At 60.1% G+C, this 57,671-nt stretch carries 47 protein-coding genes and 6 pseudogenes (1 of these 53 only partly in view); 20 read left to right on the forward strand and 33 right to left on the reverse strand.

The genetic code is table 11. The annotated features are described in order from the left end of the window. Positions 1–225: 225 nt before the first annotated feature. Complete coding sequence (locus JN403_RS11225; RefSeq protein ID WP_172609336.1) at positions 226–3,141, reverse strand: ribonucleoside-diphosphate reductase subunit alpha; 2,916 nt, start codon at positions 3,139–3,141, stop codon at positions 226–228. A 628-nt stretch (positions 3,142–3,769) separates the two neighbouring features. Here JN403_RS11225 and JN403_RS11230 point away from each other — a divergent pair. From JN403_RS11230 to fhuF, 3 genes are read left to right on the forward strand one after another with little or no spacing between them, the layout of a single operon-like run. Continuing rightward, positions 3,770–4,507 carry a response regulator gene (locus JN403_RS11230; protein ID WP_205487005.1) on the forward strand — a complete coding sequence of 246 codons (738 nt, stop codon included), beginning with the start codon at positions 3,770–3,772 and terminating at the stop codon, positions 4,505–4,507. Positions 4,508–4,510: 3 nt separating this feature from the next. Beyond that, on the forward strand, positions 4,511–6,151 hold the full coding sequence (locus JN403_RS11235; protein WP_205487006.1) for an ATP-binding protein: 1,641 nt from the start codon (positions 4,511–4,513) through the stop codon (positions 6,149–6,151). Next, the gene (gene fhuF, locus JN403_RS11240; protein ID WP_205487007.1) at positions 6,109–6,867 is read left to right on the forward strand and encodes a siderophore-iron reductase FhuF; all 759 of its coding nucleotides are present in this window, start codon (positions 6,109–6,111) and stop codon (positions 6,865–6,867) included. Before JN403_RS11235 ends, fhuF begins: the two co-directional genes overlap by 43 nt. A gap of 45 nt (positions 6,868–6,912) precedes the next feature. Here fhuF and JN403_RS11245 read toward each other — a convergent pair whose 3' ends face one another. Continuing rightward, positions 6,913–7,638 (reverse strand): 4'-phosphopantetheinyl transferase, encoded by a 726-nt coding sequence (locus JN403_RS11245; protein ID WP_205487008.1) that lies wholly within the window; start codon positions 7,636–7,638, stop codon positions 6,913–6,915. A gap of 375 nt (positions 7,639–8,013) precedes the next feature. On the opposite strand from JN403_RS11245, the gene JN403_RS11250 reads away from it, so the two are divergent. The 5 genes from JN403_RS11250 to JN403_RS11270 all read left to right on the forward strand — a co-directional run bounded on the left by JN403_RS11250 (position 8,014) and on the right by JN403_RS11270 (position 13,526). Further along, the gene (locus JN403_RS11250; RefSeq protein ID WP_205487009.1) at positions 8,014–8,442 is read left to right on the forward strand and encodes a hypothetical protein; all 429 of its coding nucleotides are present in this window, start codon (positions 8,014–8,016) and stop codon (positions 8,440–8,442) included. Positions 8,443–8,571: 129 nt separating this feature from the next. Next, positions 8,572–9,249, forward strand: coding sequence for a response regulator transcription factor (locus JN403_RS11255; RefSeq protein WP_122535748.1), 678 nt, complete (start codon positions 8,572–8,574; stop codon positions 9,247–9,249). Then, complete coding sequence (locus tag JN403_RS11260; protein WP_205487010.1) at positions 9,246–10,589, forward strand: ATP-binding protein; 1,344 nt, start codon at positions 9,246–9,248, stop codon at positions 10,587–10,589. Before JN403_RS11255 ends, JN403_RS11260 begins: the two co-directional genes overlap by 4 nt. A gap of 297 nt (positions 10,590–10,886) precedes the next feature. Beyond that, positions 10,887–12,224, forward strand: a complete 1,338-nt coding sequence (locus tag JN403_RS11265; protein WP_192133922.1) for a dicarboxylate/amino acid:cation symporter — start codon at positions 10,887–10,889, stop codon at positions 12,222–12,224. 120 nt (positions 12,225–12,344) lie between these two features. Then, positions 12,345–13,526, forward strand: coding sequence for a CaiB/BaiF CoA-transferase family protein (locus JN403_RS11270; protein WP_205487011.1), 1,182 nt, complete (start codon positions 12,345–12,347; stop codon positions 13,524–13,526). A 281-nt stretch (positions 13,527–13,807) separates the two neighbouring features. Here JN403_RS11270 and JN403_RS11275 read toward each other — a convergent pair whose 3' ends face one another. Together JN403_RS11275 and JN403_RS11280 are read right to left on the reverse strand one after the other, a co-directional pair. Continuing rightward, positions 13,808–14,302 carry a SprT family zinc-dependent metalloprotease gene (locus JN403_RS11275; protein ID WP_122535745.1) on the reverse strand — a complete coding sequence of 165 codons (495 nt, stop codon included), beginning with the start codon at positions 14,300–14,302 and terminating at the stop codon, positions 13,808–13,810. Positions 14,303–14,590: 288 nt separating this feature from the next. Next, on the reverse strand, positions 14,591–15,193 hold the full coding sequence (locus JN403_RS11280; protein WP_205487012.1) for a Yip1 family protein: 603 nt from the start codon (positions 15,191–15,193) through the stop codon (positions 14,591–14,593). A gap of 320 nt (positions 15,194–15,513) precedes the next feature. Between JN403_RS11280 and ttcA the strand changes: the two genes are divergently transcribed. Further along, positions 15,514–16,338, forward strand: coding sequence for a tRNA 2-thiocytidine(32) synthetase TtcA (ttcA, locus tag JN403_RS11285; RefSeq protein WP_122622255.1), 825 nt, complete (start codon positions 15,514–15,516; stop codon positions 16,336–16,338). Positions 16,339–16,551: 213 nt separating this feature from the next. Here ttcA and JN403_RS11290 read toward each other — a convergent pair whose 3' ends face one another. From JN403_RS11290 to arsC, 16 genes and pseudogenes are all read right to left on the reverse strand, one after another. Next, complete coding sequence (locus tag JN403_RS11290; protein WP_122622254.1) at positions 16,552–17,469, reverse strand: dihydrodipicolinate synthase family protein; 918 nt, start codon at positions 17,467–17,469, stop codon at positions 16,552–16,554. A 252-nt stretch (positions 17,470–17,721) separates the two neighbouring features. Next, positions 17,722–18,759 carry a proline racemase family protein gene (locus JN403_RS11295; protein WP_205487013.1) on the reverse strand — a complete coding sequence of 346 codons (1,038 nt, stop codon included), beginning with the start codon at positions 18,757–18,759 and terminating at the stop codon, positions 17,722–17,724. A gap of 25 nt (positions 18,760–18,784) precedes the next feature. After that, the gene (locus JN403_RS11300; protein WP_065992809.1) at positions 18,785–19,507 is read right to left on the reverse strand and encodes an amino acid ABC transporter ATP-binding protein; all 723 of its coding nucleotides are present in this window, start codon (positions 19,505–19,507) and stop codon (positions 18,785–18,787) included. Beyond that, positions 19,500–20,150, reverse strand: a complete 651-nt coding sequence (locus JN403_RS11305; RefSeq protein WP_205487014.1) for an amino acid ABC transporter permease — start codon at positions 20,148–20,150, stop codon at positions 19,500–19,502. Before JN403_RS11305 ends, JN403_RS11300 begins: the two co-directional genes overlap by 8 nt. Positions 20,151–20,160: 10 nt before the next feature. Beyond that, positions 20,161–20,825: pseudogene (locus JN403_RS11310) on the reverse strand (amino acid ABC transporter permease). Then, a pseudogene (locus JN403_RS11315) lies at positions 20,818–22,589 on the reverse strand (aconitase X). Before JN403_RS11315 ends, JN403_RS11310 begins: the two co-directional pseudogenes overlap by 8 nt. A gap of 258 nt (positions 22,590–22,847) precedes the next feature. Continuing rightward, positions 22,848–23,660 (reverse strand): transporter substrate-binding domain-containing protein, encoded by an 813-nt coding sequence (locus JN403_RS11320; RefSeq protein ID WP_122535737.1) that lies wholly within the window; start codon positions 23,658–23,660, stop codon positions 22,848–22,850. 397 nt (positions 23,661–24,057) lie between these two features. Next, a complete protein-coding gene (locus JN403_RS11325) occupies positions 24,058–24,810 on the reverse strand; it encodes an AraC family transcriptional regulator (RefSeq protein ID WP_205487015.1) in 753 nt (250 codons plus the stop codon). A gap of 144 nt (positions 24,811–24,954) precedes the next feature. Beyond that, positions 24,955–26,238 (reverse strand): FAD/NAD(P)-binding oxidoreductase, encoded by a 1,284-nt coding sequence (locus JN403_RS11330; protein ID WP_205487016.1) that lies wholly within the window; start codon positions 26,236–26,238, stop codon positions 24,955–24,957. Next, positions 26,235–26,471 carry a (2Fe-2S)-binding protein gene (locus JN403_RS11335; RefSeq protein ID WP_122622247.1) on the reverse strand — a complete coding sequence of 79 codons (237 nt, stop codon included), beginning with the start codon at positions 26,469–26,471 and terminating at the stop codon, positions 26,235–26,237. Before JN403_RS11335 ends, JN403_RS11330 begins: the two co-directional genes overlap by 4 nt. Continuing rightward, positions 26,464–27,600, reverse strand: a complete 1,137-nt coding sequence (locus JN403_RS11340) for an FAD-binding oxidoreductase (protein WP_240356897.1) — start codon at positions 27,598–27,600, stop codon at positions 26,464–26,466. The genes JN403_RS11335 and JN403_RS11340 overlap by 8 nt, the downstream gene beginning before the upstream one ends. Continuing rightward, positions 27,597–28,545 (reverse strand): annotated as a pseudogene (locus tag JN403_RS11345) (4-hydroxyproline epimerase). The gene JN403_RS11340 and the pseudogene JN403_RS11345 overlap by 4 nt, the downstream one beginning before the upstream one ends. Positions 28,546–28,863: 318 nt before the next feature. After that, a complete protein-coding gene (locus JN403_RS11350) occupies positions 28,864–29,547 on the reverse strand; it encodes a GntR family transcriptional regulator (protein ID WP_205487017.1) in 684 nt (227 codons plus the stop codon). Positions 29,548–29,637: 90 nt separating this feature from the next. Beyond that, complete coding sequence (locus tag JN403_RS11355; RefSeq protein ID WP_205487018.1) at positions 29,638–30,309, reverse strand: DNA-3-methyladenine glycosylase I; 672 nt, start codon at positions 30,307–30,309, stop codon at positions 29,638–29,640. A 146-nt stretch (positions 30,310–30,455) separates the two neighbouring features. Next, entirely contained in the window at positions 30,456–31,061 is a 606-nt protein-coding gene (wrbA, locus tag JN403_RS11360) for an NAD(P)H:quinone oxidoreductase (RefSeq protein ID WP_205487019.1), read from the reverse strand. Further along, on the reverse strand, positions 31,058–31,411 hold the full coding sequence (gene arsC, locus JN403_RS11365; RefSeq protein WP_122622241.1) for an arsenate reductase (glutaredoxin): 354 nt from the start codon (positions 31,409–31,411) through the stop codon (positions 31,058–31,060). Before arsC ends, wrbA begins: the two co-directional genes overlap by 4 nt. Before the next feature lie 132 nt (positions 31,412–31,543). On the opposite strand from arsC, the gene JN403_RS11370 reads away from it, so the two are divergent. After that, entirely contained in the window at positions 31,544–32,011 is a 468-nt protein-coding gene (locus JN403_RS11370) for a TlpA disulfide reductase family protein (RefSeq protein ID WP_205487020.1), read from the forward strand. Positions 32,012–32,059: 48 nt separating this feature from the next. Here JN403_RS11370 and JN403_RS11375 read toward each other — a convergent pair whose 3' ends face one another. The 7 genes and pseudogenes from JN403_RS11375 to JN403_RS11400 all read right to left on the reverse strand — a co-directional run bounded on the left by JN403_RS11375 (position 32,060) and on the right by JN403_RS11400 (position 40,134). After that, complete coding sequence (locus JN403_RS11375; RefSeq protein WP_240356899.1) at positions 32,060–32,575, reverse strand: GNAT family protein; 516 nt, start codon at positions 32,573–32,575, stop codon at positions 32,060–32,062. Between the two features lie 312 nt (positions 32,576–32,887). Next, a pseudogene (locus JN403_RS25440) lies at positions 32,888–33,076 on the reverse strand (hypothetical protein); the annotation flags it as partial. Positions 33,077–33,520: 444 nt separating this feature from the next. After that, positions 33,521–35,626, reverse strand: a complete 2,106-nt coding sequence (locus tag JN403_RS11380) for a hypothetical protein (RefSeq protein WP_205487021.1) — start codon at positions 35,624–35,626, stop codon at positions 33,521–33,523. Beyond that, complete coding sequence (locus JN403_RS11385) at positions 35,626–36,150, reverse strand: hypothetical protein (protein WP_240356901.1); 525 nt, start codon at positions 36,148–36,150, stop codon at positions 35,626–35,628. The genes JN403_RS11380 and JN403_RS11385 overlap by 1 nt, the downstream gene beginning before the upstream one ends. Positions 36,151–36,462: 312 nt before the next feature. Beyond that, complete coding sequence (locus JN403_RS11390; protein ID WP_205487023.1) at positions 36,463–37,434, reverse strand: hypothetical protein; 972 nt, start codon at positions 37,432–37,434, stop codon at positions 36,463–36,465. Beyond that, positions 37,431–38,729 carry a GTPase-associated system all-helical protein GASH gene (locus JN403_RS11395; RefSeq protein WP_205487024.1) on the reverse strand — a complete coding sequence of 433 codons (1,299 nt, stop codon included), beginning with the start codon at positions 38,727–38,729 and terminating at the stop codon, positions 37,431–37,433. The genes JN403_RS11390 and JN403_RS11395 overlap by 4 nt, the downstream gene beginning before the upstream one ends. Positions 38,730–38,769: 40 nt before the next feature. Further along, positions 38,770–40,134, reverse strand: a complete 1,365-nt coding sequence (locus JN403_RS11400; RefSeq protein ID WP_205487025.1) for an effector-associated domain EAD1-containing protein — start codon at positions 40,132–40,134, stop codon at positions 38,770–38,772. Positions 40,135–41,509: 1,375 nt separating this feature from the next. On the opposite strand from JN403_RS11400, the gene JN403_RS11405 reads away from it, so the two are divergent. Further along, positions 41,510–42,022: a hypothetical protein gene (locus JN403_RS11405; protein ID WP_205487026.1), complete on the forward strand. Its 513-nt coding sequence runs from the start codon at positions 41,510–41,512 to the stop codon at positions 42,020–42,022. A 206-nt stretch (positions 42,023–42,228) separates the two neighbouring features. Here JN403_RS11405 and JN403_RS11410 read toward each other — a convergent pair. Continuing rightward, positions 42,229–43,126: pseudogene (locus tag JN403_RS11410) on the reverse strand (LysR family transcriptional regulator). Between the two features lie 110 nt (positions 43,127–43,236). Here JN403_RS11410 and JN403_RS25445 point away from each other — a divergent pair. The 5 genes from JN403_RS25445 to JN403_RS11430 all read left to right on the forward strand — a co-directional run bounded on the left by JN403_RS25445 (position 43,237) and on the right by JN403_RS11430 (position 46,667). Continuing rightward, positions 43,237–43,599 (forward strand): saccharopine dehydrogenase NADP-binding domain-containing protein, encoded by a 363-nt coding sequence (locus JN403_RS25445; RefSeq protein WP_240356903.1) that lies wholly within the window; start codon positions 43,237–43,239, stop codon positions 43,597–43,599. Next, positions 43,596–44,411 (forward strand): hypothetical protein, encoded by an 816-nt coding sequence (locus JN403_RS11415; RefSeq protein WP_240356905.1) that lies wholly within the window; start codon positions 43,596–43,598, stop codon positions 44,409–44,411. The genes JN403_RS25445 and JN403_RS11415 overlap by 4 nt, the downstream gene beginning before the upstream one ends. Before the next feature lie 96 nt (positions 44,412–44,507). Then, entirely contained in the window at positions 44,508–45,506 is a 999-nt protein-coding gene (locus JN403_RS11420; RefSeq protein ID WP_205487027.1) for an NAD(P)H-quinone oxidoreductase, read from the forward strand. Positions 45,507–45,706: 200 nt separating this feature from the next. Then, positions 45,707–46,219, forward strand: coding sequence for a hypothetical protein (locus JN403_RS11425; protein ID WP_205487028.1), 513 nt, complete (start codon positions 45,707–45,709; stop codon positions 46,217–46,219). 7 nt (positions 46,220–46,226) lie between these two features. Further along, a complete protein-coding gene (locus tag JN403_RS11430) occupies positions 46,227–46,667 on the forward strand; it encodes a YetF domain-containing protein (RefSeq protein ID WP_122622233.1) in 441 nt (146 codons plus the stop codon). A gap of 28 nt (positions 46,668–46,695) precedes the next feature. On the opposite strand, the gene JN403_RS11435 is transcribed toward JN403_RS11430, so the two are convergent. After that, complete coding sequence (locus JN403_RS11435) at positions 46,696–47,073, reverse strand: response regulator (RefSeq protein ID WP_074892304.1); 378 nt, start codon at positions 47,071–47,073, stop codon at positions 46,696–46,698. Positions 47,074–47,317: 244 nt separating this feature from the next. Here JN403_RS11435 and JN403_RS11440 point away from each other — a divergent pair, with 244 nt between their 5' ends. From JN403_RS11440 to JN403_RS11455, 4 genes are all read left to right on the forward strand, one after another. Continuing rightward, positions 47,318–49,129 (forward strand): ABC transporter ATP-binding protein, encoded by a 1,812-nt coding sequence (locus tag JN403_RS11440; protein ID WP_205487029.1) that lies wholly within the window; start codon positions 47,318–47,320, stop codon positions 49,127–49,129. A gap of 268 nt (positions 49,130–49,397) precedes the next feature. Continuing rightward, positions 49,398–50,873: a catalase KatB gene (gene katB / locus JN403_RS11445; RefSeq protein WP_240356956.1), complete on the forward strand. Its 1,476-nt coding sequence runs from the start codon at positions 49,398–49,400 to the stop codon at positions 50,871–50,873. Positions 50,874–50,942: 69 nt separating this feature from the next. Further along, on the forward strand, positions 50,943–51,497 hold the full coding sequence (locus JN403_RS11450; RefSeq protein WP_205487030.1) for an ankyrin repeat domain-containing protein: 555 nt from the start codon (positions 50,943–50,945) through the stop codon (positions 51,495–51,497). A 295-nt stretch (positions 51,498–51,792) separates the two neighbouring features. Then, a complete protein-coding gene (locus JN403_RS11455) occupies positions 51,793–53,094 on the forward strand; it encodes an Nramp family divalent metal transporter (RefSeq protein WP_205487031.1) in 1,302 nt (433 codons plus the stop codon). Positions 53,095–53,372: 278 nt separating this feature from the next. On the opposite strand, the gene JN403_RS11460 is transcribed toward JN403_RS11455, so the two are convergent. From JN403_RS11460 to JN403_RS11475, 4 genes and pseudogenes are all read right to left on the reverse strand, one after another. Beyond that, the gene (locus tag JN403_RS11460) at positions 53,373–53,777 is read right to left on the reverse strand and encodes an META domain-containing protein (RefSeq protein ID WP_205487032.1); all 405 of its coding nucleotides are present in this window, start codon (positions 53,775–53,777) and stop codon (positions 53,373–53,375) included. After that, positions 53,774–54,211 carry a hypothetical protein gene (locus JN403_RS11465; protein ID WP_065992852.1) on the reverse strand — a complete coding sequence of 146 codons (438 nt, stop codon included), beginning with the start codon at positions 54,209–54,211 and terminating at the stop codon, positions 53,774–53,776. The genes JN403_RS11460 and JN403_RS11465 overlap by 4 nt, the downstream gene beginning before the upstream one ends. A gap of 84 nt (positions 54,212–54,295) precedes the next feature. Then, positions 54,296–55,282 (reverse strand): 2-hydroxyacid dehydrogenase, encoded by a 987-nt coding sequence (locus JN403_RS11470; RefSeq protein ID WP_205487033.1) that lies wholly within the window; start codon positions 55,280–55,282, stop codon positions 54,296–54,298. Positions 55,283–55,460: 178 nt separating this feature from the next. After that, a pseudogene (locus tag JN403_RS11475) lies at positions 55,461–57,671 on the reverse strand (response regulator); it runs 541 nt beyond the window's last position.

Genomic DNA, 57,671 nt, shown 5'->3' on the forward strand with positions numbered 1-57,671 from the left:
TGGCAAGAGGGGAGTGTAGCTGAAACCGGGGAGGGGCAGCGAGGGCCGGGAGCGTTTGGGCTCCCGGGTCGCGGTGTTGCTAGAACCGCTTCGCGAGCAAGCTCACTCCTACAGGGGACTGTGGTGTGAGCGAGAGCTTCGCGAGCAAGCTCGCTCCCACAAGTGGTGTCAGCGAGCTGTTCGGGGGCAAGCGCGCCTACAGAGAGGCGCGCTTGCCAGCGGGTGTTACTGGCAGGCTTCGCAGTCCGGCTCGTCGATCGCGCAGGCTTTCGGCACTGGCGCTGGACCGGCCGGTGCCGCTTCGGCTGGACGCGGGGCGGTGATCGCCGAGTCGTCCGGGCCGTGGCCACCGCTGGAAACGGCGTTCAGCTTGCCGGTGTTGATGGTCGACTTCTCGGTGCTGGTCGCGGCCAGGGCACGGAGGTAGTAAGTGGTTTTCAGACCACGGTACCAGGCCATGCGGTAGGTCACGTCCAGCTTCTTGCCCGAAGCGCCGGCGATGTACAGGTTCAGCGACTGCGCCTGGTCGATCCACTTTTGACGACGGCTGGCCGCGTCAACGATCCACTTGGTGTCCACTTCGAAGGCGGTCGCGTACAGGTCTTTCAGCTCCTGCGGGATGCGCTCGATTTGCTGCACCGAACCGTCGTAGTACTTCAGGTCGTTGATCATGACCGAGTCCCACAGGTCGCGGGCTTTCAGGTCGCGAACCAGGTACGGGTTGATCACGGTGAATTCGCCCGACAGGTTCGATTTCACGTACAGGTTCTGGTAAGTCGGTTCGATCGACTGCGACACGCCGGTGATGTTGGCGATGGTCGCGGTCGGTGCGATGGCCATGATGTTCGAGTTACGAATGCCTTTCTGAACGCGAGCACGAACTGGCGCCCAGTCCAGGCTTTCTTCCAGGTCGACGTCGATGTACTTCTGGCCACGCTGTTCGATCAGGATCTGTTGCGAATCCAGCGGCAGGATGCCTTTGGACCACAGCGAACCCTGGAACGTCTCGTAGGCACCGCGCTCGTCCGCCAGATCGCAGGAAGCCTGGATCGCGTAGTAGCTGACGGCTTCCATCGAGCGGTCGGCAAATTCAACGGCCGCATCTGAACCGTACGGAATGTGCTGCAGGTACAGCGCGTCCTGGAAGCCCATGATGCCCAGACCGACCGGACGGTGACGGAAGTTGGAGTTCTTCGCTTGCGGCACCGAGTAGTAGTTGATGTCGATCACGTTATCGAGCATGCGCACGGCCACGTCGATGGTGCGCTTGAGCTTGTCGGTGTCCAGCTTGCCGTCGACGATGTGGTTCGGCAGGTTGATCGAGCCCAGGTTGCAGACCGCGATCTCGTCCTTGTTGGTGTTCAGGGTGATCTCGGTGCACAGGTTCGAGCTGTGAACCACGCCCACGTGCTGCTGCGGCGAACGCAGGTTGCACGGATCCTTGAACGTCAGCCATGGGTGGCCGGTTTCGAACAGCATGGACAGCATTTTGCGCCACAGGTCTTTGGCCTGAATGGTCTTGAACAGCTTGACCTTGCCCGGGTACTCGGTCAGCGCTTCGTAGTACTCGTAGCGCTCTTCGAAGGCTTTACCGGTCAGGTCGTGCAGATCAGGCACTTCAGACGGCGAGAACAGGGTCCACTTGCCGTCGTCGAAGACACGCTTCATGAACAGGTCAGGGATCCAGTTGGCGGTGTTCATGTCGTGGGTACGACGACGATCATCACCGGTGTTCTTGCGCAGCTCGATGAACTCTTCGATGTCCATGTGCCAGGTTTCCAGGTACGCACAGACAGCGCCTTTGCGCTTGCCGCCCTGGTTCACTGCTACAGCGGTGTCGTTGACCACTTTCAGGAACGGCACGACGCCCTGGGATTTGCCGTTGGTGCCCTTGATGTAAGAGCCCAGCGCGCGAACCGGGGTCCAGTCGTTGCCCAGACCGCCTGCGAATTTGGACAGCATGGCGTTGTCGTGGATGGCGTGGTAAATGCCCGACAGGTCATCCGGAACGGTGGTCAGGTAGCAGCTCGACAGCTGTGGACGCAGGGTACCGGCGTTGAACAGTGTCGGGGTCGAGGCCATGTAGTCGAAGGACGACAACAGGTTGTAGAACTCGATGGCACGGTCTTCACGGGCTTTCTCTTCGATCGCCAGGCCCATGGCCACACGCATGAAGAAGATCTGCGGCAGTTCGAAACGGATACCGTCCTTGTGGATGAAGTAACGGTCGTACAGGGTTTGCAGGCCCAGATAGGTGAACTGCTGGTCGCGCTCGTGGTTGATCGCCTTGCCCAGTTTTTCCAGGTCAAATTCGGCCAGCACAGGGTTCAGCAGTTCGAACTGAATGCCTTTCTCGACGTAAGCCGGCAGCGCCTTGGCGTACAGGTCGACCATTTCGTGGTGGGTGGCGCTTTCGGCGACACCGAGGAAACCCAGGCCTTCGGCACGCAGGGTGTCCATCAGCAGGCGGGCGGTGACGAACGAGTAGTTCGGCTCACGCTCAACCAGAGTACGCGCGGTCATGACCAGTGCGGTGTTGACGTCGGTCAGCGCAACGCCGTCGTACAGGTTCTTCAGGGTTTCGCTCTGGATCAGGTCGGCATCGACCTCGGCCAGGCCTTCGCACGCTTCGGTAACGATGGTGTTCAGGCGGCCCATGTCCAGCGGCGCGAGGCTGCCGTCTTTGGCGGTGATGCGAATCGACGGGTGCGCCTGCACAGGAGTTTCGCCAGCGGTGCGACCGGCACGCTCCTTGGAGCGCTCGTTGCGGTAGATCACGTAGTCGCGGGCAACTTTCTGCTCGCCGGCGCGCATCAGCGCCAGTTCGACCTGATCCTGGATTTCTTCGATGTGGATGGTGCCGCCCGACGGCATGCGGCGCTTGAAGGTCGCGGAGACCTGTTCGGTCAGGCGCGCAACGGTGTCGTGGATACGCGACGAAGCGGCAGCGGTGCCGCCTTCAACTGCGAGAAAGGCCTTGGTGATGGCGACGGTGATCTTGTCATCGGTGTACGCAACGACGGTGCCGTTACGCTTGATCACACGCAGCTGACCCGGCGCGGTGGCGGACAGGTCCTGCTGGGTCGCACCTGTCTGCGGCGCGGTGGCCTGCGGATTCTCGCGAGTTGTGTCGGTTTGCATGGGTGTCTCCACGTTCTTTAAGTTTGTTTGGGCGCAAAATGCACGCCCACCGTTTCGTCTTGCGGCAGTGGACTGACAAATGTCAGGCCATGACTTCAGGACGAATGGGAAGGTGGATTACCCTCCCTGGCGTTGAAGTCGAAAAGGGTGCCGGACTTGAGCCCGTCACCCGAAAAACTGTTGCAGAATGCGCATCTGATGTTGCAACTCGTATGCCGCTGCGCGCAGATCCCAAGGCTGGGTGGTCTGCCATTCGCGCTGGCGGGGTAGAGCGGTAGATTCGGGGGTTATTCAGCCCTTCGTACACACGTAATGCGCGAGAAAAAACCTTGAAATCGCGCACTGACTTGTGTTTGGGATTTAGGCGAAAACCCCACATGTAGGGTCTCCGCCGTCGAAGGGCTACAAGATATGCGTTTCGGACACTTACTGCAACGCATGAGCTGTGGATAAAGCTGTGTGTAATTTGTGTGTGAAACGGGGAAATCCCGTGTAGGCCGCATGGCGTCTGGGATGAGCGCTTTGTCGGCGGCCAAAATCATTTTTTCGGGAATTTTGCGGGCGTGAAGGCCATCGCAAAAGCCCGTTGGGCAAGCACTTTTAATAAGAAAAAACAAGGAGCCTCACCGTGCAGCCACAACCCTGGCAGGTGCTGATCGTCGAGGATGACCAGCGGCTGGCCGAACTCACCCGCGACTACCTCGAAAACAACGGCCTGCGCGTGAGCCTGGAAGGGGACGGCGCGCGGGCGGCCCGGCGCATCATCGACGAGCAGCCGGACCTGGTGATCCTCGACCTCATGCTGCCCGGCGAAGACGGCCTGAGCATCTGTCGCAAGGTGCGCAGCCACTATGACGGCCCGATCCTGATGCTCACCGCGCGCACCGATGACAGCGACCAGATTCAGGGCCTGGACATGGGCGCAGACGATTACGTCGGCAAACCGGTGCATCCCCGGGTGCTGCTCGCGCGCATCCATGCGTTGTTAAGGCGCAGCGAAACCGTCGACAGCCCGGTCCAGCAACAGCACCGGCTGGAATTCGGCGCGCTGGTCGTGGACAACACCTTGCGTGAAGCGTGGCTAAACGACCAGAGCGTTGAGTTGACCAGCGCCGAATTCGACCTGTTGTGGCTGTTGGTCGCCAACGCCGGGCGCATCCTCTCTCGCGAAGAAATCTTTACCGCCCTGCGCGGCGTCGGCTACGACGGCCAGGATCGCTCCATCGACGTGCGCATCTCGAAAATCCGCCCGCGCATCGGTGACGATCCCGACCACCCGCGCCTGATCAAGACCGTGCGCAATAAGGGTTACCTGTTCGTGCCCCACGCCGCCGCGCAACTGCCCTCCCTCAAGCGCGGCGGCTGACCGATGCATTCCATCTTCCTGCGCATTTATGGCGGCATGCTCGGCGTTCTGGTGCTGGTGGCGTTGCTGGGTGTGCTGACCCTGCATCTGGTCAACGCCGTGCGCGCCGATCAGTACCGCGAACAACTGGCCCACGGCACCTTCACCCTGATGGCCGACAACCTGCGGGGCATGAATGACATTGAACGCACCCGCGCCCTCGCCGTGTGGGAACGGCTGCTGGGTATCCCGCTGACACTGGAAACCGCCGAGCACGCGCATCTGGATGGCAGCGCCCGCAGCCGGTTGGGTCGCGGGCAGGTGGTGGTCGAACAGACCGGGCCCCATGCCGCGCGGGTCTTTCGGGAGGTCGAGCCGGCGCTGTCGGGCAATCCGTCCAGCGGCTTGCTGCTGACCGGCGAGGTGCGGCAGATCAGCGAGCAACTGGCCCGCGCGACGATCTTTCTGTTGCTCGACGAGCTGGTGCGTCTGCCGGTCGATGAGCAGCCGGCGCGGCTGGAAGCCTTGCACCAGAGCAAGGGGTTCGGTTTCGACATGCAGCTGATTCGGCTGGAAAAACTGGATGTCGATGACGACCAGCGTCGGCGCATCGACGAGGGCGACACGGTGATGGCGCTGGGCAAGGGCGGCGATTCGATCCGCGTACTGTCCGGCGTCGGCGAAACCCCGTGGGTGCTGGAGATCGGCCCGCTGTTCCAGATGAACCCCTATCCGCCGGAGCTGCTGATCCTCATCACCTTTCTCGGTCTGTGCCTGATCGGCCTGGTCGTTTACCTGCTGGTGCGTCGGCTTGAGCACCGGTTGCGGGGACTGGAAGCGGCGGCCACGCAGATCGCCCAGGGCAGCCTGGAAACCCGCGTCCCCGCAGCCGGCGCGGATTCGGTCGGGCGGCTGGCATCGGCGTTCAACGGCATGGCCGAGCACTTGCAGCGCTCGCTAATGATCCAGCGCGAACTGGTCCGCGCCGTGTCCCACGAGCTGCGCACGCCGGTGGCGCGGTTGCGTTTCGGGCTGGAAATGATCAACGACGCCACGACCCCGGAAGCGCGGCATAAATACATGGTCGGCATGGACAGCGATATCCAGGACCTCGACAAGCTGGTGGACGAGATGCTCACCTACGCGCGCCTGGAGCAGGGCGCGCCGACCCTGAGTTTCCAGCGCATCGACCTCGATGCCCTGATCGATCAGGTGATTGCCGAACTGGCGCCGCTGCGGCCGCACATCAGCGTCAGACGCGGAGAATGCGTTGACGCGCTGCATCGTATTGGGTCCGACGAGACGCATTGGGTTGAGGCCGAACCGCGTTACTTGCACCGCGCGCTGCAGAATCTGGTGAGCAACGCCATGCGCCACGCCGAGTCGGAGGTGCGCATCGGCTATCAGTTGAGTGAAGAGCGCTGTCGCATCGACGTCGACGATGACGGGCCCGGCGTGCCGGAAAGTGCCTGGGAGCGGATCTTCACGCCGTTCATGCGCCTGGACGACAGCCGCACCCGGGCGTCGGGCGGCCATGGTTTGGGGTTGTCGATTGTGCGCCGCATCATCCACTGGCATGGCGGGCGCGCGCTGATCGGGCGCAGTCAAACCCTGGGCGGCGCGTGTTTCAGCCTGGCTTGGCCCCGCCAGCAGGGGGACGCATGATGTTCGACGATGCGCTGGCCGGATTTGCCCGCACGGTGGTGGTCGAAGAAACACGGCCCGTGTCACCGCTCACCGAGCTGTTGCGGGATGACGCCCTGGATCGCCTGCTGCTGAAGGTGTATGGGCCGGACTTGATGAAGGATCAGTTGCCGGTGCTGGTCTCGCAATGGATGAAGTACTACGCCATGCAGCTGATTCCACCGGTGGTGGTGGCGAGTCTGGCCCATGGCGCGGGGTGGCCGCTAGGGCTGGACCGCCTGAGTTTCGCCCTGCACGAACGGGGCTATCTGGATGGGGTGCGGTTTCACGGGCACGTTATGGAGGTGTCGGTTTCGGAAAATCCGTTCGAGCGGTTTGCGCCGCTGCTGGAGAATCTGCAGCAGGTGATTGAGCGCTTGAGTGATTACGGTGATGTGCCAGCGACCGTGCTGTGGGGCAACGCCGGGGACTATCTGGAAACCTGCTTGCGGCAGTTGTCTGCGGCGGGCGACGTTTCTCTTAGTGCTGCGTATGGCTTGTTGCGTGAACGGCTGAGGCCGGATGGGCGGCGCAATCCGCTGTTCAATGCCGTTAGCTATTTAGAGCAGGACGGGCAGACGGTTCGGCAGCGGCGCACGTGCTGCCTAAGTTATCGGGTGGAGTGGGTGGGGCGGTGTGAGCATTGCCCGCTGGGTATGGCGGCCAGAAAATCAGTGGATCAACGGGCGCCTTCGTGAGCAAGCTCACTCCCACAATGTACTCCGCCGCATAGGAGGTTGATGTCAGCCCCGAATCGCCACCAGACTCAACAGCTGCCCATCCTGCACGCTGAACTGCGCGTCCAGCTCTTTGCCGTTGTGCCATTCCGGCGACAGATCGATGTTCAGCCGCAGCCGCGCGTTGCCGTCGTCTGACCATTCCAGCAACTCGGCGTCCTCGAAATAGAAACGCTTGAGCACGATGGGGTAAAGCGCCTTGAACAGGCTTTCTTTCAGGGAAAAGGTCAGGGTGACAACCTTGGCTGCTTGATGTTCGGGCCCGGCGTTCAGGCGCTGCATCTCCGCGGGGGTCAGAATCTCGCCGGCCAGGCGCACGGCGCGCTCGTTGCTCATCAGCTGTTCGACGTCCAGGCCCAATCCGCGCCAGTCCGTTTTGCGCGCGACGATCGCGGCGGCCCAGCCGGTGCTATGGGTGATCGAACCGGTGACGTCCGCTGGCCAGATGGGCGCGCGGTCTTCACCAATCAGGGGGACGTGGCAGCGGCCGTCCAACCGGCGCATCGCCTCACGGGCGCACAAACGACCGGCAAGAAACTCCGTCTGCCGCTTGGCCACCGACCGCTGAATGGAGGCGGGCGGCTCGATCAGACAGCGCTGGAAATCACCTTCGATGAGCTTTTGCGGATCGAACCGACTGCTCACCAACACCACGTCCGCCAGCCCATGGGGCAAGGGCCAGTGAGCGGTGAGGGCGGGGCAACAGTCGGGGAGTGTAGGGGATCGAGTCATGCCCGGCATTCTGCCGGAACCGCGGTGTTGGGCGCAAAACCGGTTTGCCGGGAATCCCCAATCCAAAGTCATGCACAGATCCTCTGTGTGGCCAACGCAAAATCCAGGGGGTACACAGGACCTGTGGGAGTCAGCTTGCTGACGAATGCGGTGGGTCAGGCGGAGTGGATGGCGCAGGCAGACCGCTTTCGCGAGCAAGCTCACTCCTACAGGAGATGAGTGTTGCCCCGAGACTTCAGCGTCATGCACAGAACCTGTGGGAGTCAGCTTGCTGAAGAATGCGGTGGGTCAGTACATGTTCAGGAGGGGTTCAGCGCTGGCTGGGTATGCTCCAAACCGTACCCAACAAGGCGCCTGGCGCCGGAGGACCTGCTCATGCTGACGTTCAACAAGCTCTTTCTGGCGCTGGCGTTTCTCGGCAGCAGCGCGGCGGCGCAAGCGGCTGATGGCAACGCGGACGTGTCCCGCACCGATTTCGGCAAGAACACCGAACGCGCCGACCGCCTCAACGGCCCGCGCCGCAGTCTCACCACCAGCAGCCAGGTTGGCAACTGGAGCCAGACGTTGAGCCAGCAGCCTGCTGATGATCCCTACGCAGTCGGCTACGGAAATCTCACCGCCCGTGTTAACGGCATGAGCCTGCAAACGGGCAATCTTGCGGTGTCTTACAACGTGCAGATGCCTTCGCCGGGCACGACTAGACTGTTCGACACCCCCTTACCGGTCCGTACAGTGCAGCAACCGCCCTCGCTGAGCCTGAGCGAGAGTCAGCACACCTATTTACCCGTCCACTACGTTTTATAAGCCGCCAGCCTGTTTTTTCGCGGTGTCTGAATTGCACAATCGCTGCCGGGCTCGTCACACTGCACGCGCTCGGCAGCGCCTCGTTGAGACTCTTGAAACGAGAGGTATGCCTTTGCCTGGGAGAGCGTCATGAAATTGCTGGTTGTCGAAGATGAAGCCCTGCTGCGTCACCACCTGCAGACCCGCCTGACCGAAAGCGGTCACGTCGTCGAAGCGGTGGGCAACGCCGAGGAAGCGCTGTATCAGGCGGGCCAGTTCAACCACGATCTGGCGGTCATCGACCTGGGCCTGCCGGGTGTAGGCGGTCTCGACCTGATCCGTCAGCTGCGCGTGCAGAACAAGGCGTTCCCGATCCTCATCCTGACCGCGCGCGGCAACTGGCAGGACAAGGTCGAAGGCCTGGCCGCCGGCGCCGACGACTACGTGGTCAAGCCGTTCCAGTTTGAAGAACTCGAAGCGCGCCTCAACGCCTTGCTGCGACGTTCCAGTGGTTTCACCCACTCGACCATCGTCGCCGGCCCGCTGAGCCTGGACCTCAACCGCAAGCAGGCGTCCCTGGACGAACAGCCCCTGGCGCTGACCGCCTACGAATACCGGATTCTCGAATACCTCATGCGCCACCACCAGCAAGTGGTCCCCAAAGAGCGCCTGATGGAGCAGCTCTACCCCGATGACGACGAGCGCGATCCGAACGTGATCGAAGTGCTGGTCGGTCGGCTGCGGCGCAAGCTCGAAGCGCCCGCGGGGTTCAAGCCGATCGACACCGTGCGCGGCCTGGGCTACCTGTTCACCGAGCGCTGTACATGATTCGTTCGCTGCGCCTGCGTCTGATGCTGGGCGCCGCGACCCTCGCCGTCATTTTCATGCTGCTGATGCTGCCGGCGCTGCAAAGCGCCTTCAGCCTGGCGCTGGAAAGCTCCATCGAAAAACGCCTGGCGTCGGACGTCACCACACTGATCTCTGCCGCCCGCGTCGAAGACGACCACCTGCTGATGCCGTCGTTATTGCCCGGCGAACAATTCGCCCTGCCCGACAGCCGCTTGCTCGGCTACATCTATAACCGCGCCGGCAAACTGGTGTGGCGCTCCCGGGCCACCGAAGACGAAGCCATCGACTACCAGCCCCGCTACGACGGCCGCGGCAACGAATTCGCGAAGATCCGCCAACCCAACGGCGACGAGTTTTTCGTCTACGACGTCGAAATCAAACTGCTCGGCGGGCGCAATGCCGCCTTCAGCATCGTCGCGCTGCAACCGGTGCGCGAATACCAGGAAACCATCTCCGGCCTGCGCGAGAAACTCTACCTGGGCTTCGGCGGCGCGCTGCTGGTTTTGTTGATTCTGTTGTGGGGCGGGCTGACTTGGGGCCTGCGGGCGCTGCGGGGCATGAGTCAGGAGCTCGATCAGGTCGAGGCCGGCTCGCGGGAAAGCCTCAGCGAAGAACACCCCAGCGAACTGCTGCGCCTGACCGACTCGCTCAACCGCCTGCTGAGCAGCGAACGCGAACAGCGCATTCGTTACCGCGACTCCCTCGACGATCTCGCCCACAGCCTGAAAACCCCACTGGCCGTGTTGCAGGGCGTCAGCGAGCAAATCGCCAAACGACCGGAAGACCTGGAGCAGGCGCGGATTCTGCAATCGCAGATCGAGCGCATGAGCCAGCAGATCAGTTATCAACTGCAGCGCGCCAGCCTGCGTAAAAGCGGGCTGGTGCGCTATCACGTGGCCTTGAAGCCTGTGGTGCAGAGCCTGTGCAACACGCTGGAAAAGGTCTACCGCGACAAGCGCGTCAACGTCGTGCTCGACCTGCCAGACAATTGCCAGGTGCAAATGGAAGAGGGCGCCTTGCTGGAAATGCTCGGCAACCTGCTGGAAAACGCCTACCGCCTGTGCCTCGGCGAGGTACGCGTGAGCTGGCGGTCATCGATGATGGGCGACGAACTGTGCATCGAAGACGACGGCCCGGGTGTTCCGGAAAGCCAGCGTGCACGGATTCTCGAACGCGGTGAGCGGCTGGACACGCAAAACCCGGGGCAAGGCATCGGTCTGGCGGTGGTCAAGGACATCATCGAAAGCTACGGCGCGCAGCTGACCTTGGGTGACTCGGAACTGGGCGGCGCGGCATTCCGAATTACGTTCGCGATTTAGGCTCACTCCTGATCCGTCATTCGAGGCGGATACCCGCCAGTGTGGCAGATGATTTGCCGCCAAACGGCGGAAAACCGCCACCACCTTCAGCCCGACGGGTCTTCTGTTAACCAGATGGTTCACGTAATCCGTGGCTCTCGCCTCATTTATCAATACTGGCACGGTGCTTGCGATGCACTGGGCAGAGGTCTGCCGCGCGCAGCTCGACAAAAACAAATCCCTCCGAGCAGGAGGGTTCGCACTTTAGGCGTCTCTGCAACCGGAATGCTGCAGACCGATGCTCTTGAGGAAACTGCAATGACGACTCGTCAGCCCATCTATAAATCCCTGTACGCCCAGGTGATCGTCGCGATCATCGTCGGTATCGCCCTCGGCCACTGGTATCCCGAAACTGCCGTAACCCTCAAACCGCTGGGTGACGGGTTCATCAAACTGATCAAAATGGTTATTGCGCCGATCATCTTCTGCACCGTCGTCAGCGGCATCGCTGGCATGCAGAGCATGAAATCCGTGGGCAAGACCGGCGGCTACGCGCTGCTCTACTTCGAAATCGTTTCGACCATCTCGCTGATCATCGGCCTGATCGTGGTCAACGTCGTCCAGCCGGGCGCCGGCATGAACATCGACGTGTCCACCCTCGACGCCTCCAAAGTCGCGGCCTACGTGACCGCCGGTAAAGACCAGAGCATCGTCGGCTTCATCCTCAACGTTATCCCGAACACCATCGTCGGCGCGTTCGCCAACGGCGACATCCTGCAAGTGCTGATGTTCTCGGTGATCTTCGGTTTCGCCCTGCATCGCCTGGGCGCCTACGGCAAGCCGATCCTGGATTTCATCGATCGCTTCGCCCACGTCATGTTCAACATCATCAACATGATCATGAAGCTCGCCCCGATCGGCGCGCTGGGTGCCATGGCCTTCACCATCGGCGCTTACGGCGTGAGCTCGCTGGTACAACTGGGTCAGCTGATGCTGTGCTTCTACATCACTTGCCTGCTGTTCGTGCTGCTGGTGCTGGGCTCCATCGCCAAAGCTCACGGCTTCAGCATCCTCAAGCTGATCAAGTACATCCGCGAAGAGCTGCTGATCGTGCTGGGTACGTCGTCGTCCGAGTCGGCGCTGCCACGCATGCTGATCAAGATGGAGCGTCTGGGCGCGAAGAAATCCGTCGTGGGTCTGGTGATCCCGACCGGCTACTCGTTCAACCTCGACGGTACTTCGATCTACCTGACCATGGCCGCAGTGTTCATCGCTCAAGCCACCAACACCCACATGGACATCACCCATCAGGTCACCCTGTTGCTGGTGCTGCTGCTGTCGTCCAAAGGTGCGGCTGGCGTGACCGGTTCGGGCTTCATCGTGCTGGCCGCGACGCTGTCGGCCGTAGGCCATCTGCCGGTGGCCGGTCTGGCGCTGATCCTGGGTATCGACCGCTTCATGTCCGAAGCCCGCGCCTTGACCAACCTCTGCGGTAACGCTGTGGCAACCCTGGTTGTGGCCAAGTGGGTCGGTGAGCTGGACGTTCCGCAAATGCAAGCTGAGCTGGCTTCCGGCGGTCGTGCCATCGACAACACCGCGCCGACTGACGATCTGGGTGTGGCCGAAACGGCGCCAACCCCTGTTGTACGTTCGTAAGCTGCGTTCGTAACACGCGTCAGCGGTAAGGGTTGTTGAAAAAGCCTGTCTTCGGACAGGCTTTTTTATGGGCGAATCGCACCTACTCTGAGCCCGTTGACGGCCATCTGAGAACGCCCCATGCACGGTCCGCTGTCATCGCTCAAAGTTCTCGATTTCTCGACGCTGCTGCCCGGGCCATTCGCTTCGCTGCTGCTGGCGGACATGGGGGCCGAGGTGCTGCGCATCGAGTCGCCCACCCGCCCGGACCTGTTGCGGGAGTTGCCGCCCCACGACCACGGCGTTTCAGCCAGCCACGCTTACCTCAATCGCAACAAGCGTAGCCTGGCGCTGGACCTCAAACAGCCTCAGGCCATCGAGGTGGTCAAGCGACTGGTGGCGGATTACGACATCGTCCTGGAGCAGTTTCGGCCCGGTGTGATGGACCGACTGGGGATTGGCTATGAGGCGTTGAAAGCGATCAATCCGCGGCTGATCTACGTCGCCATCACCGGTTACGGGCAGACCGGGCCCTACCGCGATCGCGCCGGCCACGACATCAATTACATGGCAGTGGCCGGGCTGGCCAGCCACACCGGGCGCCAAGACAGCGGCCCGTTGCCCTTGGGCGTGCAGGTCGCGGACGGCGCCGGCGGTTCGCTGCACGGGGTCATCGGTTTGCTCGCGGCGGTGGTCGCGCGCCATCAAACCGAGCAAGGCCAGTACGTCGACGTCAGCATGACCGATTGCGCGTTCAGCCTGAACGCCCTGGCGGGCGCGGGGTATCTGGCGGCCGGCATCGAGCCGGAGCGGGAGACACAGATGCTCAACGGCGGCAGCTTCTACGATTGCTACCGCAGTCGCGACGGCCGATGGTTTTCGGTGGGGGGCCTGGAGCCGGCGTTTCTCCACGGGATGTGTGCCACGTTGGGGCGACCGGAGCTGGCGCGGCTTGGACTGTCGTTCGTGGCCGACGAACAGGCCTCGCTCAAGCGCGAGCTGGAAATCGAGTTCGAGCGCCGCAGTGCTGATGAGCTACAAGCGCTGTTCGCCGGCATTGATGCCTGTGTCGAGCCGGTGCTGAGTTTCTCCGAAGCCACCCAGCACCCGCAGATTCAGGCGCGAGAGATGCTGGCGCAGGTGCCTCGCGGTGACGGCAGCGCTCAGGTGCAGATGGCCTGCCCGGTGAAGTTTTCAGAAGGACTGCCCGCGCCCCGGCATGTCGGCGTGGCCGTCGGCGCGCATTCCGCGCAGGTGCTGGCCGAAGCGGGGTTCACCGCGCAGGAGATTGAGTCGATGGGTGAGGCGGGGGTGTTTGGGTGAAATCTTAAGGCAGGGTCAATAGAATGCCTCGGCCTCTCGTGCGCAACCTCAATGGCTTTAACAAGGTCCCGAGTCCAGCCCAATCCTGTGGGAGCGAGCTTGCTCGCGAAGACTTACTTGCAGCCACTTGAGAAAGTTGCTGACTGCCCTGGCCTCTTCGTGAGCAAGCTCACTCCCACAAGTCCAGCGGCGTTACCAAGATCCGAGTCCACCCCGGTCACTCCCACTCTGACCGCGTGTGGCATTGGATATCATTTGAACATCCGCACGGAAGCTGGCAATCACTCCACCCGCGTCTCGCCGCTGAACACCAGAATCTCCCGGCAGCGCTTGCACAGATAGCGCCGGCCTTTGCGCACCAGCTTGTGGCGCTGGGCGGTGAAGGGGAAATCGCTTTCCGGGCACGGGCAGCGGTAGATGTAGCGGGTTACGCTGCGGCGCTGGATTTCGTAGGTGTGGCAGCGGTTGGGTGGCAGCTCGTAGACGCCGCGCATGATCAGTTGCCATTCCTCGCCGTGGGGCTGAATGGTGTCGCCGAACAATTGATGAGCGACCAGGTGCGCCACCTCGTGGGGGACGGTCTGGCGCAGGAAGTCTTCGCTGTTTTCGAGGTACAGCTGCGGATTGAAGCGCAGCAGGTTTTCGTGCAGATGCGCTACGCCAGCCTTCTGGCCGCGCAGTTTGACGCTCACGACCGGACGTTTGAAAGGGCGCTTGAAGAAATCTTCGGCTTGCTGGTAGCAGGATTCGACGCGGGTGTTGAGTGGTTCGAGCATGCTTCATCGGTCTCCAGAGGAGGCGAGTATGCCGCAAAGCGCTTGTCCCCCCAAAACCCCAGGCGCCGAATGGTCTGCTGGAATGGAAGGCGCGCGCTCGCAGCGAAAACGTCCGGCCCGACATGACTTCGCCTGGCACCGCGCACCCTCTGTAGGAGTGAGCTTGCTCGCGATAGCGGTTCGACCGTTACGGGGGTTACCTGAAAGATCGCGATCGCGAGCAAGCTCACTCCTACCGGGGCGGGGTAGTGCCGACATGATGCAGCGTTCCGGCGGATCGGGGCCTGATCAGTTCGTGAATTCCGGACCGATCCCGACGCCCCACAGCACCACCGTAAACGCCATGATCGCCACCAACACCACCAGCCCGACCGCCAGCACCGAGCTTGAGAACATGAAGCCATCGTCCGGGTGTACGCCCATGAACACCGGCAAGCCGACGTACAGCAGGTACACCGTGTAGCAGACTGCCGCCAGCCCGACCATCATCCCCAGCCACATATGCGGGTACAGCGCCGCCAGCCCTCCGAGGAACAGCGGCGTCGCCGTGTAGGTCGCGAAGGCCACGCAGCGGCCAAGGCTGGGCGTGGCGTTATAGGTGCGCGCCATCCAGTGGATGAACCCGCCCATGACCCCGACCCCGCCGAGCATGGCGAGGTAGGACATCAACGCCATCCACACCGCGCTGTCGCTGGTCAGCATGACCGGCGCGCGCTCGCCGATCTGCCAGCCCACCTGCGTCGTACCGATGTACGCCGACACTGCCGGAATCGCCGCCAGGATCAGCGTGTGGGTAAGGTACAGGTGGCCGATGCTTTCTTCATCTTCACTGCGTATTTGTTGCCATTCCTGATCGGGGTGGGTGAACAGCCCCAATACGTGATGGATCATGTCCGTTACTCCCGTGAAGTGTGCCGCCGCTTCCAACGAAGCGCCTGACTGCTGATGCCGTCAGGACAAGGTCACAATCGATCAAGGGAAATGGCTGCGACCTCTCAGGTCAGTATAGAAAGCTGAGCACCCCGAAACCGAATGCGTTAGAGCGATTGAGGTGTTCAAGGGTCTTGTTAATAGCGATTGGCGATCAATGGCTATCCATAACGGGGATGGCATTCACCCGCGACAGGCATTACCCCGGTCGGTCTTTTTGCGTAAAATGCCGACCCCTTTCCCCACGTCTCTTCCCACCACAGCGAGCGGATACCAGCGCCATGGGCACCCTTTCAGTCAATCAGAACAAACTGCAGAAGCGTCTGCGTCGACTCGCGGGCGAAGCGGTGGCCGACTACAACATGATTGAAGAGGGCGACAAGGTGATGGTCTGTCTGTCCGGCGGCAAGGACAGTTACACCCTGCTGGATGTGCTGCTGCATTTGCAGAAAGTCGCGCCGATCAAATTCGACATCGTTGCGGTGAACATGGACCAGAAGCAGCCGGGCTTTCCCGAGCACGTGCTGCCGGCGTACCTGGAACAACTGGGCGTCGAGTACCACATCGTCGAGAAGGACACCTACTCGGTGGTCAAGGAACTGGTGCCCGAAGGCCGAACCACCTGCTCGCTGTGTTCGCGCCTGCGTCGCGGCACGCTGTACACGTTTGCCGATGAAATCGGCGCGACCAAGATGGCCCTTGGTCACCACCGTGATGACATCGTCGAGACGTTTTTCCTGAACATGTTCTTCCAGGGCAGCATCAAGGCCATGCCGCCCAAGCTGCGCGCCGATGATGGCCGCAACGTGGTGATCCGGCCGCTGGCCTACTGCGCCGAGAAGGACATTCAAGCGTATTCGGACATCAAGCAGTTCCCGATCATCCCGTGCAACCTGTGCGGTTCCCAGGAAAACCTGCAGCGTCAGGTGGTCAAGGAAATGCTTCAGGAATGGGACCGTAAGACCCCGGGCCGATCCGACATGATTTTCCGCAGCCTGCAGAACGTCCAGCCGTCGCAACTGGCGGACCGCAACCTGTTCGATTTCACCAACCTGCGCATTGACGAAACCGCCGCCTCGCGGTTTGTGAATGTGGTGAATGTGTAGGGCTCGACGCGGGTTGAACCTGTTAAACCGCATTCCCGGCTAAAGCCGGTCCCACTAAACCGCGTTCAAACCGTGGAATCGCCTTCCCGGCTGAAACCCGGTCCCCGGCCGAATGCACGACCCTGTGGGACCGGCTTCAGCCGGGAAGAGGCCGGTCTGTACACCATAGATCTGCGCCGAAACACGCGGATCGGCTCACCCAAAAACGACCGATTACAACCCCACATCCGGCAACACCGGCTTGTTCGCCAACGCCGTCTTCATCAATTTCTCCACATATTCCCGATCACTGTCCGGCAGCGCCAGACGCGGTGGACGGGTGAGGGCGCTGCCGCGTTCCATGATGGCTTCGCACAGCTTGATGCACTGCACCAGGTCCGGGCGCGCGTCCAGGTGCAGCAGCGGCATGAACCACTCGTACAGCGCCATCGCCTCGGCGAAACGTCCGGCCTTGGCGAGTCGGAACAACGTTTCGCCCTCTTTGGGGAAGGCATTGGACATCCCCGACACCCAGCCCACCGCGCCCACCGCGACGCTTTCCACCAATACGTCATCCAGCCCGGCGAACAGCACGAAGCGATCCCCCACTTCGTTGCGCACGTCGATAAAGCGGTTGGTGTTGCCCGATGAGTCCTTGAAACACACGATGGTGTCGCAGTCCGCCAGGGAGATAAGGATGTCGGGCGTCACGTCGTTCTTGTAGATCGGCGGGTTGTTGTAAACCATCATCGGCAGGTCGGTGGCGGCGGCCACGGTGCGGAAGTGCGTAGCGGTCTCGAAAGGCTTCGCCGAGTACACCAGCGCCGGCATCAGCATGATCCCGTCGGCACCGGCTTTCTGCACTTCTTTGGCGACCGCACTGGCGTTGGCGCTGGTGAACTCGGCAATGCCGGAAATCACCGGCACGCGCCCGGCCGAGGCGTCTTTGGCGGCTTCCACCAGGCTGATCTTTTCAGCGACGCTCAACGAGGTGTTTTCCCCGACGGTGCCGCAGATCACCAGCCCGGACACGCCATCGCGCACCAGATTGGAAATGACCTTGTGGGTCGCCTCCAGATTGAGGGAAAAATCGTCGTTGAATTGCGTGGTAACGGCAGGGAAGACCCCGCTCCAGGATACGGACTGGCTCATGATTGACTCCTGATTGAATAAAGGTATTTCGTATACGTTTAATTTCGGGCGGATCACGCCCATCGATTGCTGCGTTTAACCGTTATTTCAGGCTGCCCCCGATCCCTTGTAGGAGTGAGCTTGCTCGCGATGCGGTGTGTCTGCGACGGATGGGGTGACTGACACAACGCATCGCGAGCAAGCTCACTCCTACAGGGTTTTGCATTCATTCAGAAAAATCGGTTTCGCATTTATTGAAAGCAGCCGCAGCATTTACAGCTTCAACCCCACCGGCCAGGTGTCACTCAACTTGTACCCCTCCGGCCACGGATCGCTCGGGTCGAGCATGTGCTGGTGCGTCCCGGTGATCCAGGCCCGCCCGGACAGGCTCGGAATGATCGCCTTGCGCCCGGCCACTTCGGTCTCGCGCTGGATCTTGCAGTGAAACTCCGAACCGATAATCGAACGCCCGATAAACCGGTCGCCCAACTTCAGCTGGCCCTTCGCGTGCAACACCGCCAGCCGCGCGGAACAGCCGGTGCCACAGGGCGAGCGGTCGATCTTGCCCGGGCGAATCACCACCGCGTTCGCCGCATGGGCCACGCCGCCATCAACACTCACCGGCGCGGCGATCTGGCAGAACGAGATGTGATTCCAGTCCTTGTTCAACGGATGGCTGAACCCCAATTGCTCGTTGGCCGCCTTGGTGATTTTCAGGCCGGTTTCCACCAGGTCTTTCGCCTCATCGGCAGTCAATGCAAAGCCCAGCTTCACCGAATCGACGATGGCAAAACTGTCGCCGCCATAGGCCGTGTCAACCTGAATCGAACCCAGCCCCGGCACCTCGATCCACACGTCCAGCTGATCGGCGAAAGAAGGGTGGTTGTGCACCTCGACGCTCGTCACCTTGCCATCGCGGCACTGGGCAATCGCCTCGATCAAGCCGCCCGGCGCCTCCAGAATCAGCCGGGTTTCCGGCTCGGTCATCGGCAAAATCCCGCTGTCCAGCAGCACCGTCGCCACGCACAGGGAATTGGAGCCCGACATTGGCGGCACGTCGGCGGGTTCCATGATGATCCAGCCCATCTGCGCCTTCGGGTGCTTGGGCGGTACCAGCAGATTGACGTGACGGAACACCCCGCCGCGAGGTTCGTTGAGCATGAAATTGCGCAGCACGTTGTCCTGCTCGATCCAGCGCGACTGCTCCCAGATCGTGTCCCCGGGCGGCGGCGCAACCCCGCCGACAATCACATCGCCCACCTCACCCTCGGCGTGACAACTGACCACATGAATCACTTTCGATGAGCGCATGACCTAAGGCCCTCCTGAGCTGGATCTAGTTGATTGATCGCAAAAAATCCGCCGTTTCCGGCCGTTGCGGGTTGCCGATCACCTGATCCGGCGTGCCGATCTCATGCACCAGCCCGTTGCGGAAAAACGCCACGCGGTCGGACACATCCCGAGCGAAGCGGATTTCGTGGGTCACCAGAATCATCGTCATGCCGTCCTCGGCCAGCATGCGCATGGTGTCCAGCACCTCGCCCACCAGCTGCGGATCAAGGGCCGATGTCGCCTCGTCAAACAGCATGTAATCCGGCGACATCGCCAGCGCCCGGGCAATCGCCATGCGCTGTTGCTGGCCGCCCGACAATTTGCCGGGAAATACCTTGAGCTTGTCGCCCAGCCCGACATGGGTCAGTTGCTTGACCGCCAGCGCCTCGGCTTCGGCCTTGCTTTTGCCCAGCACGGTACGCGGGGCGAGCATGACGTTTTCCAGCACCGTCAGATGGGGAAAGGCGTTCCACTGTTGAAAGACGATGCCGATCTTCTGCCGCAGCTTGTTGATGTCCGTGCCCCTGGCATGAACCTCGGTGCCGTCGACACGAATGCTGCCGCTCTTGATCGATTCCAGGCCGTTGATGCACATCAGCAGCGTCGACTTGCCCGAGCCCGAACCTCCGATGATCGACACCACTTCGCCCTTGTTCACCTGCAGGCTCACGCCCTTGATGACTTCAAGCTCGCCGAAGGACTTGTGTACGTTGTCGATCTCAATCATTTTCCTGCCACCTCGTTTCCAGCCGGGCGCCCAACCGGGCGACCACCAGACTCATGACGTAATAAATCAGGCCGGCGATGCACAGCACCAACAGCGGCTCCTGAATGCGCGTGACGATGGTTTGCGAGGCGCGCAGCAGTTCGACGATGCCGATCCACATCACCAGCGCGGTGTCTTTCATCACCCCGAGCAGCAGGTTGATCCAGCCGGGAAACGCCACGCGGGTGGCCATCGGCATGACGATCTGGCGCAGGTCCTGCCAGTACGTCAGGCCCAGGGAACGGCTGGCGCGGCGCAGGCTGAGCGGCACCGACAGCACGCCGCTGCGCACGATCTCCGTGCAGTACGCGGTCACGTACAACCCCAACACCACACAGGCGACGGCGAAGGCGCTCGAGTTGAGGCCGACGATGCTTTTCAGCGCATTGAACAGCACGAACTGAATCAGCAATGGCACGCTGCGAAACACGTCCAGCACCCAGGCCAGTGGAATCGTGCTGCGCGGCAGGAGGGCGCGGGCCATGCCGCATACCACCCCCGCCAGCGTGCCGATGATCATCGACACCACCGTCAGCAAAATCGTGACCCAGGCGCCCTGAAGCATGAATTGCAGGTCGTTCCAGGTGAACGTGCTCTCGAACATGCCCATCTCCTCAGTACCGGAACAGCCGCCAGGACAGCAGCCGCGCAACGGCCACGATCAGCTTGGCGATCAGGTAATAGAGCACCGCCGCAATGGCGAAGAATTCGAAGGTGCGGAAGGTCTTGACGTTGTAGTCCTGGGTCACGCCGGTGAGGTCGTTGTTGAGGCCGACGATCACGCCCATCGAGGTCATCAGCACGGCCCAGACCATCTGGTTGGTCAGCGGATAGAAAACGATGCGCAGCAACTGCGGAATGACGATCAGCCGATAGGCCTGGGGGCACTCATGCCCAGCGACCGGGCAGCGCGCAATTGGGTGTCGGGTACGGCCTTCAGACCGCCACGGAAGTTCTCCGCCAGATAGCCCGCGTTGTTGATGGTGATGCCGGCGAGTAACGCGGCCCACGAGCTGATGTGCAGGCCGAACGAGCCCAGGCCGAAATACAGGATGTACACCTGAAACAGCGACGGCGTGTTGCGCGCGATGGAAATCCAGGTCGCGGCGAAACCCCGGAACAGGCGGTTCTTGCCTTGGCGCATGAACACCAGAAACAGCGCGATGGTGACGCCGAGGATCATCGACAGCGCGGCGGTTTCGAAGGTGACCCACGCGCCGTTGAGCATGTCGGGCAGGGCTTTGAACGCTGCGCGCCAGTGGAAGTTGTAATCAAACATTTGCGCTGACCTCCGCCTGGTGCGCCGCCATCAACCAGACCGGCATGCGCCCGCTGGCAACGCCGGTGATGGCGCTATCGACGCACTCGGCCAGGCTGGCGAAATGCACGCGACGCCCCACCAGTCCGGGGGCGTAGTGCGCGTATTTGCCGGAGTTGGTCATCAGGTTGCGCGCGGTCGGCGGGATGACGGGCTCGCCGAGCATGCACCAGCAGGTGTCGGTGACGAACTGCACGCCGAAGTTTTCCAGCGTTTCTACATAGCCGGCCTGTTGCGCGCGTTCCAGGGTGGCGCGGCCGCAGGTAATCACGATCGCCACATTCTCATGCTTGCGCCGACCGCCGCACAGGTGCGCCAGCGTCGCGCATTCGCTCAAGGAAAAATGCGGATTGCCCAGGGTCACGGCGTCCACTGCCGGCGTCTGCGCGCTGCTTAGCTCGCGCCAGCTGTGCAGCAAGTCCGCGGGGCTGACGCTCAGGGTTTTGTCCGGCGCGTGCCCGCCCAGCGCCAGTTCGGCGGTGGTGGCTTCGGGTGTCACACCGGCGATATGAAACATCGGCGCAGCAGACGTGGTGGCGAACGCGGCGCCGAAGGCCTTGAGGTCATCCAGCGTGGGCGCCTTGTTTTCCAGGCCGCAGATCACCGGGATCGAGGCGCCGCAGAGCAACCCGACGTGATAACCGAAGAGCGGGTAGAAACTGTCGTCGAGGCCGTCCAGTGCGGGGACATCAATGCGCAAAGTCGCCAGCCGTTGCTGGGTCAGGTGGCAGCCGATCTTCGGCGCGCGGCCGGTGAGGGCGATGCATATGTCGAGGTAATCGGGGTACTTCAGGGTGCGCGCGCCGATCACGCTGTTGGCGTACACCACGGCGTTGGATTCGGCCCAGACGATCTGCTCCCCCAGCTCCGGGGCGCTGTCCAGCAGGTACGGCGCGCAGGTAAAACTCACCCGCGCGCCCATCTCCAGATACGCATCGCCCAGCTGACTGGCCGGCTCGCCGAGGGCCGGGTCGACGCCCAGTTCGCGCCAGCGTCGCTTGTCCACCGAGATTGAATTGAGGGTGGTCGGCACGCGGACCCTGGCGCCCCATGCCACCAGTTGCCGGGCGAACCGCAGGCTGGCGGGTCCTGTGTAAATACAGCCGTCGATGTGCGCCTGGGTAATGTCCAGCAGTTCGGTCGCGCCTTGCAGCTCGGCCATGCGCAGAATGATGCCCATCGCCACTTGCGCGGCTTTGCCGTACGCGCCTTCGAGAAAGCCCTGGTCGGTTTCGGTGAGTGAAATCTGGCTGAGCGGGCGATGAGGTGTCGGGCTTTGTTGGTCGCGAGAAAGTGGCGGCGGAGGGCTGGAAAAGCCGCTCACGCGGTCATCCTCGACCCGCACGAAAGCGACGTTGAGCAGTGCCGCAAAACCCGCTTCGCCGAGGCTGATCACCGGGATCGAATGGCCGAACATCTGCTCGGCGATCAGCACGCCGAGGGTGAGGATGTCTTCGACGCGCTCGAAGACCAGCGCGGCTGGCGCGTGGCCGTTGAGGATCAGTTCCAGCAACACGCTGCTGCCGGTGCACGAACCGCGCCCGCTGGGAATGGCCAGAACCCGGCCGCTGATGAACTGGCCGCTGAGGGGTGATGCCGGTCGATGACTTCACCGGTAAACGGTTCGACCCCGCCCCAGAAACTCAGGCCCACGTCGGCATACAGCAATTCGCCCTGGGCGCTGCCGGTGACGAGACAGCGCCCGCTCAACGAGACTTCAGACATCGTGGGCTCCTGAGTAATGAACCGGTTCCGAGATTCGATCGTTTCCGGTGATTGTTCCCACGCAGAGTGTGGGAACGATCAGCACGGATTTTGTGTGCGCCTACGATTGCCTGCTTTACCGAGATCCACTGTAGGAGTGAGCTTGCTCGCGAATACGGTACGTCAGTCGACCTCTTCGTCTCAGACCCTCCGCGTTCGTCCGATCGCGGCCCGCAGCAAGCCCGCTCCTCCAAGGTCCGCGCCCTCTGATCGCTCCCCTCAGTAATAGACGCCCGGCACGGTCAGATCCACCGGCTTGCCGCCCACCCACTTTTCATACAGCTCGGCATAGCGTCCCGAGCGCACTTGCTGGTTCACGAACAGGTTCAGGTAATGAATCAGCCCGTACTCGTTACGCTTCGCGGCAAGAGAAACATAGTCGATGGTGTAGGGCGCGTTACCGGCAATCTTCAGACCTTTGTACTTGCCGGATTTGATCGAGGCGGCGGCGACGGTGTTGGTCACCACCGACGCTTTGATGTGGCCCTGGGCGACGGCGAGGATGGTGTCGTTCTGGGTCTGGTACGCGCGGAAACTGCCGCTGCCCCATTTCTTCTGATCCTTCTCCAGCGCGATCGCCTCGAACGTGCCGCTGGTGTTGCCGACATCCTTGCCCTTGAGGTCGTCGTAGCTGTTGATGCCGGCGTCGTCGCGGGTCAGCACCACCATCTGGAAGGCGAAATAGGGGATGGTCATGCCCACGGTTTTCGCCCGCTCCAAGGTGTCCGAGGTCGACGCCACGATCACGTCGGCGCGCCCTGAAACCAACGCAGGAATGCGGTCCGGAAACGGCGTTTCCACCACCTCGGCAGTCACGCCCAGCACCTTCGCCAGGTCGTTACAGTAATCGACGTCAAATCCGACCGGGTTGTTCTTGTCGTCACGGGACCCCATCGGCGGGAAATCCAAGGTCACGGCGCAGCGCAGCTTGCCGGAGTCGATGATGTCATCGAGCTTGTCGGCCAGCGCGGTGTTGATAAAAGAAGAGCTCATGACGGCGAAGAGGGCGACGGCGACAGCTTGGTTTTTCATAGAAGCCTCGGTGCGTGCAAAGTGAGAAACGGCCGGATAAGTAATTTCGTATACGATATTTAATATGCATGCAGCGTGCCTGTTTTGCCAGCATGCCGGGCAGGGCTCTGGATCAGCGGGCCGGGGTTTGGATGGGTGTTCCAGAAGCGCGGGGCGGTGTTACATAAAGGAGCAGGAATGAGCGGCGTGCTTCATTGATGCACGTTGCAGTGCGGTAGTCGCCACATTCCGCCGCACCGCGGTAAATCACCGGGACCGCGGTCACTGTAGGCCTGGCTTTAGCCGGGAAGACGTCAGTCGCCACACCCGAGATTTATGGTGTTCACACTGGCCTCTTCCCGGCTAAGGCCGGTCCCACAAAAAGCTCTGCGATCATCCAGGGAGGATGGCAGCGAATTCAAATGCGCTTTTGCGAACCCCGGTACTCACTCGGCGAAGCCCCGGTCAGTGCCTTGAACTGGCGACTGAACGCGCTGTGATCGGTGTACCCGCAGCGCAGGGCGATCTCGGTGATCGACAGGTCTTCCTGCAACAACCGTGAGGCCTCACCCAGCCGCGCTTTGTGAATCATCTGCCGTGGGGTCAGCTGGAAGATGCGTTTGCAGTGCCGCTCCAGCTGGGCAATGGACAGCCCGGCAATGGCCGTCAGTTGCTCAAGGGTGATGGGCCGCGCGAAGTGTTCGCGAATGTACGCGTCGACCTCGACCAGCTTCTGATACGCCGGATGGGTCGTTTGGAGGATTTGCAGATCCCGGGAAATGCCCGCCAGCCCGATGATCGCGCCCTGATGATCACGCAGTGCGATCTTGTGGGTCAGGCACCAGATCGGCTGATTGCCGTAATACAGGTGCAGCTCCAGCTGATCGCTGAGTTGCCTGCCATCGGCCAGCACACGGCGGTCCTGAGCGGTGTACAGCGGACCGAAGCGCGCGGGGAACACTTCCTCGGCGGTCAGCCCGACGATCTGGCTTTTCTCCTTGAAACCGCAGCGCTGCACCAGCGTCTGGTTGACCAGTGCGTAGCGCGCATGGGCGTCTTTGACGAAGAACACCACCCCGGGAATGGTATCGAACAGCGGCGCGACCAACGCCAGGCTGGCAAGCAGTTGGTCGAGGTCGTGCAAGGGCGCTGTGGGGATGAGGTCGATCATGTTCGGGGGCGGGAGGGCCGGGCGGAAGATGGGATCGATGATGCGGGATGTTGGGTGCGGCGGCTAGTCGGGGGCGACTGATCCGCGGGGACAGATTGATCTACGGTGAAGCGCTGTAAATAAATCAGTCCCCTTTAAACACCTTTAAACAACAGGTTCGCCGTCATCCAGGCAGGCGAGGGTGGAGATCCGCGCCGGGCTGAAGGGCGGGCGCAACAACGGGGGTTCCCAGCCGAACAACGTCTGCGCCGCCGTTGCACAGACGCGCCCCTGACACGCGCCCATGCCGCAACGGGTGGCGAGTTTGGCCCCGGTCCAACTGCTATGTTCGGCAAGGTCCGCGTAACGCACGTCCTCACAGCGGCAGACTATCGTTTCCGGCATCGCCAGGTGTTTCAGCGCAGGACTCAGGCGGAACGCCTTATTCAACTTATCCGCAAAACCCTGCCAGCGCTGCCGCTCAGCCCACAAGCCTCGGGCCTTGTCCCGTTCCCCCACCGCCACCAGCCCGGCAATACGCCCTTCGACCAGCGCCAGTTCGCTGCCGCCGAAACCGGTGCATTCCCCCGCTGCGAAGTGATGGGCCAGACTGCTCGCCTGCCACTCATCCACCACAATCGACTGATCCCGCACGGTGCAGCCCAGTGCCTGGCCGATCTCGACGTTGGGCACCAGACTGAAACCGCAGGCCAGACGCTCGCAGGCCAGCTCTTCAACGGTGTCGCCCACCTGAAGGCGAACGCCTTCCAGACGATCCGTGCCTAGCGCCGCCAGCACATGGGCCGAGGTTCGATAGGCGGCACTGGCCAGCGTGATCGCCTGAACCGCCTTGTTCGGCCAGCGCCACAGCCCGGCGGCAAATCCGGCGACGGCGCTCAAGGGCGCCTGCTCGGCGATTCGCACGACCTCTGCGCCGTGCTTCTGCGCGGTCGCCGACGACGCCAGCAACAGCGGGCCGGTTCCGGCGATGACGATGCGCTCGTCTGTCACCTGCAAGCCGCCTTTTATCAGCGCCTGCAAACCGCCGGCGCCAGTGACCCCCGGCAGCGTCCAGCCGGGAAAGGGCAGCAGTCGCTCACGCGCGCCGGTGCACAAAATTAGCCTGTCGTAACTCAACACCCAGCCGCGCTCGGCGTCCTCCAGCAGCAAGCGCTTCGCCCCGGCCAGCGCGACCACCTTGCAGCCGCTGTGCAGGCGAACGTTGCTGAAACCCTGCAACTGCCCGCGCATGTCAAGAGCCTGTTTCGGCACCTGAGCATGTGGGCCGTCGCGCCAGATCTGCCCGCCCGGCAGCGGGTTGTCGTCGAGCAGGACGATGCTCAGCCCGCGAGGCGCCGTCGCCAGAGCCGCCGCCATGCCCGCCGGACCTGCGCCGATGATCAGCAGATCGACATGCTCGGTCGTTGTCGCGGTCACGGCCACGGTCATGGTTGAGTCTCGACGCGCATGCCGTCGCGGCAGATCGTCTGGCAGGCCAATCGGCGCAGGCCGTCGATGCTCACCCGGCATTCCTGGCAAATCCCCATGCCACACAAGGGCGCGCGGCGCTGGCCGCTGACCGATGTGCGGCTGCAGCGATCGCCGCTCGACATCAGCGCGACGGCCACGGTGGTGCCTTGGGCGAAGCGAAAGGGCTGACCATCAATGCTCAACTCAGGCATGGGCGCGGGCTCCGATAAAGCGTTGCGGCAGATACGGTTCAAGGTCGAGGGGCGGCCGAGTGCGCAGCATTTGCGCGGCCAGCAAGCGGGCGGTGCCAGTTGCGGTGGTGACGCCGAGGCCTTCGTGCCCGACCGCCAGCCACAGTCCGGGTTGATGCGGGTGCTCGCCGATCAGCGGCTGACCGTCGGGGCTGGCGGAGCGAAAGCCGGTCCAGCTGCGAAGGCCGTTCATCTCGCCCAGGCTTGGGAGGAAATCCATCGCCCGGCGCAGCATCCGCCCGAGCATGGCTGCGTCGACCTCCGGGTTGTGGTTGTCGAACTGCCGCGATGAGCCGATGAACAGCTGGCCGGTCGGGCGTTGCTGCACATTGAACGCCACCGACGGGCCGTTGCCCTTGTGGGCGCTGGTCACGTAGCCCAATTCGACCAGCGTGTGGGTGATCTGCGCGGGGTAACGGTCGGTGATCAGCAAGTGGCCTTTTTTCGCTTGCAGCGGTAAATCGGGACAGAGTTCGCGGGCGTAGATGCCGCTGGCCAGCACGACCGCCGGGGCTTGCAGCCATTCACCACTCGCCAGCCGAACACGGTTGCCCTGGACTTCCACGACTTCTGCCTGACGCTGAACCACCCGTGAAGACTGACGCTGCAACAGCCAGCGCGCGGCATTGGGCGCGTACAGAATGCCGTCGCCACTGACCTTCAATGCGCCGAGCATGCCGGACCGCAATGACGGTTCAGCCCGTGCCAGTTCGGCGCCGGACAGCAACTCGCAGGCCAGACCGTATTCGCGCAGCGCGGCGTGTTTGCGCTCGGCTTCTTCCATTTCTTCTTCATTGCAGGCCAGCCACAGGGTGCCGTTGGTGCGCATCGCGCAGTCGTCCGGCATCTGCGAAGCCAGCTCGCGCCACGCCCTGACCGAATACTCCCCCAGCGCCAACTCGGCAGCGCTATGGTCCAGCACCACCAGATGGCCCATGCCCGCAGCCGTCGCGGCGGGGCGCCGACAATCCAGCACTAGCACGTGCAAGCCCTGAGACGCCAGCTCGTCCGCACACGCTGCGCCGACAATGCCGCCGCCGATAACGATCACATCAGCGACATGGCCTTGCAGCGTGGACGCGTCGGTCACGCGCGAATGCCCCAGGCGAATGGGTCTTCGTCGTCCAGGAGCAAGGTGGCTTCGGCGCTGATGTAGGCGCGGCCACGGATGGTCGGCACAATCCGGTCGCCCGCCCGCCGCTCGCCGTGCTCCCACACGAAGCTGCCTTCGAACTGGCTGCCAATCACGCTGGCCTGCTGCCACAGGGTGCCGGGCTGAAGTTTGCCATCCGCCGCCAGGCACGCCAGTTTGGCGCTGGTGCCGGTGCCGCAAGGCGAGCGGTCGTAGGCTTTGCCGGGGCAGAGCACGAAGTTGCGGCTGTCGGCGTGATCGTCGTCGGCGAACAGCTCGATGTGATCGATGACGCCGCCGTCTTCGCCGCGAATGTCCTGGCTTTCCAGCGCCTGTCTGACTTTCCAGGTGTAATCGGTGAGGGCGTCGAGGTTGTCGGCGGCGACGCTCAGGCCATGGTCGGCGATCAGGAAAACCAGTTGCCGCCCCAGGCGATGTCGCCGGTCACGTTGCCGAGTTCAGGAACTTCGAGAACGAAGTCCTTGCGGTAGCGGTAGGAGGGCACGTTGTCGACGCTGACGGAGCGGTCTTCGTGCAGCGTGGCCTGAACCGTGCCCACCGGGGTTTCGATGCGGTGCACGCCGGGGCCGATCCTGCCCAGATGCGCCAGCGACACCACTAGCCCGATGGTGCCGTGGCCGCACATGCCCAGGTAGCCGCTGTTGTTGAAAAAATCACCCCGGCGCACGCCTCGGGAACCACCGGCTCGCACAGCAGCGCGCCGACCAGCACATCGCTGCCCCGCGGCTCGAGCACCGTCGCGGCCCTCCAGTCATCGAACTGTCCAGCCAGAAGCTGACGCCGCTCGGCCATGCTGCCCCGCCCAAGATCGGGGAACCCGTCGAGCACCAGCCGCGTCGGCTCACCGCCGGTATGAGAATCGAGGATCTGGATGCGTTTCATGTATTCCCCTGTCGGACTGAGTCTGGAAATGGCTACGACGATCCCTGGTGGGACTGCGTACACCCAATGGAACTGGGCTTCGGTGATCCCTGTAGGACTGGCTTTAGCCGGGAAAGCGTTGGTCGTCACGCTGCAAGATGTGTGGCGTCAACGCTGGCCTCTTCCCGGCTAAAGCCAGTCCTACAAAGGTTAGAGCCAGTCCTACAGATTGCGGCGTGAAGCAACTTCACAATTGAGGCCAGAGTGCCGCGAAAGAGACCTGGGGTCTTGACCGATTTCACCCTCGGCAATGACGAAATCGGCACAGCGAACTGCCGCTCAGATTTCGCTGAGCACGGCGTGGGGCAGGTGGGCGTAGAGGGTTCGGCAGACGCCGATGATGTGGTGTTCGATCAGTTCGGCGGCTTTGTCCACGTCACGATCGGCACAGGCATTGAGGATCTCGCGGTGTTCCAGGTCGGCGCGCTCCTTGCCTTCGTCGAAACTCATCTGCACTCGCAGGTAGCGTTCGACCTTGTCGTGGATCGAGCGAATCATGTTCAGCAAAAACGGCCGCTGCGCCGCTTCATACAAACAGGTGTGAAACGCCCAGTTCAGCTCGGCCCAGCGCCCGATGTCGTCGTCGCGCATGAACTCGTCACAGATGGCCCGGGCCCGATCTAGCTGGGCAGCGGTCATTCGCGGCACGGCGAGGCGTATGGCTTGCACTTCCAGCAGCACCCGCACTTCAAAGATCTGCGCCAGCTCCGGCTCGGAAATCCGCGTGACCACGGCGCCCTTGTTGCGCTGGAACTGCACCAGCCCCTCGGCTTCGAGGCGCTTGAGCGCCTCACGGACGGGGATCTTGCTGACGTTGAACACGCGGGCGATATCGTCCTGACGAATCGGCTCATCCTCGGCGAACTGGCCGGAGATGATCGACTCGCGCAGGTACTTGGAAATCACCTCGGACGCGGAGGGCGCGACACCGAGGTTGGGGGCGTCAGGAAGAAGGAAAGGCACGCGAATGACTCAGCAGGAGGGGACGGCGAATATTGTATACGACGTCCGATTTGTTACGCGCTGTGTCTTTTCACTTCACCGGCAAATCGATCAATGGTTGGCCGTGTAGGACAGCATCATCGACAGCTGGCACATCGGTCGTCCGCTCTCGGCATGCCACTGATTGAACGCCGCCTGCACCGCCGCCTGATCTCGCTGACTGCTGGGCACGCGGTCGACAATCTTCTGCGCGTTGAGCGCAGCGACCACATCATGGCTGGGGATGAAGGTGTCCTTGCCGACCATGCGCAAAAAGCGCGGCGACGACAGTCCGCCCATCTGATTGCCGTGTTTGAACAGGTAACGCCACAGCCCGACGATATCGGTCACTGGCCATTCCGCGATGAAATTGCCGAAGCTGCCGTGTTCGTGGGCGATGTCGAGGATCAACTGCGCGTTGCGCGGCACGCTCTTGAGCTTGCCCAAGTGGCGGATGATCCGTGCATCCTGCATCAGGCGCTCAAGGTGATCGCCGCCCATCAGCGTGACTTTTTCCGGATCAAAGCCGAAAAAGGCCTGCTCGAAAGCCGGCCATTTGGCGTCCACCAGGCTGTGCTTGAGGCCGGCACGAAAAACCCGCAGCGCCATGGTCGACAGGTAACGATCGTCGCTTAGGGCTTTCAGTTTTTTAGTCGTGGCGGGGGTCGGCAGATGCGCCTCGAGGGCGGCGACGGAACCAAAGCGGTTAAGACAGTATTCATGGAGCCATTTGTAGTCTTGCATGCCCTCTCCAAAACAAAATTCATGTGCGCGATCGCTGGTTTAGCGCATTCCGAGTTCAGACCCGGCGCCCCGGCAAGGGGGCTCTGTGTTTGACCCGGTTTGAGCGAGGGGTTCCAGCAATCGCGCGCGAGCAACGCCTTGGGCGATTAGCCCTTGGACGGGTCGAGCAACAGCGCGGTTTTCGCCAGCCGCTGACCCAGCGAACGGCACAGGGTGGTTTCGTGCTCATCCAGCGCGCGCTTGCCATCGGCACCGGCGTGATGACTGGCGCCATACGGCGTGCCGCCGCCACGGGTTTCGATCAACGCCGCTTCGCTGTAGGGCAAGCCGCTGATCAGCATGCCGTGGTGCAGCAGGGGCAGCAGCATCGACAGCAACGTGGTTTCCTGGCCGCCGTGCAGGCTGGCGGTGGAGGTGAACACGCTGGCCGGTTTGCCCACCAGTGCGCCGGTCAGCCACAGGTTGCTGGTGCCGTCGAGAAAGTACTTCAGCGGCGCGGCCATGTTGCCGAAGCGGGTCGGGCTGCCCAAGGCCAGGCCCGCGCAGTTTTTCAGGTCATCCAGAGTGGCGTACAAGGCGCCGGCGTCCGGAATGCTCGGTGCAACCGCTTCGCAATCGGTAGACACCGCTGGCACCGTGCGCAGGCGCGCTTCCATGCCGGTCATCTCCACACCACGGGCGATCTGCCGCGCCATCTCTGCAGTCGCGCCGTTACGGCTGTAAAACAGAACCAGAATGTAGGGCGCGCTCATGGCAGGATCTCCAGAATGTTTTCCGGCGGACGGCCAATCACGGCCTTGTCGCCGACGACGAGAATCGGGCGTTCGATCAACTTGGGATGGGCCGCCATGGCGGCGATCAGTTGTTCGTCGCTCAGGCTGGTATCAGCGAGGTTCAGGGTTTTGTATTCGTCCTCACCTTTGCGCAGCAGTCCACGAGCACCGATGCCGAGCTTGCCCAGCAGGTCGCGCAGTTGTGCGGCGTCGGGCGGGGTCTCGAGGTAATGAATGATGGTCGGCGTCAGGCCGCGGGCTTCAAGCAATTCCAGCGTGCCACGGGATTTGGTGCAACGCGGGTTGTGATAAAGCGTGAGATCGGTCATTTGCGGGTCGCATCTTGCCTGAGGTGGCGGCTATTCTACCTGCGTCACGGTAACGACCGGTAACACGCGGCGAGCGATGCACAATCGCGTAGCGTGCATCTGGAAAAAGAGCACCTAGAAGGAAACAGCATCATGGCAAGGCGATTGGCAGCGGCGGCAGCACTGATTGGAAGTCTGTTGCTCAGCGGGTGCGGCGTGGACCTCGGCACCGACCAGAATGGCGAGAAAGTCGCCAGCAGCCGCGTCGACAAGCACTGGCTGGTGGTCAATTACTGGGCCGAATGGTGCGGCCCGTGCCGGACCGAAATCCCCGAGCTGAACACACTGTCCGAGCAAGTCAAAGGCCAGAACGTCAGTGTGTTCGGCGTCAACTTCGACAACCTCCAGGGCGAAGACCTGAAGAGCGCAAGCAAAGCGCTGAGCATCACCTTCACCGTCCTGGCACAAGACCCGGCCGAACAATATGACCTGCCAAAAAGCGAAGCCCTGCCGGTGACCTACATCATCGACGACAAGGGCAAAGTGCGGGAGCAGTTGATGGGCGAACAGACCGCGGCGGGGGTAATGCAGAAGCTGGCGGAGTTGAAAGGGAAGGGCTGAGGCAGATCATGGGCGTCAGCTTAATTGCCCAACGGCATCGCTCGCTGATTAACGGTCATCGGCCAGAAGTGCCCAGCGCTCGTGATCGCACCAGACCCCGGCGATCTGCAGGTATTTCGGAGAGAACCCCTCTTTCCGAAATCCGAGACGTTTAACCAGCGCGATTGATCGCACATTTTCAGGTTGAATATTGGCCTCGAGACGGTGAAGACCCAGCTCCTCAAAGGCATACCTCGTCGTCAGTTCCACCGCCTGGGACATCCTTCCCGCCCCGGCAAACGAGACCATGCCCCAGTAGCTGAGATACGCGTTCTGAAATCCCTTATAGAAAATCTGGCTCAGGTTGGTCACTCCAACGATCTGCCCCGATTCTGTATCGCGAGCCAGTAGGCCAACGCTCGCGCCTGTGGTTTGAGCGGAATACCACTCCTCGAAACCTGTGGCGGTTGTGAACGGCTGTACCCAGCGGCCGTGGTAGTCCCGGCTTTCCTGATTTGCGTGTAGGAGCTCGTCGATATCGGTGCGCGTTACCCGGGCGAGCTTGACGTCTGATGTTTCCATCATATGTTCTCGTAACCGCTTTCCCGATGGCTTATCCGGATTGCTGACGCTTTTGTCCCCGGGGTCATGTGTGCTGCCAACCTGTGATTTTATGATGAAGAGGAAGCAATCCCGAGTCCAATCAGGCTAGGGAGTTGGTGTGCGCTGGCGGTCTATGGCGGACTTTCAACGATCAATCCCGTTGTTCTAGCGCGACATCTCATGGACACGCTTCACTGGATACGCGGGTGCGTATGAGCATTCCCCAGAACGCTCCTGACCATAAGCACGGCCAGTCGTAGTGTTTTTGCCAAAGAAATGAAAGCTCTTAAGCTGCTAGATAAGTTCGATGTAATCAGACTCGCCCCCCTCCCACCGGACTACCAATCCCACAGAGTGGGGGCTCGTGCGCCTAGCTTGATCAGCGCCCACCTTGCTACGCTACCAACCGGCAAGAACCTCACTTTCACTAGCCAAACACTGGTACAGAAGCACAGTATCGGGGTCTGGCACGCGTCCAACTTGTTTCCTACACAGATCCTTCGGACTAATTATCGTGCCTTAACTGATGAAGTCATCAAACATGGCGCAGATACCTGATAATACTTGGGAGTTATTAGATGACGCGAGTTCACCAATATTCCCAACCTTCCTTGTGTAAGACTTGATCTAACACTTTCAGCTTTTCGTTATTCGGGAAATCATCGAGAAGAACGCGAACTAGCGCCTTCAGCCCTCCAGGTAAGCTGCCAGAGCCCGCTTGCTCTGACGCGCGAAGCCAGCGATCAGCCGAAGTTATTGAGGTGTGTAGAGATGCCGCTCGCCCTCCTGCGCGCACCCACAAATCTTCTAGTCGATCATGAGCAATTTCGCTACCGACCTCCGCGATGCCAACAATAAGGTCGTTTTTATTGAGCAGTGATGAATCAGCTCCATCAGATTTTAGAATTAGAAGTCTGTCGAAAAAACTTAGAAGGTCAGAACAAACTTGGAGTGCTGGAAGTACTTCCTTTTTTTGTTCCGGTACAGGGACGCGATTTCCTTGGCTACACTGCGCCATCTTCTCTCCACTAAAATTTTTCCCAGCGACTGCGCTCCCTCTGACCAGTCCCTAATATCGCGGATCAGGCTGATCGCTCGGGTCTCTGCTAGGGATCTGTCCCAGACGAGGAGGCATGCAACCTGTATTGCTGTGAGGTGGCAATGCGGAACCTGCAAAATTACCTGTTGAAGCAGAAAAGGCTCTGGAGCCGCCAAGCCTTCTAAAGCGTGGGAGCGTTGAAGTAAACGTCGTGCTACGGCACCAGCCAATGTACGAGCATCAGCCGGATCTAAGCGCCCCCAGAGGTTCGTGCGATCCTCAAGGTCAATTGCAGCTTGTGAAAAATCTTCCGCCAATCGCGAGATTAGTCCCAACCGATAATTCCCGATTTTCGCCACAGCAAGATACATTTGGCTCTGTAAGTAACGATCCACGCCCACAGGCCAAGGAACTCCGCCAAAGTCAACGTGGAGTTCCCATAATGCACGCCACGCTGGTACTCCAAGGTCTAAGTTATTCAATAATCCGGGATCCTTCGCCGTTCGAGTGGCCACTAACGAATAAAGTGTTGGATTAGCAATGTGGACGGTGGCATTGATCAAATCATTACCTCGAATCCGGTCGACCATAATCGATAATCCGAGCGAAGGATCCGGGAGAAATTCCAATTGCGTCTGCAGGGCCTCGATTACAGTGTCCCCCTGTAATACAGCGATCGCATGCATGCCAGACCATCCCAATGTATTAGCGTTTTGCCGAAGTTTAGAAAGTTGGGAGGCTGACGATTTGGTGGCTAGCATGACTGTTATCAATTGCTGCTCGGTTGCCTCTGTGATAACTCCGAGTGTTGCAATAAAACTTGCATGTAGCTTTTCGGACAGCCATGCGACTAGGAATGCACTCCACTTTTTATTGCTGGAGCGCAGCCCCTCAGCAATGGCGGTGCTCGCCGCGAAAAGCCACCATCCTTGAGCTGTTCCTGCAGCAAGCCGCGTTAAAAATATATCCGCATCGGTAATTGATGTATCTGGCAACACGTGCGCGACCCATGACGCTACTATCTCACCTAGCCTGGCTCCATCCGGCATTTGATCGCTTGCGATATTTGCCAGCGATACGATGACGCTTGGTGACGCAAGAGGAACATTCGTAACTAGTACTGAAATAGCCTCCCGCTTAAAAGCTTTCAACTCTTCGCGATCAGAGCTCACGTTCAGAAGAGCCCGTAGAAGATATATTGCGGTAATGGCGTCCGGTACCGTCCGCAGTGTTTCCAAATGCTCGGCTACTCGTGCAGTTCGTCGCAATGTATCGAGAGTTGAACCAAGACAAGTAACAGAAGTTAGCAGTTCTTTGAGAAAAGGGTCCGGTTGGCCTATCAGCCAGCTCGCTGCACGCGAAGGAGTTCCCGTCTCGGACGCCGACGGGATGATGACTTGATTGTTGCCCCATTCAAGCAAGCGGCCTGAGTCGACGCCGTATAACCAAGGTGGAGCAACTGACTCTCCTCCTTGTGAAGGGCTTATCGCAACTCGGGCGGAGAATGCCTGGCGTGCTTCCGGCCACAATCGCTCCCAAAGCATAGACAGCAACCCAGGCCAGAGCTGCAAATTACCAAACACGGGCACAGAGGTGTTCGCAAGGAGGGCGTCAGCTACAAGAGCTACAACAAGAGGGGACGGGAAGGCAATGGGCTTGCCGCCGTTGAGTACTTCCAGTTCTTTGGATAATTCTTGCGCTTCACCAATTGTATCTAACGGCCACATTGCTACTTGGCTCAATACCATACCAGCGCGAGAAGCCAATGGGTCTGGCTCGGTCCACCATAGTGCCCACCATTGGCCAATTGGTCCGCAACCAACAGATGGTCCCCATCCTTCTCCTGCGGATGTATAGCCAGGTGGTTTGTCGGTCAGATCCAGCAATATTGGCGGCAGCAAACTCTTATCGGCGCTGCACGCCAATATTCCATGAGTCTGGTTCGTTTCCCCGTAGGTAGCTCGAATTGGAAAGCTTACTTCAATAGTAGGCATTAGCGATCCATTTCTTTCAAAGCCCAGGCGAGTGGAAGCGTAAGATCGCTGCTTCGATTGCCGGTAGGATCAACAATCCACCCCAATGTTTCGGGGCCTTCATCAATGAAACGCTCGTCATGGCTGTCTTTACCAAGCTCTATTCCTAATGCAGACAGTCCCCATACGCTTACTTTATCTGAACTCCAGTTGCTTTTTATAAATGAGGAGACAAGAGGGAGTCGCTCGGCAAGAACCTCAGCTGGAGATTTACTGACACCCTCTAGCTCGTCATAACACGACAACATCACCGCGAGCTTTGGCACCTTTAGCCGTTCAACGACTCCATGCCCCGCGACGTGCAGAAATATCTGAAGCATTTCCACCCAGCGGGCATTGGCGTCCCATTGCGACACACGCGCATTGTTCGCAGAGTTCTCGGGGGGCCTTCTCTCAATCGAGTAAGAACATCCGGATAGGTCGTCTCTGTTTTGAGTCGGATCAACACAAGCCAACCGCCCGCGCGACGCAATCGGTCGCGCCACAATTCAGATATCGCACGCTGTTGAAAAGCAATGGCCAATTGCTCTCCACCGTAATCGGGCCACAGAAGGTCGAAGGCGTTCCCATCTTCGTCTACGATCGGTAGTGCGATTTCTGCCCATGTTTGCACTTGGGTATGTTCGGCCGCGTGTCCTGATGCGAGACTATTTAACACGTTGTCGAGAGGTGTTAAGTCCGGCGGGGTACCCCCATCTTGGCGCAACAGAAGGTTGCCTTTAGTTCGCCGAAGACGGCCATACAGCTGCCCAGCAAAATGCGTCTTACCGCTACTTGATAACCCAAGCAAGACAATTTCAGGTGTATGCATGATGCCCCCTAAACGCAAGAAAAGGATCGTGCGCCTGAATCGTGAGCTCAATTTCATTAGCCGGAGCCGAGCGCCATGCCGCGCTCACAACCACGTCAATTGCCTTCGCGAAACTCTCTGGCGTTTTTATTGATACCTCGTGCTCAGTTGCACGCGGAAAGCTGCTGGTTAGTGCGTTACGTATTGAGTTTTTGATCCCAACGGGTACCTCGTGCTCGCTTTTTGTCCAGAGAAGAGACACGGGTCGATCCTCAACATGATTTGCCAATCGGTCAAGAAGCTGCAGCAGCTCCTTTCTTGCTAGTCCGCGCTCTTGACCGCTTAACCTCTGGCAGTCAGCCACAACCACAAATGCGTTCGAGTGTGTTGAAAGCCAGCGAGCACCTTCCGCTTGTGGTGCGCTTTCATTCACTGCCCAACTTGAAAACCACTCACCGGGAGCATCAGCAAACAATACATCCCTAAAATCACCACCCGCCCTCCGTAAAGCAATGTGCAGTAACCCCGGAACCCGATTGCTTGCGCGAGGTGTATGTGGCGGAAAAGTCGGTGCTCTGGCCGAATCATCGAACCGCATCCAGGATGCAAGTGATTCCCACGCGTGTAGTGTACGAGAGCCAGAAAACATCGCGTCGGCCATCGCCCGCCCCTGCAGCATCAGAAGGTAATTTGCCGCGAGTAAAGTGGTCTTACCTCCATTATGCGCACCTAGAACACCTACCAAAATATGCTTGCTCCGTGGCAAAAGCAGTATCAAATCAGTTATGCCAAGAGCACTGCCGGACCATGGAACACGGGCCTCCAGAGGGCGAGAGGTGGTGTCAGAGGTGGAGTTCGACTCTAGAGTCCTCGGCGTCGATTTCCACTCATTACATGATTCAGGAATGAGCTCCCCAAGAACGCACGTCTCGCCGTCATGCACATTGCAATTAGGATTGCCGCAGCGTTGCTTGGTCACTTGGTCACCTCCGCCAAACGGATAGCCTGCTCTTGACGCAGCAGTGCCCTTGCGAGAACTGGCAAACTGATGGTTGCGTCCTCTGGCACACGAGCGCGATCCAGTAAGTTTCTGGTGGGAGTGGAAGGATCCTCCAATGCTAGCCGGACGATGTCTCTCAACGACAAACGTCCCGCCCTGGTAGGTGGGTTAAAGCCTTCCATCCTACTGTCCGGAATTACTTTCCGTAGCAAAGCTACCCTCGCAAGCACATCCTTCAAGGCAAGTACGTTTTCAAACCCTGCATTTGGTAGTCGAGCAACAGCTTCCGAAAGCAGATAAGCCACGCTTGATGGGGTAACAGAGGGCATGATCGAAATTAGATCTAGCGGCATCAAGATAGCGGCGGCCAGAGGATCCATTTCGCGATAGCTCATTTTGGCGGAAGCAGAGTACATAGACTCATACCACCACAGCGCGTCGAGTCGTACCTGCTCTCGCGTGGATCCTGACTGAGCCAATGAAATGGCTGTTTGAAGACCCTGTGATTGTGCTTTGAACGCCGTTACCAGTCCTTCACCAATACCGTTGAGTTCAGCTGCGCATGCTTCCCCAAGCTCATCTAGTCGCTCACCCAGCACGTCCTTCATAACGTTAGCAAAATCTTCCCCCCAATGGTGGTTCTGGCCTGGCCAGTAACGGTTATGCGTCTTCCCGGCAATGTATTGGGTACCCTGGAGGTTATGCGGACCAGTTGCAGCACCAATTTCGCCGAAAAGCACCTCCCGATCGACTTCGGCGATAATGATCTCTTTCAGATTCAGCTTAGGTAAATCCGTCGCCTTCCGAGCGCTTTTTGCCGATGGTGCAAATAGCGAAATGTCCTGCTGTTCGGTTTCGTCCCCAAATGAAGAAATGAGCTTAAAAACCGCTGACTTTTCACGTCCGAGTTGTGAGAATTGCAGCATGTCAGTGGCCGTGAGCCAAAGGATCGCAGCATTGCGCTCTTGAGCTGCTGCGGCACAAGCTGTCAGTAGCAAGGCACGATAGATCTGGATCGGTTTATCAGTATGCACCGACTGCAGCGTTTCCCATTCGGCCAGTAACGCCGTTTCAGCCATTTCAATAAGTGGATCATTTGTTGATATATCCCGATCCAAGGCCGTCAGAATGGCGGGAATAAGTAACGCTGGGTTATTCCTAAAGCTTTTGGCTAACTCGTCAGCAGCTTGAGTCATTTTTTTAAATCGCTCGTCACTGCCCTCGAGCTTATCAATCAATCCTGCCGCCAAAAGTTCTTGAAGCATATTTGCCATGGAGCTCTCCTTAGCTGTTGTTTTTAGCTATTAGCCGCAGTTAGCGATCGAATTGCGAGATGTATTGGTTGAGGATCGTATTGTGAGGGAAGTCATTTTTGACTTCAGATAGTAAGCTTGCCGGCCTAACCGAGGCACCTTGCTGAGCGAGTATCCATATACGCTGCCAAGTATCGAACGGACGACTCATATTGGGGACTTGGCCGGCTTTACCACCAGCTCGCACCCAGACGGCTCGGGCATCATCTTGGCTCGGGTAGGATTCCGACAAAAAATCAATCAAGTCACGGGGAAACCCGTTAGGCATAGAAGAAGAGGCTGAAAGAGACCGAGTCTCGGAGGCGGCACGTATCGGTTCGTGGGGAATCCCACGTAGCAAGTCGATCGAGTGACGCATGAGTAATATGAGATATTCCGCTGAGGCACGAGCTGCAAAAATACGATAACGATCGTCTTTGTCAGGGTCGCCGAAATCGGATACACCTTTCGCAATAATAACCGGGACGCGGATAAACTCTCCAGCAGCCCCCAGTGCACTAGCCTCCATGTCGAGTCCGAGCACTTTGCGCATCGACTGTCCTAGGCGCGAGAAAATCTTGTCATCTTCGATCACCGCCGAGCCCGTTGCGATAGGAGCGACGTGTACCTGAAATGAGGGTGTCAGGCGCGGACTACCATTGAACCGTAGGTTCAACTCTCCTGCACGATCATTGCCAGCTGGTGTGACCGAGCCCTTGTCGTCAATGAGGCCTCGCTTTCGGAGTCGTTCTAGGACCAACGTCCAATCGGGGCAAGCCTGCCAAAAATCTGGATGGGCTTGGGGCAGCATGCCCTTCAACCCACAGAGCAGAACCCAGTCTTCTTGGGTTTCGAGAGTCAATTGCGGGCGGTCGTTAATCCAATTTCCAGGGGCTACACCCGCAACAATCTGCATACGTTGGACCCAATAAGGGCCTGGCCCCACCTGAATTGGATCACCTTGAAAGCTTGATTCGCCATCAACAACGGTCATTTTACCGGCGTCGTAAGAATAGAGACGATCGGCAATGACCACGTCACCGAGAGCAACTTTTCCACGGCGTCCCGCACAAATGCCCGACATTGCAATGCAACGTGCCGGCACTTCGCGCCAGAGGTGGGCTAGGGTCGCAGAAGCCTGCTCCTTTCCCATAAATGCGCAAAATGACGCTATCACAAGCACAGCAGACCCGTTATCGGAAAGAAACTGTGCTTCCGCAATTTGCCAACCACTACTCGTTTTTCGTTCCTGCCACCCTTCGCTGCCCAATCCCGTCGTAACAGATAAAAGAGCGCGGTACTCATCTTGCAGGGCGCAGAGAATTAGAACGTCGGCTAGGCCAGAATGAGGCATTAGAGTCGGCGACATAACGATATGAATGCTCAATGTTGATTTGTGAGTAATAAGGCGAACCTGTCGTTTCACTGGACATTTTCAGCCAGCGAGACCTCATATTACGCCACTGTGCCGGCATTTCGATACGAGTGACTTGGCGTGTACAACAAGGATTTTCTCGACAAGCCAAATGACTTCTTCTGACCGATTTCTGCCCTCGTCAAAGGGCTGCAGTGTGTCGGCGGCGCAAGAGCAGTGAACTTCCCTCGAAAAGCCTATTTCGACCGCTATTGGAGTGCACTCAACGCAACAGCACACAATCAGGCGATGTCCCAAGGGAGGACAGACTATGTGTCAGAGCGGTGGTAACCGTACGGGGAGAAGTTGTTCGAGAGGAGCTATCAGTGTCCGGAGTGTGCAAGGTAACGGCAGCACCTGACAAGGCCCTCAGTTAACGTGCCCCCGCGTGTCGAGACACAGAAACCCCGCTGGGAGCCCGAAGAGTCAGCGCTATGTGTTGCTCGAGATTGATAGCCTTACCGATTTACCAAGACCCCATTACTCATTCCTCCAGGGCGGACCGGGCTCATCCGGAGCACGCGCTGTAGCTATCAACAAGACCGGCGAAGCCTGCCGAGCTAGCCGCAACAATCCCCTGTCAGCGACAACCCGGAGCCCGCGCCTTTAATATCGTTGTTCAATCGTTTGACTGCATTTTCACCCTGAGCGGCAGGGCGGTCGGCTTTGGCTGGGCGACGTCCCGCCTCTTGTTCAGCGGCTTGATCGTGGCGACGCTGATCGCCGGCATATTGCACGCGTTTGCCGCCTGGATCTGCTAGAGCGTCGTGGGTGCCGCGGTTAAGGCGATGCAGATCCATGGCAATGGCAGTCAGGCCCCGGTATGGCCTGTCCTGCGTTACTTGTGGTCCAAGGAGGGCGCTAGCCAGCCTCTTTGACATCGAGGCGCGTGGATATCGGTAACCGTCCCGACTACCCACTGACGAGCCAACACTCGTTTTTAGTCATTCAGGCTGTAATGGTTGAACAAACCGGCGGACTGCAGGCCGATCAACCAGTGGCGGGAATTGAAACCAGACCGTGCCAACCCTGCGTTGCCCACACAGCGCAGGATCTATCCTTATTCAATCGGCTTTACGCGTGGCCGACTAGCGGGAAATTGCTGTGCAACTCACTCAATGTTTGCATTCGATTTGACCGGGTGTTGGCATCGGACCTGAGCAGCACAGATCGCACCCTCGACAGGCTGAAGTGGGCCCCAAAGCAGCCGCCAGCATGATCGAAGCGCTAAACCCAAAGACGAGTCCAGCGTCTCAAACACCCCACGCAATCAGCAGCGCACGCTTACCGCACCAGAACTTCACACAGATCAGAGCAGTCACATCGCTAGTCCCGACTCGTGATGCGTATGAACCTCTTAGAGCAGGAAATGCAGGACCGTGTACACCCCGCAGCCGAGGACCTTACGCTGCAGCGCAAAGTCTGGCGGTTCCAGCGGGTTGGCTGGTTTGTGCTGATGGCGGTTGTCATCCTGACATTGCTTGGTTTGTTTTCCAGAGGCCCGCTCAGCACGCTCGAAGCGGTGAGTAAGCAGGATAACCTAACGGTGCAGTACGAGCGTTTCCACCGCGCCGGCGGGACCAATCCAATGATCGTTCAGGCCACGGGGCGGCCGGGGAAAGACGTCACGCTGTCCATCAGCAAGCCTATGCTGGATGGCTTCAGCATCGAGTCTATCCAGCCGCAGCCGATCAGCTCGGTGGTCAGTCCCCAGGGTTTGAGCCTTACTTTCCCCACCGACAAGAGCGGGCACGTCACGCTCTTCATCTCATGGCGCAGCAACGGCATCGGGCTGTTTAAAAGCCAGATCAGTGTCGTGGGCGGCGGCCACATTCCGGTCACTCAGTTCATTTACCCATAGGTGCTCAATGGATGCCGTACTACGCGCGGGCGCGATTTATCTGGCACTGATGGTGCTTTTCAATATCTCTGGCCGACGATCATAGGGGGAGCTGACGTCGTTTGATTTCGTGCTGCTGATGGTCATTGGCGAAGCTACCCAGCAAGTGCCCCCAGCAAATAGACCAAGCCTTGGTCGCAAGGCAGCCATCGGCCAGAAGAAAACACTCAGCGACCTGACTGATCACGCAGGGCATCCAGAAGCAGACGAAAAGCCGGTTTGTGCTGGCGCCGGCTTGGGTAGTAGAGGTAATACCCGGTGACGGTGCCAGTCCAGTCCTCCATCAGCCGCACCAGGCGACCTTGTGCCAGATCCTGCTCGACCAGATGCTCCGGGAAGTAGCCCAGTCCGGCACCCGCCCTGACGAAATCACGCATGAGCCAGATGTTATTACTCACCAGATGCCCGTCGGCGCGTACTTTGATTTCTCTCCCGTTTTTTGCGAAAGGCCACGCCCACAACCCTCCCGAGGTGGGCTGGCGCAGGTTAATACAGGCGTGCTCGGTCAAATCCTGTGGCGTCAGGGGGCAAGCACGGTGTTCCAGATAGGGGGGCGGCCACCAATGCCAGGCGAAAGTCCCGGCCGATGGGCAGGCTGATCATGTCCTGAGCCAGCTGCGCCCCCAGGCGGATACCGGCATCGAAGCGCTCTGCAACGATATCGACCAATGCGTAGCTGTCGTTGATTTCGACCTTGATGCCCGGATAGTCGGTCATCAATTGCAGCGCAGCCGGGGCAAGGACCAGTTGGGTTGCGTGCTCCATGGAGGTGATGCGCAGGCTACCCGCCGGCGTGCCGCTGAGTTCGCTCAGCTCGTTGAGCCCTGACTCGATCCCGTCAAAATGCGGCCCGATGCTGTCGATCAGGCGCGCGCCGGCTTCGGTCGGCGCGACGCTGCGGGTACTGCGGGTCAGCAATTGCACCCCCAGGCGCGATTCAAGTTTGGTGATGGTGCGGCTCAGCGCAGGCTGGGACACGCCAAGCTGCGCCGCTGCCTTGGTAAAACTGCCTTCACGGGCGACCCGCAAGAGGGCCAGGAGGTCGGTGACGTTGTCGCGCACGATTGATGCTCTGCGGTTATAGGTCCATTCCAACCATACCATCTAATCATTTGTAGCCATGATGGCTAAAGTGTCGCATTCGCTTTGCGGCGCTTTCAGGAATCATCTTTTCCATGAGTAAACAAACATTCGATGTGATCATTTTTGGCGCCACGGGCTACACCGGTCGGCTGGTCGCTGAATACTTATTCACTCAATACGGCGTCGACGGCCCTGTTAAATGGGCCATCGCCGGTCGCAGCCTGAGCAAGCTGGAAGCCATTCGGGACCGTTGGGCAAACGCCGCAGCGCTGCCGCTGATCGTGGCCGATGCCCAGGACCGGGCGTCCGTGCGCGAGATGGTTGCCGCGACCCGGGTCGTGATCACCACCGCAGGGCCGTTTTCGGTCTATGGCTCGGACCTGGTGGCAGCCTGCGCCGAGATGGGAACGGACTACGTTGACCTCTCAGGGAGATCCCCTGGATTGCCCGGATGATCGGCAGCCATCAGGCCCAAGCTCAGGCATCGGGCGCGCGACTGGTGTTCTCCTGTGGTTTCGATTCGGTGCCGTTCGACCTCGGCGTATGGTTCACCCAGCAGCAGGTCATGAAGAAGTTCGCTCGTTATGCGCCTCGGATCAGGGGCCGCGTACGCAAGATGCAAGGCGTGCTGTCCGGTGGCACGTTCTTGAGTGTCGATGCTGTGGTGGCAGCGGCGGCGCAGGATCCTGCTCTCGGTGAACTGGTGGCCGATCCCTTTGCCTACACACCAGGATTCAAAGGCGTCGAGCAACCTGATGACCAGACCCCCTACAGGGATGAACTGGCTCAGACCTGGGTCGGGCCTTTCATCATGTCGGGCATCAATTCCAAGGCAGTGCATCGCACCAACTTGCTGGAGGGTCACCTGTGGGGCACGTCGTTTCAGTACGACGAAATGCTGATGCTCGATGCACAACCGAGCGAAGACGATGAGCCTGGCCTTGCGGGCTTCTCCTTTAACGAGGGCGGTCATCCGCAACCGGGGCAAGGGCCGACGCAGAAGGAGATTGAGGCAGGCTTTTATGATGTGCTGTTCATCGCTGAACTGGCAGACGGTCAGGTGCTCAAGGCATCCGTGAGTTGCGATGAGGATCCGGGCTACCTGTCGACATCCAAGATGTTGGCCGAGTCAGCGATGGCGCTGGCCTTAGATGTGACACGTGAGGAGACCCCGGGCGGTTGCTGGACGCCTGCGGCGGCGTTGAATGAGGCGTTGATCAAGCGCCTGACTGAAAAAGCCGGACTGAGGTTTACCGTCGAGGGTTGATTCGATGGGCCGCTAAAAAGGCTGAATGTCTTTGACGTTCAGCTTTCAGAGTCTTTAGCTCTCTCAGCAATTAGCCTAGTCAACAAAAGGTGTCCCATGAATGTGCCAAACCGTATGAACTACATCGAGATCACCGAACCCGGTGGCCCCGACGTATTAAAGATAATGCAGGCCGATGTGCCAACGCCGGGTGAGCACGAGTTACTGATCCGGGTTCATGCCGCCGGCATCAATCGTCCTGATGTCATACAGCGTTCGGGCAAATACCCGATGAAGCCCGGCATGACCCCTGTGCCCGGGCTGGAAGTGGCCGGTGAGGTCGTCGGGGTTGGCGCAAAGGTGGCCGATTTCAAGCTGGGCGACAAGGTATGTGCGCTGACCAATGGCGGTGGTTACGCCGAATACTGCGTTGTGGCGGCCACCCAATCATTACCGGTCCCCGACGGCGTGGACATGATTCAGGCCGCGGCCATTCCGGAAACATTCTTCACCGTGTGGGCCAACCTTTTCGAGCTGGGCCGTGCCCGAGAGGGCTGCACCGTATTGATCCATGGCGGCACCAGCGGCATCGGCACGACCGCGCTGATGCTGTGCAAGGCGCTGGGGATCAAGGCTTTTGCTACGGCCGGCAGCCAGGAAAAGTGCGACCGGATCCGCGAACTGGGTGGCGAACCGATCAATTACCGCGAGGTAGACTTCGCTCAGGAGATCGCCCGGCAGACCCACGAGAAGGGCGTGGACGTGATTCTCGACATCATGGGCGGCAGCTATTTCGATAACAACGTGGCCTCACTTGCACGACGCGGTCGACTGGTCATTATCGGCTTTCTGGGCGGCAGCTCCGTGAAGGACTTCAATCTGCTGGCGTTGATGGAAAAGCAAGGCTCGGTGACCGGGTCGATGATGCGTTCGCGCAGCGCGGAGGAAAAAGCCGAGATTGCTCGCGCCATACGGGCCAATGTCTGGCCGTTGCTCAGTCAAGGCGAATGCCTGCCAATCATTGACCGTGTTTTCCCTCTCGCCGACGCAGCACAAGCGCATCAGCGAATGGAGCAGGGCGACCATATCGGCAAAATCGTGCTGAAGGTGGTGTGAATGGGAGTCGCCCGGTGCGCGTCATTGACTGCTGCCGGGCGTTGTTTTTTTGTTTGAGGTGTCCATGGTTGTGTGGGTGGCGAGCGGCTGTATGAGTTGGGTTTTAGCCACTCGCTGAGGAATCAGCAGCACCCGCCTACCCCACCAGAACTTCCCACAGATCAGAGCGGTCACATCGCTAGTCCCGACGAGTGATGCGTATGAGCCTCTTAGAGCAGGAAATGCAGGACCGTGAACACCCCGTGGCCGAGGACATTGCGCTGCAGCGCAAGGTCTGGAAGTTCCAGAGGGTTGGCTGGTATGTGCTGACGGCGGTGGTCATCCTGACATTGCTCGGCTTGTTTTCCAGAGGCCCGCTCAGCACGCTTGAATCGGTGAGTGAGCAGGGCGACCTGACGGTGCAATACGAGCGTTTCCACCGAGCGGGCGGGACCAATCCAATGATCGTTCAGGTCACGGGGCAGCCGGGCAAAGAGGTCACACTGTCGATCAGCAAGCCTATGCTGGATGGCTTCAGCATCGAGTCTATCCAGCCGCAGCCGGTCAGCTCGGTGGGCAGTCCCGAGGGTTTGAGTCTTACTTTCCCCACCGACAAGAGCGGGCACGTCACGCTCTTTATCTCATGGCGCAGCGACGGCATCGGGCTTTTCAAAAGTCAGATCAGTGTCGTGGGCGGCGGCCATATTCCAGTCACTCAGTTTATTTACCCATAGGTGCTCAATGGATGCCGTACTACGCGCGGGCGCGATTTATCTGGCACTGATGGTGCTCTTCAAGATTTCTGGCCGACGATCATTGGGCGAGCTGACGTCGTTTGATTTCGTGCTGCTGATGGTCATTGGCGAAGCCACCCAGCAAGCGCTGCTGGGCGATGACTTCTCCGTGACCAATGCGATTCTGGTCATCGTGACCTTGATGGTGATCGACATCGGGCTTTCCCTCGTCAAGCGCCGTTCCAAACGCTTGGCCAAGCTGATTGATGGGGGGCCGACGATTGTCGTTGAAAACGGCGCTTTCCTGCGGCATCGCATGCATGAGGCGCGGATCCAGGAAGATGACATCCTGGAAGCCGCAAGGATAGAGAAGGGCTTCGAGCGAGTGGAGCAGATCAAGTACGCGATCCTGGAGCGAAACGGCAAGATTTCGATCATCCCCGCCTGATCATCTGCCCGGCCTGGGATCGGCAGGATCACTCTCGGTTAATTGCCAAGGCTAATGCACGTCGACAAATCGTCCCTATGTCTTGGGAATGCCAGGGTTTAGGGATGAAAAGGGGCGCGTATCCAGACTCCAGAATTTGTTGCCCTCGTCCCCCGGAGGACAGGATCACAGGTATCCGGGGCCAATGAGCCTGCACCCGATTAGCCAGCCCGATACCGCTCAGCCCACCCGGCATATGGATGTCGGACAGGATGAGATCGGCCCCTCCCGAGGTCTCGCACAACCAGTCCCAGGCGTCGTCGCCTGTCTCTGCTGTTACCACCTCGAAGCCTTCGGTCTCTAAAATTTCATGGATCAAACTGCGGATGAGCCAGTCATCTTCCACCACTAAAACGGTTGATAACACTGTCCTGTGTCCATGCTGGTTCGTCGTGCAGTTGGACTGGGCCACTGTCTTCTGGTTCCCACTTCCGATACAGCCGTAACTCAGGTCTCTTTGCCCGGTAAACGGCTATAACTGAGTGCCGCGAGTTCTGTGCAACGCCTGAATCGCCCTTGAATATCGGGATAGCGATCAACAAGACCGGCGAAGCGTGCCGAACGAGCCGGTACAATCCCCTGTCGCTGACAACCCGGAGCCTGCGCCTTTAATGTCGTTGTTTAATCGTTTGACTGCATTTTCAACCCAGAGCGGCAGGGCGGTTGGCCTGGTCTGGGCGACTTCCCGGCCATTGTTCAGCGGTTTGATCGTGGCGACGCTGATCGCCGGTATATTGCCCGCGCTGGCCGCCTGGATCGGCCAGCGGATTGTCGATGCGGTGGTTCAGGCGATGCAGATCCACGCCAATGGCAGCCAGGCGCCGGTATGGCCTGTCATGCGTTACGTGTTGGCCGAGGCGGGCGTATTGGCGTTGCTGGCCGCGGCGCAACGGGCGCTTTCAATGCAACAAGCGCTGCTGCGGGTGCAGTTGGGGCAGAAGGTCAACCTGATGATCCTGGAAAAGGCCCAGACCTTGTCGCTGCTGCAGTTCGAGGACTCGGCCTTCTACGACAAGTTGGTGCGCGTGCGCCGCGATGCATCGACCCGGCCACTGGGCCTGGTCACAAAAGGCCTGGGGCTGACGCAAAACCTGATCTCGCTGGTCAGCTTTGCGGTGCTGCTGGTGCATTTTTCCCCGTGGGCGCTGCTGATCCTGGTGCTCGGCGCGCTGCCGGTGTTCTTCGCCGAGACGCATTTTTCCGGTAATGCCTTCCGCCTGTTTCAGCGCCGCGCCCCGGAAACCCGCCAGCAAAATTACCTGGAAGCATTACTATCCCATGAGTCGCACACCAAGGAAGTGAAGCTTTTCGGCATGGCGCCGTTGTTGCTGCAACGCTATCGCGACAATTTCACCCGCCTGTACGCCGAAGACCGCCGGCTCACCGTGCGACGCGACGTTTGGGGCTTTGCCCTCGGACTGTTGGGCACTGCCGCGTTTTACGTGGCCTACGCCTGGGTGGTACTGGACACCGTGCGCGGTCAGACCACACTGGGGCAGATGACGATGTACCTGGTCCTGTTCAAGCAAGGCCAGGTCGCCATCACGGCCAGCCTCAGCGCGATTGCCGGTTTGTACGAGGACGGCCTGTACCTGTCTGACCTCTACGAATACCTTGAGGTGCCCGTGGCAGATGCACGTGGCACGTTGAAGGCCGGTGCACGCCCGGGCGACGGCCTGCGCTGCGAGGGCCTGGGTTTCCGCTACCCGGGTGCCGCGCAGGCCACGCTCAGCGACATCAGCCTGCACCTGACGCCCGGCATGAGCCTGGCCCTGGTGGGCGAAAACGGCTCGGGTAAAACCACATTGATCAAGTTGCTTACCCGACTCTATACGCCTGACGAAGGCCGGATCCTGCTGGACGGCAGCGATTTGCAGGACTGGGAGGAACAGGCCCTGCACCAGCGCATCGGGGTGATCTTTCAGGACTACATCCGTTACCAGATGACCGTCGGCGAAAACCTTGGGGTGGGTGACGTCGGAGCGTTCGATGACCAGGACCGTTGGCGCGATGCGGCCACTCAAGGGATCGCCGCCGACTTCATCGAACGCTTGAGCAACGGCTATCACACGCAGTTGGGGCGCTGGTTCGCCGGTGGGCAGGAGCTGTCCGGTGGGCAATGGCAAAAGCTGGCACTGTCGCGGGCCTACATGCGCCGTGAGGCTGATCTGCTGATTCTGGACGAGCCGACGGCCGCCCTCGACGCTGCGGCCGAGGCTGCCGTGTTCGAGCACTTCCGCGAGTACGCGAAGGGGCGCATGACGTTGCTGATTTCTCACCGATTCTCCAGCGTGCGCAACGCTGACCACATCATCGTGCTGGATCAGGGCCGCATTCTGGAACAAGGCAGCCACGTGCAACTGATGGCTGGCGGCGGGCGCTATGCCAGCCTGTTCGACATCCAGGCGCGTGGGTATCGGTGACTTCCCCCGACTACCTCCTGACGAGGCAACACCCGTTTCGACATTTAGGTTGTACGATTGAAGAAACCGGAGGCCTGCTGATCGCACCGAGTAGACCCCTCGGTATGCGTCAACATCTATAAATTTATCAACCACATAGTCAGAACCAATTCAGCAATCGCGGGCTCTAGCCGTAGGCTTTCACTCTCAGAACAACCAAAAACAGAGAGAGAGCGAGATGTACTTACCCCGATCCCCTATCGCGGCCAGCCTGATTGGCGCGAGCCTGATGGTCAGTTCTGCCGCGTACGCTGATACCCTGACCCGCGACAATGGCGCCGCCGTTGGCGACAACCAGAACTCTCAAACCGCCGGCCCAAACGGCCCGGTCCTCCTGCAAGATGTGCAATTGCTGCAAAAACTTCAGCGCTTTGATCGTGAACGCATTCCGGAGCGTGTCGTGCATGCTCGCGGAACTGGCGTGCATGGCGAATTCGTTGCTTCCGACGATGCCTCTGATCTGAGCAAGGCCACGGTCTTCCGCAAGGGTGAGCACACCCCGGTGTTCGTGCGGTTTTCAGCCGTTGTCCACGGCAACCACTCCCCTGAAACCCTGCGAGACCCCCGCGGCTTCGCCACCAAGTTCTACACCGCCGACGGCAATTGGGACTTGGTCGGTAATAACTTCCCGACGTTTTTCATACGCGATGCGATCAAGTTCCCGGACATGGTCCACGCCTTCAAGCCTGACCCGCGCACCAACCTGGATGACGATTCGCGACGCTTCGACTTCTTCTCCCACGTCCCCGAAGCCACGCGCACGCTGACCTTGCTCTATTCCAACGAAGGCACACCCGCCAGCTATCGCACCATGGACGGCAACGGCGTACACGCCTACAAACTGGTGAACGCCAAGGGTGAAGTGAACTATGTGAAATTTCACTGGAAGAGCCTGCAGGGCCTGAAGAACCTCGACCCCAAACAGGTTGCTGAAGTGCAGTCCAAGGACTACAGCCACCTGACCCATGATCTGGTTGGCGCGATCAACAAGGGCGACTTTCCGAAGTGGGACCTGTACGTCCAGGTGGTCAAGCCTGAGGACCTGGCGAAATTCGACTTCGACCCGCTGGACGCCACCAAAATCTGGCCCAATATTCCCGAGCGCAAAATCGGCCAGATGGTCCTGAACAAGAACGTGGATAACTACTTCCAGGAGACCGAGCAGGTCGCCATGGCACCGGCCAACGTGGTGCCGGGTATCGAGCCTTCGGAAGACCGTTTGCTGCAAGGCCGGGTGTTTTCCTACGCTGACACGCAGCTCTATCGCGTGGGCCCTAACGTGTTGAGCCTTCCGATCAACGCACCACGGGTCAAGGTCAACAACGGTAACCAGGACGGACCGCTCAATACCGGCCACACCACCACCGGTGTGAACTACGAGCCAAGCCGACTCAATCCGCGTCCAGCGGTTGAAGAGGCGCGCTACAGCCAACTGCCTTTGTCCGGCAGCACGCAGCAGGCCAAGATCCAAAAAGAGCAGAACTTCAAGCAGGCGGGCGACCTGTACCGTTCCTACAGCGAGAAGGACCGCAAGGATTTGATTCAGAGCTTCGGTGAATCCCTGGCGACCACCGACACCGAAAGCAAGAACATCATGCTGTCGTTCCTCTACAAGGCGGATCCGGAATACGGCACCGGCGTGACCAAGGTTGCCAATGGCGACTTGGCCAAGGTCAAGCAACTGGCCGCGGCACTGAAGGACTGACCAACCACCTCGGCCCGTTTGCACAGCGGGCCGAGGTTTTGGAGGGCATCACCTTTTGGAGGACATCACATGCGCAAAACCCTTTATGGGCTGTTGCTGTGTCTGACGGCGAGCGTAGTCCACGCCGCCCCGTCAGACACCGGCAGCGCCGCCGATACCCAGGCACAACTCAAGGAGCTGTTTTTCCAGGCCGCCCGAGAGGGGCGCCAGGACATGCTCAACGAATTTATCAATGCCAAATTCGACCTGAACGTCCAGGACGACAAAGGCTATACCGCCCTGATTCTTGCCGCTTACCACGGCCAGCAACCTGCCGTGACCCAGCTGCTGAACGCTGGCGCCGATCCCTGTGCCAAAGATCTGCGAGGCAATACGGCATTGATGGGGGCGATCTTCAAAGGCGAACTCAGCATCGCCCGGCAACTGGTCGCCGCGAATTGCGCGCCCGATCAACGCAATAACGCGGGTCAGACCGCCGCCATGTACGCGGCGCTGTTCCATCGCAAGGATGTCCTTGACGCACTGGCCGCCAAAGGCGCGGATCTCAACGCAACGGACGCGATGGGCAACCGGGTGCAGAACCTTGAGCGCGGCGAGTTTCAGCCGTTACCGGCGACACGGTGATTCAGGCAAAGCGCGTTCGGTAGTCCGGATAGGATCGGTTTGCCTCCGGCCAGAACCACAGTGGTTTGCCTCGAGCCGGCCAGAGCTGCATGGCTCGTGGGGCGACACATCCCACCGCTGCACTCGTAGACCTAATGCTCTCTCGTCATAGACAACTGCCTGCCAAGGCTGTCCTTAACAGGCGGTTTCCCTTGGGTGGCAAGTGCAAATAATTCGTTACAACTAAGTCGTACGACATCATACGTACTGTGGTCGACTGTGCATCTCCCAACAAATACAACAATTGAGATCCCTTATGCCGAGCACTCCCTCCGCCGAAGGTCAGGCTACAACGCCATCGCAAAGCCGCGTCGTTAGAATATTCAAGCTCCTGGGTCCCGGCATCATCGCCGTATTGGCCTGGCTGGGCGCAGGTGACCTGATTACTTCCTCTGTCGCCGGTGCCAACTACGGGTACGCCATGATGTGGGTGCTGGCAGTCTCGCTGCTGCTCCGGTATCTGATCGTCAACATCATTGCCCGCTTTCAACTCTGCAATAACCAAGGCATGACCATCCTCCAGGGTTATGCCCAGCTGCATCCATTTTTCGGATGGTTCCTGCTGGCGTATGCCCTGCTCATGGGGCATTTGATGAATGCCTACATGATCAAAGGCGCTGGCGAAGCGTTGGCCATGCTTTTCAAGATTGACTACCCGCTGCTTTGCTCCGTGGCAGTCGTACTGGCGGTATGGATGCTGGTGGGCCGGAATATCTATTCGTTGATCGAAGGCGTGATGAAAGCCTTGCTCGCCGTCATGACACTGGCATTCATGGCCTTGGCGCTGATGTCCGGGCCGGACGTGACGGGGATCATCAAGGGGACCATCGGCTTCAGCATTCCGCCCGATGAAGGCGTCCACGGCGCACTGCTGGTCGCCGTCTCGGTGATCGGTGCAGTCGCAGGCTCTGTTGCCAACTTCGTGCATCCATATGTAATGCGCCAGAAGGGTTGGGTCGGGCCGGGGCACAAGCGTGTTCAGCGCAACGATCTGCTATTCGCAGTGTTCGTGGGCATCATCATCAACCTGGCGATCTGGATCGTCGGCGCGGAGATCCTGAGACCCAACGGCATTGAGGTCAACACCCTTGCTGATCTGGGCAAGGCGCTGGAAATGTTCTTCGGCTCGATTGGCTGGTACATATTCTTCATTGGCGTGTTCGCCACGCTGTTCGCCAGTATTGCCGGCAAGACGACAGCCTTCCCAATGTTGATCACCGACGCCTTCCAGCAAGTCAAACCCGAGCGCCGCGAACGTTTTGGCAAAGAGTTTCACCACGACCCGATGCACAAGTGGTTCATGTTGTTCATCTTGGTCACACCTCTCATCTGGTCGCTGCCGGGCATGCCCGACTTTGTCACCCTGACCATCGGCGTCAACGCGTTGAACATTATTGGCTTGCCAGTGATCTCCCTTGGCCTGTTGATCATGTCCAATCAGAAGTCGTTGCTGGACAAGCAATATCGCAACAACATCCTGGAGAACATCGCACTGGTATTCGCCACGGGGCTTGCACTGTGGGTTGCCTTCCAGTTGGGCGTGGATTTGTTTACCTGATGCACAGCGGATACGCCGCAGGTTGCACTACCCACACTCCGGAGTTTCAGGCCGCTCGATTTCCCTGGTCGGGAACTCGGTTCACCACCAGCGAGGCGGGATTTGAAGTCCCGCCGCTGTTTCAGTGCAAACCGGGTTTGACAGGTTCATGTCGCGGGCAACAGCTCGAATTCACAATGATGAGCAGTCTTTAAACGGTCGAAGCTGATGTATCGGGGCTACCGCTCCTTCGCACCCGATCGCAGGGCAAACCACGTGCCTGCAAGCCCCAGCCAGACTCAGTTTTCTTCCAGCCAGAACCGCATCGGTTTGCCCTGGGCAGGCCAGAGGCGCAATTGCTCGATGGGCGAAACATCCCAACGCTGCACCTTGCCCATCGCCTCGAGGAACCGGTGTTCCTGCTCCATCAGCGCCGGTGCGCACAGTTTGCGGGTGCTGCCGACCGGGCCGAACGTGATCGCATTGCCCTGCAACTGGTACGACGCGAACCAGTGGTTGCAGCCGGCGTTGCCGTAGGCGCGGCCGTCGTTGCCGAGGGTCATGGTCAGATGGCTGTTGTCGATCAACGGCCGTTCACCGATCCATTCCAGCACGTAGCCGTGGTCTTGTTTGAGCGCAGGGGTTTCGGTGGCGCATGCCGTCAGCAGCGTGGCCGCCAGCAGTGTCAGCAAAAGCGGTTTCATGCGGCTTTCTTCGCGCAGGCAGGGCAGAGGTGGTTTTCGCCGACGACCTTCCAGCCCAGCTCCTCGATGCGCGCAGTGGCGGCAGGCTTGAGGGCTTTTTTGCCGTCCTTGCCGTCGACCATGAATTCGATGTCGCGCTCTTTGCCGCAGTCGTTGCAGTTCACCTTCCACTGATGGATCGCCAACTCGGTGAACGCCGGGCCATTGGCAACGGCCACCCACTGACCGGTCGGGTTGATCAGGTGACGGACTTTTTCGACGTTCAGGCGCATGAACAACTCTTTGCTGCCTTTGACGGTGACCAGCAGCACGTCGTCGGGCTTGATCGAGCCGCCGTTGCCGGTCACTTGGTAGCGCCCGACGGCCAGACTGCGGCATTCGATCAGGGTGTGTTGCGGGGTGAGCATGCTGTAACGGAAATCGTGTTCGGCCATGGGGGTCTCCAAATAGGCGCGCATGCTAACACTTTAGAGAGGGATTCTCGCTGCCGACCGGCCCGGGATCGGCGGAGAACGGGTTCACTGCACCAGATTCTGCGGGCTGCCCGCCGCCCAGCCGGTGATGTTATCCAGCGTAGTCTGCGCGATGGCACCGAGGGCTTCTTTGGTCAGAAACGCCTGATGGGCGGTGATCACCACGTTGGGGAATGTCAGCAGTCGCGCCAGCACATCGTCCTGCAGCGGCAGGTCCGAGCGATCCTCGAAAAACAGCTGCGCTTCCTCTTCATAAACGTCCAGCCCGAGGTAGCCCAACTGGCCGCTCTTGAGTGCGTCGATCAGCGCCGGCGTGTTCACCAATGCGCCGCGCCCGGTGTTGATCAGCATCGCGCCGTGCTGCATGCGCGACAGCGAATCCGGGTTGATCAGGTGCCGGGTGTGCTCGTTGAGCGGGCAGTGCAGGCTGATGATCTGCGCTTCGGCGAGCAATTCGTCGAGGGGCAGATAGCGGGCGCCCAGTGCTTCGACCAGCGGGTTCGGGTACGGATCGTGGGCCAGCAGTTGGCAGCCGAAGCCGGCCATGATCCGTGCGAATGTCGCCCCGATCTGCCCGGTGCCGACCACGCCGACGGTTTTGCCCACCAGATCGAAACCGGTCAGGCCATGCAGGCTAAAATCGCCGTCGCGGGTGCGGTTGTAGGCGCGGTGCAGATGGCGGTTCAACGAGAGAATCAACGCCACCGCATGTTCGGCGACGGCATGGGGCGAATAGGCCGGAACCCGCACGACACTGAGGCCCAGGCGCTTGGCGACGGCGAGGTCGACGTGATTGAAACCGGCCGAGCGCAGCGCAATCAGTTTGGTACCGCCTGCTGCCAATTGTTCAAGCACCGGCGCGCTCAGGTCGTCGTTGATAAACGCACAGACCACTTCGTACTGATCAGCCAGCGCGACGGTGTCCAGCGTCAAGCGCGCGGGCTGGAAATGCAGTTCGATGTCCGCCGCGACCTGCGCGCCAAGAAAGCTCTCGCGGTCGTAGGTCTGGCTGCTGTAGACAAGCGTGCGCATGGTTGCTCCTTTATAGATGGGCCTGCAATGTCGCGTCGAACGTAGGATTTAGGCACCCCGCATCCACTGTAGGAGTGAGCTTGCTCGCGAAGGCGTTCTGTCAGTGCCCTCATTTGACCTGACCCACCCCCGAACCCTGCAGCCTATTCGTCACAGAACAAAAAACCAGTGACCCAGATCAAGCACTCACTCGTGCCTCGGTTTCCAGGCGGTTGATGGCCTTCTCCAATTCGTCCAGTGCCTTGTCGCTGTCTGCTGATTCCTGCTTCAGCAGGGTCTCGCTGCGCTGACACGCCGCGCGCAGTTGCGGGACGCCGCAGTAACGGGTGGCGCCGTGGAGGCGGTGGACGCGTTCGATCAGCGCGACATTGTCCTTGGCCTCGCGGGCGTTGCGGATGGCTTCGCGGTCGGTGGCGAGGGAGGCCAGCAGCATCGCCAGCATGTCCGCGGCCAGATCGGCTTTGCCCGCCGCCAGCCGCAGCCCTTCCTCGTGATCGAGCACCTGCAGATTGATGCCGGCCTGTGCGAGCTCGACGTGCCGCTCGGGCGCCTGATTGCGCAATGCCAGCCCGGTCCACTTCAGCACCACCTGCGCCAGCTGGCGTTCGCTGATCGGTTTGGTCAGGTAGTCATCCATGCCGCTCTGCAACAGCGCGCGCTTTTCGTTGGCCATGGCGTGGGCGGTGAGGGCGACGATGGGCAGCGATGTGGCCTGGCGCTCGCTTTCCCAGCTGCGAATTTCTTCGGTGGCCTGGCGTCCGTCCATGCCCGGCATCTGCACGTCCATCAGCACCAGATCGAAAGGTTCGTCCTGTACGGCTTGCACCGCGGCATAACCACTGTCGACGGCCTTGACCTTGGCGCCCATGTCTTCGAGCAAGGTTTGCACCAGCAACAGATTCGCCGGGTTGTCGTCCACGCAGAGAATGCGCGGCGGGCGGCTCGACAGCGGCTCCGGCACCTCGCTGCGCAACTGTTTGGGCTGGATCAGCTCCGACAGCGCGCGGCGCAATTTGCGCGTACAGGCAGGTTTCGCCTGCAACTGGTTATAGGCGTCGGGCACGGAGAATTGATACAGCGCCTGTTCAGTGGTCGGGCACAGCACCAGCACTTTGCAGTTGAGGTTTTCCAGGTCCCAGATCTGCTGGCGCAGGCGCTCGGGCGGCAGCTCGTGGGCGGTGACGCCGAGCACGGCCATGTCGATGGCATGGGGCGTCTGATGCACCACCGTCACGCCATTGATGAGGTTTTCCAGATTGTTGAAGACCATCGGCTGCAGGCCGCAGTCTTCCAGTTGATGCTCAAGCGCCTGGCGCGACAGGTCGTGATGCTCCAGCACCGCCACGCGACGGCCCAGCAGCGGCGGGGCGGGCAGGTCTTCGAGGTCGTCGCGGGTTTTTGGCAGTGTCAGGCTGATCCAGAATTCCGACCCTTCCCCGGCGTGCTCTCGACACCGATTTCGCCGCCCATCTGCTCGACCAGCCGCTTGGAAATCACCAGCCCCAGCCCGGTGCCGCCGGAGTGCCGCGACAGGGAGTTGTCCGCCTGGCTGAACGCTTGAAACAGCGCGCGCACGTCCTGACTGGACAGACCAATGCCGGTGTCCTGCACGCTGATGCGCAACTGCACCGTGGTGTCGTGTTCTTCCTCCAGCATCGCCCGCGCCACGATGGTGCCTTCGCGGGTGAACTTGATGGCATTGCTGACCAGGTTGGTGAGGATCTGCCGCAAGCGCAGCGGATCGCCCACCAGCGACAACGGCGTGTCGCGATAGACCAGACTCACCAGCTCCAATTGTTTGGCGTGGGCGGCAGGGGCGAGGATGGTCAGCGTGTCCTGCAGCAGGTCGCGCAGGTTGAACGGGATGGCGTCGAGGACCAGCTTGCCGGCCTCGATCTTCGAGAAATCCAGAATCTCGTTGATGATACTCAACAGATTGTCGGCGGATTTCTCGATGGTGCCCAGGTAATCGTACTGACGCGGCGTCAGCTCGCTTTTCTGCAACAGGTGGGTGAAACCGAGGATGCCGTTGAGCGGCGTACGGATTTCATGGCTCATGTTCGCCAGAAACTCGGACTTGATCCGGCTGGCTTCCAGGGCTTCCTTGCGCGCCAGGTCCAGTTCGATGTTCTGGATCTCGATGGTTTCCAGGTTCTGGCGCACGTCTTCGGTGGCCTGCTCGATGCTGTGCTGCAATTCTTCCTGAGCGTTCTGCAACGTTGCCGCCATGCGATTGATGCCCGAACCCAGTTGATCGAGTTCGTAACTGCCCATGGGCGGCAGCCGCGCTTCGAGGTTGCCGTCCTTCAACTGCGCGACGACGTGCTTGATCTGGGTGATCGGGCCGTTGATGGTGCGGCTCATGCGCAATGCCAGCATCGCGGTCAGA

It is taken from the genome of Pseudomonas sp. 15A4, from assembly GCF_016925575.1.
In the GTDB taxonomy this organism is placed as follows: Bacteria; Pseudomonadota; Gammaproteobacteria; order Pseudomonadales; family Pseudomonadaceae; genus Aquipseudomonas.

Coding starts and splice junctions, on each gene's coding strand:
- JN403_RS11320 (WP_122535737.1), bottom strand. CDS start 23,660: ATGAAAAACCAAGCTGTCGCCGTCGCCCTCTTCGCCGTCATGAGCTCT.
- JN403_RS11430 (WP_122622233.1), top strand. CDS start 46,227: ATGGATGCCGTACTACGCGCGGGCGCGATTTATCTGGCACTGATGGTG.
- JN403_RS11395 (WP_205487024.1), bottom strand. CDS start 38,729: ATGGCAAATATGCTTCAAGAACTTTTGGCGGCAGGATTGATTGATAAG.
- JN403_RS11450 (WP_205487030.1), top strand. CDS start 50,943: ATGCGCAAAACCCTTTATGGGCTGTTGCTGTGTCTGACGGCGAGCGTA.
- JN403_RS11260 (WP_205487010.1), top strand. CDS start 9,246: ATGATTCGTTCGCTGCGCCTGCGTCTGATGCTGGGCGCCGCGACCCTC.
- JN403_RS11380 (WP_205487021.1), bottom strand. CDS start 35,626: ATGCCTACTATTGAAGTAAGCTTTCCAATTCGAGCTACCTACGGGGAA.
- JN403_RS11455 (WP_205487031.1), top strand. CDS start 51,793: ATGCCGAGCACTCCCTCCGCCGAAGGTCAGGCTACAACGCCATCGCAA.
- JN403_RS11405 (WP_205487026.1), top strand. CDS start 41,510: ATGAACCTCTTAGAGCAGGAAATGCAGGACCGTGTACACCCCGCAGCC.
- wrbA (WP_205487019.1), bottom strand. CDS start 31,061: ATGAGCGCGCCCTACATTCTGGTTCTGTTTTACAGCCGTAACGGCGCG.
- JN403_RS11415 (WP_240356905.1), top strand. CDS start 43,596: ATGATCGGCAGCCATCAGGCCCAAGCTCAGGCATCGGGCGCGCGACTG.
- JN403_RS11280 (WP_205487012.1), bottom strand. CDS start 15,193: ATGATCCATCACGTATTGGGGCTGTTCACCCACCCCGATCAGGAATGG.
- katB (WP_240356956.1), top strand. CDS start 49,398: ATGGTCAGTTCTGCCGCGTACGCTGATACCCTGACCCGCGACAATGGC.
- JN403_RS25445 (WP_240356903.1), top strand. CDS start 43,237: ATGAGTAAACAAACATTCGATGTGATCATTTTTGGCGCCACGGGCTAC.
- JN403_RS11275 (WP_122535745.1), bottom strand. CDS start 14,302: ATGCTCGAACCACTCAACACCCGCGTCGAATCCTGCTACCAGCAAGCC.
- JN403_RS11355 (WP_205487018.1), bottom strand. CDS start 30,309: ATGCAAGACTACAAATGGCTCCATGAATACTGTCTTAACCGCTTTGGT.
- JN403_RS11425 (WP_205487028.1), top strand. CDS start 45,707: ATGAGCCTCTTAGAGCAGGAAATGCAGGACCGTGAACACCCCGTGGCC.
- JN403_RS11440 (WP_205487029.1), top strand. CDS start 47,318: ATGTCGTTGTTTAATCGTTTGACTGCATTTTCAACCCAGAGCGGCAGG.
- JN403_RS11335 (WP_122622247.1), bottom strand. CDS start 26,471: ATGCCTGAGTTGAGCATTGATGGTCAGCCCTTTCGCTTCGCCCAAGGC.
- JN403_RS11255 (WP_122535748.1), top strand. CDS start 8,572: ATGAAATTGCTGGTTGTCGAAGATGAAGCCCTGCTGCGTCACCACCTG.
- JN403_RS11235 (WP_205487006.1), top strand. CDS start 4,511: ATGCATTCCATCTTCCTGCGCATTTATGGCGGCATGCTCGGCGTTCTG.
- ttcA (WP_122622255.1), top strand. CDS start 15,514: ATGGGCACCCTTTCAGTCAATCAGAACAAACTGCAGAAGCGTCTGCGT.
- JN403_RS11250 (WP_205487009.1), top strand. CDS start 8,014: ATGCTGACGTTCAACAAGCTCTTTCTGGCGCTGGCGTTTCTCGGCAGC.
- JN403_RS11330 (WP_205487016.1), bottom strand. CDS start 26,238: ATGACCGTGGCCGTGACCGCGACAACGACCGAGCATGTCGATCTGCTG.
- JN403_RS11290 (WP_122622254.1), bottom strand. CDS start 17,469: ATGAGCCAGTCCGTATCCTGGAGCGGGGTCTTCCCTGCCGTTACCACG.
- JN403_RS11420 (WP_205487027.1), top strand. CDS start 44,508: ATGAATGTGCCAAACCGTATGAACTACATCGAGATCACCGAACCCGGT.
- JN403_RS11460 (WP_205487032.1), bottom strand. CDS start 53,777: ATGAAACCGCTTTTGCTGACACTGCTGGCGGCCACGCTGCTGACGGCA.
- JN403_RS11370 (WP_205487020.1), top strand. CDS start 31,544: ATGGCAAGGCGATTGGCAGCGGCGGCAGCACTGATTGGAAGTCTGTTG.
- JN403_RS11225 (WP_172609336.1), bottom strand. CDS start 3,141: ATGCAAACCGACACAACTCGCGAGAATCCGCAGGCCACCGCGCCGCAG.
- JN403_RS11265 (WP_192133922.1), top strand. CDS start 10,887: ATGACGACTCGTCAGCCCATCTATAAATCCCTGTACGCCCAGGTGATC.
- JN403_RS11270 (WP_205487011.1), top strand. CDS start 12,345: ATGCACGGTCCGCTGTCATCGCTCAAAGTTCTCGATTTCTCGACGCTG.
- JN403_RS11295 (WP_205487013.1), bottom strand. CDS start 18,759: ATGCGCTCATCGAAAGTGATTCATGTGGTCAGTTGTCACGCCGAGGGT.
- JN403_RS11305 (WP_205487014.1), bottom strand. CDS start 20,150: ATGTTCGAGAGCACGTTCACCTGGAACGACCTGCAATTCATGCTTCAG.
- JN403_RS11325 (WP_205487015.1), bottom strand. CDS start 24,810: ATGATCGACCTCATCCCCACAGCGCCCTTGCACGACCTCGACCAACTG.
- arsC (WP_122622241.1), bottom strand. CDS start 31,411: ATGACCGATCTCACGCTTTATCACAACCCGCGTTGCACCAAATCCCGT.
- JN403_RS11465 (WP_065992852.1), bottom strand. CDS start 54,211: ATGGCCGAACACGATTTCCGTTACAGCATGCTCACCCCGCAACACACC.
- JN403_RS11245 (WP_205487008.1), bottom strand. CDS start 7,638: ATGACTCGATCCCCTACACTCCCCGACTGTTGCCCCGCCCTCACCGCT.
- JN403_RS11375 (WP_240356899.1), bottom strand. CDS start 32,575: ATGATGGAAACATCAGACGTCAAGCTCGCCCGGGTAACGCGCACCGAT.
- JN403_RS11300 (WP_065992809.1), bottom strand. CDS start 19,507: ATGATTGAGATCGACAACGTACACAAGTCCTTCGGCGAGCTTGAAGTC.
- JN403_RS11470 (WP_205487033.1), bottom strand. CDS start 55,282: ATGCGCACGCTTGTCTACAGCAGCCAGACCTACGACCGCGAGAGCTTT.